The sequence below is a fragment of the uncultured Lutibacter sp. genome, from assembly GCF_947495725.1.
GTDB lineage: Bacteria > Bacteroidota > Bacteroidia > Flavobacteriales > Flavobacteriaceae > Lutibacter.
Genome location: NZ_CANLZZ010000002.1, coordinates 519,044 through 576,714, shown reverse-complemented (window position 1 = coordinate 576,714; position 57,671 = coordinate 519,044). Strand labels below are relative to the sequence as shown.

The window sequence follows — 57,671 nt, the reverse complement described above, 5'->3', positions numbered from 1 at the left end:
GGAAAAGGTTGTAACCAATCAGCAAAAGAATGCGTTTTTGGAATATACGCTTTGCCTTTAACTTTGGATTGATAGTAGCTTACCCATTTTTTTGCAGATTCATAACTATCTTTAAGTACCGTAACATCTCCTGTTAAATTATAAATATCCCAAGGTATAATTACACAAGCGTCTCCCCAACCAGAACTACCGTTTTTGTTTTGAAGGACATCTGGTACAATAAAAGGCACTAAGCCATTTTTATGTTCTGATTGATTTTCTCTTAAGCTCTGTAACCAGGCAGTCCAAAAAGCATGCGTATTATAATTAAAGAGTGCAGTAGGTGCAATTACTTGTGCATCTCCTGTCCACCCTAATCGCTCATCACGTTGCGGGCAGTCTGTAGGAATATCGAAAAAATTATCACGTAAACCCCAAGTAATATTACTTTGTAGTTGGTTTAATTTTTCATGAGAAGACTTAAACGTTCCGTTCGTTTCAAAATTTGAATGCTGTACCACACCTTTTACCCAACTTGAATTAGGTTTAGCTTGTTGATCATAGCCACTTAGTTCTACAAACTGAAATCCGTGGAATGTGAATTTTGGTTTATATTCTATAACACCATCTTTTGCCGCTATAAAGTAATCAGTTGATTTTGCTGAACGATAATTTGTGGTATAAAATGAATCATCAGCTAATAACATTTCAGAAAATCGAATTTTTAAAGTATCTCCTTTTTTCATAGGCACCTTAATTTTTGGAACACCCACCATATTCTGTTTCAAATTAAAAACAGCTGAATTATCGCTTACCGAAACAATCTCAACATCATCAATAATTACTTTATCTTTAACTGTACTATGACGTTTTGGTTCTAATTTTACATCCATTGAAATAGCTTCAACTTCAACAGATTTCCACACATCATTGTTAAAAGTATTTGATGTCCAATTTGGTATTTCAAAATTAGCATCGTAAACTTCTCCATCATAAATACTAGCCAATCGTATTGGACCATTAGAAGTCCCTTTCCAACTTTCATCAGATAGAATTGTTTGGATTGTTCCATCTTTCAATGTTATTTCCAACTGACATAATACTTTTGGTGATGCAAAGTTTTCGTACAATGCTTTTCCTCTACTAATTCTACCTGAATGCCAACCAGATGCCAACTCTATTGCAATTGAATTTTTACCCGAAGCTAAAAGTTGTTTAACATCATAAGTAATGGTTTCAATACGATGGTTATATGGAGTCCAACCCGGAGGCATTACATCATCGCTTACGTTTTTACCATTCATATGTACATCAAAAACACCTTTTGCTGTAATATACATTCGTGCAGATTCTACATTTGAAGATAACACAAACTCTTTTCTTAGATATTGTGGACGATGCATTAAAAATTTACGAACCCCTCTTATACTATCTTTTACCGTATTAAGTCCAACCCATTTTGCTTTCCAGTCTGAATTATTAAGTAAACCTAGTTCAAAACTACTAATATTACTCCAATTTGAATCATTTGCATCCTGATTCCAGTAACGAACTTGCCAATAAACTTTTTGACGAGAGTTTAATTCTTTTCCTTTATATTTAATAAATGTTGATTGGTTACTCTGTTGCTTTTTTGAATCCCATAAATCGGCATTATCTGGTAATAGATCCTGACTTGTTGCCACTACTATTTGATAAGCTGATTGGCTTTTTATGGCATTAGAAACTGGTAATTCCCATGAAAAAGTAGGTTGAGGATTGTAAAAACCAATAGGATTTTTAAATCCTTCGGATATCACTAAATTTTCTGCTTTTAAAACCTTTTGTTCATTACAAGAACTGAAAAGCAAAAAAATGATACTGATGATTATTAAAAAAACATATTTAAGCTTCATTAGTTATTTTTTTTACAATTTTTTAATATTATTCTCTAGTTATATTTGTTACCGTGTTACTTAAATTTTTTGTCATTTTATTGTTTGAGTAAACTCCCCACCTAAAGTGATACAATGCATTTGCATTACCCAATGAACTTTCTTCAGAAATGCCTGTAAATTTCAACTCATTATTAAAATACACCTCCATATCTTTACCGTTACTTCTAATTTTGATTTTGAAACTTTTTTGTCCGTTTGCCCAATCGTCATCTGTAGAAATTCCTATGTTTCCATTATTCCTAGATCCTACATGTATTCTACCATTTGTTTTTACCTCTACTCTAAGTTGTGGACCACAACATCCTGCAAAAAGTTGTGCAATAGTATACGTTTCACTAAGTTTACCGCTTGGCTTCATAGTTGCTTCAAAAGTGTGCCACTCTGTGCCTTCTTTCCATTTTAAACCCTGCCCAGCCTCCGTTCTAGCATGTTTTCTTTCTCCATTAAATTCATCACCTATAAATAGCTTAAATACTTGTTTATTTGGAGCTTCTTCGTACCATTTAGAAACCGTGTTAAAATCCTTTCGTTCTACATCATCATTAATTACAGTAAATAAATTGAACGGACTTGGAATACCTTCATTTGGTATTAAGGGAATCAGGTTTTCTGGCTCTGGCTCTACTTTTACAATTTCCTCATCATTATCGCTTCCACTACAATTTAAATGTATAGCTAGTAAAAAAAGGCCTACAAAATAAATACCTGTTTTTTTTATAAATTTCATAATTATCATTTAAATCACATTAATTGTACATATAACCTCTTTTATTTCCTTTGGAAAAACCACTATTATTGGCAAAACTTCCATCCCTGGAACTTGATTAAAAATGCGCGATTTTTCAGACTCTTTAATAGCTATTGGCACGTTTGCTTCAAGTACAACTATGCCTTCTTTTTTATGAATTTCAATTTTGTTTTCAGCAATTTCAATAACTTTTTCACCTGTTGGAGAAATAATTGGTAATACCAACCTATCATCGTTTTCTTCAATTGATGTTCTTAATGCTTTAATAGTTGTTTTTTCTGTATCGAATACATAATTCAGTTTAAAATCTCCTGAGGCATCTAAGGTTTCTTTTTCTCTGTTTGTTAAGGCTGCAAGTACTTCAAAATTGATAATTCCGTTTTTATCGGTATTAGAAACTTTAGCTTTTAAATCGTGTATATTGGTGTACCAAACCTCATTAACAAAACGCTCAACACGAGGTGTTAAACAAAAGTCTTCACCTGGTTGTGGTTGTTGGTTATAGTCTTCAACTTCAATATATTCAGCCATACTCGCTGTAAATAAAGGCCCCACTTTTTGATGCCATAAAACTGCTAATGAACCTCCTGTGGCTGCAACTGAATATTTTTTCTTCCAAATTTGATCGTAAGATGAAATGGTACTTCTCCAAGGCCCTCTTGCTGCTAACCAAACATCTAATTCTGGAAAATGTTTTACACCGTTATTTGTACTTCTTGGTACTGGTGTTTTTTTATTTACATTTTTTAAATTTTCTGAATTATCTAAAACAAAGGCTAAATTTTTAGCATGTGCAAAAGTGTGATGCATACACGGTTTTACTCCATGAGTTTCATAGTGTATTCCTCCAGCTAAAAGTCCGTTTACAGTACATCGTTCTAACAACTCTGTACTTAAAACTGCTGCTGTTCCAAAAGCAGGGTTTCTATTCGCCATTAAAGCAAAAGCTGGTTGACAACCATCAGTTGTTCTACTTCCCCAATACGTCCATTTGTTTTGTCGAGTACCAAAACTATTATCCCAAGCACCATCTGGCAACATAAATTCTAAATGCCCATTCATAGATTCAGCTAATAACTCTAATAACTCTTCATCTTTTTCAAGAACTGCATATTGCACCACTCCATTTAAGGTTTCTTCAACATTATAACCTAAATCTATTGGATATAATCCTTTTGCACTTTTATCATTATCGGGTTTATCTTCACCAAAAATCAATTTATTTGGCTCTGTTAAATATGCTGGTATTAACGCTGCAAACTCTTTACTTCTAACTATATATTTTTCTTCATTGAAGTAGTTTCCTAAAAAGTATAAAGCATAAATAGCTGTGAATCTATAATTGATATGACTAAAATGCATGTCGAATTTTTGATACACTAATTCAATTGCCTGTTTTAGACGTTTTTCCCATTTTCCTTTAAGTTCTATAGGTAAAATATGACCGTGATGGTGTAAGGCTTCTCCCAAAGCAATGGCTCCAAAAACAGTTGTTCCCCACCAAGATTTTGGATCAATCATATTGGTCCAACTACCATCTGGTTTGTCAACGTTTACTGACCAATCCATTACTTTTATAGCAGCATCTAAATATTTTTGCTCGCCAGTTTTATCAACCATATACAAAAATGGATACACGGACTCTTGACATCTTCCATGAATTAAATCACAAGCTTCACAATACAAAGCACCGTTAGATACAGGATCATTTTCATCGTTAATTTGCTCACGAATCATTGCATCACACCAAGTTTTAAGAAGCTTGAATGAAGAAGATTCAAAATCTGTCATATCCTTAAAATCAAAAGAATTATGCTTATTTTCAATGCAAGCATGATGCAGTGGTAATAACAAACCAAGACTCCCTATTGTAGTTATATTTATAAAAGAGCGTCTTTTCATTATTTAATTATTCTTATACACCATAAAAATAACATTAAGCGAAAGATCTTGTATCCTGTACTATTAGGTTTTTATAAAGACTTAAATTTATATTAGCTATAATATTCATATTAGAGTTTTTATTGTAATCATAATCGGTAATTTTTGGTATATAAAACGGTGCCTTATTTGAGCAATTAAAACTAAAAATAATTTTCCTTTAATTTTTTATAATTTTAACAAATGTAGGTGTCTTTGAATTTACTTTTACAAAGTAGATACCTTTAGACTTATCTTCTAAATTCAATTGAACCTTACCAGCTTGCACTGTGTAAGTTTTAGAAATTAATAATTGGGAATAAATATTGTAAACTTCTATACCTATTGATTTCTCGACATTTGGAATATACAATTCAAAAAGACCATTTGTAGGATTAGGATATGCTTTAATATTGTTATGTAATTTGATGGTTTTTAGTAGTTCTCCTTGACAAGTTTCCTTACTCTTAATTTGAATAGTATCGCCATGATTCACTTCTATAGAAAAATTTGGCTGATTAGTTTCAAATATTTTCTGTCCGTTTTTAATGAGCGTATAAGGCGCCAATCCAGATTGGACAGAGACTTTTGCAGATTGTTTATTTACACTAATTTTCCCAGTTAATTTTGTTGCTTGTTCTATCGTTACTTCATAACAATGACTGAAATTTTCTCCAACTACGTCAATACATAAATCATAAGTTCCTGGACCTAGACCTTCTATGGTTTTATTTTTATCAAAATCATAGTTAACACCATTAATAGTTGCTACATAATTATGTTTTGCAGTTCCTTTAATAATCAGTTTACCATTATCCATATTAGCACACGTTTCTCCAATAGCCTGAATTGCAAAATTATTAGAACCTTTAGGGTTTGTAGGTACAATATCCAAATCTATAATTTGAAGATACAAGGGTTGTGCATTACCAGATTTTTTCTCCATTAAATAATAATACAGCTTCCCATTATTGATATGAACCCGACCATGATCAAATGTTTTACCAGATGTTGCTTCATAAACTCTAGAAAAACTATTTGTTCCTCCTACTGCCTTATCTACAAAAACACGTCGACTAGTTGTTAAACCAATTATGTAAACATCATCTCCATAAGTATAAATAGAAGTTCCTCCTGCAAAATCTTCTGAAGTAATAAAATCTGTAGCACCAACTGGTTTGTAGGTATGTAAATATTTGGTAATATTATATTGATTATCCTTTACTTTGCTAATAATATGTACATCGCCATTATCTGTAACTGTCCAATCAAAGTCGCTAACAATATAAACTTTATCTATTTGAGTTGTCTGCACATAATCGCCAGGCTCCATTACTTTTACAAAATCAGCGTCATAAAGTGGTAAAGAAAAGCTTTCACCTGAATGGTTTTTCCAATCACTTGTACCATCCTGATTATCAGAATAAGCATAATACACACCATTTTGATATTGGTATTTATCTTCTTTGTTTTCTCTACGCTGAAACCCAACTCTTATTTTTCCATTCACATATTTCATATTCCCATAAAGTCCCCAGTTATGATCTATTTCTGGTTGGTTTTTGGCATTTAAAACATTGAAATGAGTAAAGTTAGACCAAGAAGAAGTATTGGCAGAATATTTAGAAAATTTATAAGCACCATTATTATTTCCACCTTCACGCATATACATGAAAAGATCACCAGCATCATTCAAGAAAAATTGAGGATATGTTAACCCTTGAAAATTAGAGTAGTCCTCACCGCCATTCAAACTTAAATGCTTATAACCTCCTGAACTATTCTTTACGAATTTATCTAAGGTAAAATCAGCATCTGAAACAGTTGTAGCATTTTTAACTGAATAAGAATATCTAAAATAATCATTTGCTAAACTTCCATCTGAAGGTCGTGTTTTGTGATATGCATGCATATCATAAAGCAAATGGATAGTGCCATCTAGAGGGCTTATTGCCAACCCAATAGTGTTATGTGATTCACCTATCCACCATTGGTTATTAAACCCTGTATGTCTATGAGGAAACTCTATAGTTGCCATTGAACCTGTAATTGTATTATAACGTGTTAACATTACATGGCGATCATCTTTTCCACCACGATACCACGTCATAAAAACATAAATACCAAATGTCTTAATACAATCTCCATGGGCTGAAATATTACGGCCGTAAAAATAATCGTAGGGAGTATTTACATCTTGACTACCATTCCCACTTTCAACTTTACTTCCATCAAAATGCAAGCCTATGTCAGTAATTTTAACTTCATCCTCAAGAACTACTTGTGCTGAAATAAAATAAGAACAAAATACAAAAAGTAGAAATAAGTATTCAGCTCTCGAACCTTCTTTAAAGTGTTTTATTTTCATTTTATTAATAAATTTCTTCGCTTTTCATAAAACAATCGATCCTTAAAATTACTCTTACAGCCTGTTAAATGCATCCTGCACTGTGCTGAAAACCAACATTAACCATAGCTTTATTTTAAATAAAACACTTCTTCTAAAGGAATTGAAACTGGTGAATTATCTGGATTTACTTCCATTATATCGGCCATAAAATCCCACCATTTTTTAACGATTTCGTTATTTGCTAAATCTTGAGAACCTCCATTACCTGAAACTTTTTGGAATGCAAAAAGCGTATTGGTTTCTTCATCAAAAAAAATGGAATATTCACTTACTCCATTATCTTTTAATAACTTTTTTAATTCTGGCCAAATCTCATTATGCCTTTTTTTATAAGCTTCTTTTTGACCTTTATTTAATTTCATTTTAAAAGCAAGTCTTTTCATTTATTCTAAATTAATTGTAATTAAACGTTATTATTTCACTTGGTATAAAACCTATTCTATGCGCTCGCACTTCAATAGTAGCTCCTTTTGAAATATTAAATGGTCCTTTATATACACTCCAACTTTTAGATTTTTCACCTTGATACTTCACCTTATAACCTATTGAAGCACCTTCTGTTGCACAATCAATGATTATTTCACCTTTTGAACTAGAAATTATAGGTTTAGCTGTTTTTGGCTTACTATCTTTTCCACTCCAAAGTTGTTTTATCAATTCTAATTCAGTCAATTCTGGATTATCTTTAATCTCATTCAACCATCTATTCATTTCATTTCTAAGCTCAATTAATTTTTTTTTATACTCTGGTTTTTGTGCTAAATTTTCTAGTTCGTATGGATCTGCTTTACAATCAAACAATTCTTCCACAGGTTTCTGATTTCTAAACCATTGCATTTGAATTTCATTTAATTTACCTTCACTACGCAACTTTAATAATTCTTGCATTGTGGGTATTTTTTCTCTGTAAGCAAGTGGTAAATAATACCCTTGTTCTGGTTTATAATTCCTAATATATTTAAATTGATTGTCTCTAACTGCTCTAATGGCATCAGTTACTTCATCAAAACGATCAGCGGCTGCATGGATGTATTTACGTTTTTCTTGAGATGCTAAATCTCCTAAAAAGGCCTGACCCTGCATATACTGTTTTGGTTCAACTTGAGCTAAAGAAAGTAGTGTTGGTGCAAAGTCTACAAAACTAATTAGATCATCTACTTTTTTACCAGCTCCCACTTTATTTGGATAACGAACAATTAATGGCGTATTTAAGCCTGAATCATAAATTAAACGTTTTTCTCTTGGTAAAGGGCCCCCATGGTCTCCATAAAAAAAGATTATTGTATTTTCTAACAACCCATCATCTTCTAACTGCTTTAAAACTACTCCAACTTGTTTATCCATTTCGACAATATTGTTATATAATTTCCACATATCACGATTTGTAACATCGTTATTTGGAAGATATGGCGGAATCTTAAATTTTGTGTCTTTTGATAAATGTTTAGGTGTTTCATCTTCCGTCATTCTATTTTTTGCATCAGGAAGCCCATTTTGTTTCCAAACATAAGTAGTGTCTCCAGCATGATAATGTCTTGTTTCTATTTGACGAAATCCATAGGGTTCAAACAATCCCGACTCATGAGTTTCGGTAAAATTAAAAACTGAAAAGAAAGGTTGATTTTTAGCTCTATTTCTCCAATGTGCATATTTACTACTTTCATCCCAAGCTGTTTTTGGAGCTCTAAATTGATAATCTTCTTTATAATTATTTGTACAATAATAACCTTGTTTACGAAGTAATTCACTTATCATTTTTACTTCTGACGGGGGCACAGCTTCATAAGCGGGTAATCCAGTGTGCTTCATATAAGAATTTGTACGCATATGATTTGCTCCAATACTAGATGGATACATACCCGTTGCAATTGCCGCTCGGCTTGGAGCGCATACTCCTGATGTAGAATATAAATTTGGGTAAATCACCCCTTCATTTGCCAACCTAGTTAAATTAGGCGTTTCAACAGTATTATCTCCAAACGGAGGTATGTAAGGTCCCATATCTTCGGTTACTAACCATAAAATATTTGGTTGCTCTGGCAACTGCATTAAAGATGAAACCTCATTCTCTTTTTGGCTATTTTCCTTTTTTGAATTGCAACCAAAAATTGAAAAAATAATAACTCCTGCCACTAACCATTTATTCATAAATATATTTTTAGTAATTACTTTAATTCACTTTTTTACTATTATTTAAAATTCATTAAGCCTGGAACAATTTTTATATTCAAATCTTCATTTCTAATTGGCCATTTTAACACTATTAATTTTTGACTTTGATTGTCCCAAATAAAATTTGATGGATTTACATCATTTGGGCATTTATAAACCTCAAGTCCTACATTTTTTAACGGGTCATAAAACATTACCAAATCTTCATTAATTAGTATTGAAAATCCATCAGGGTAATGCCTATTGGCTCCAATAAATATTTTAGAAGTTCCTTTGTTATTATCAGCTTTTATTTTTAAATCAAGAGTTCTTGTTGCGTGATTAAATAAAAACGATTGAATATTACCGGCAATACATTGAGGAAAAGGACGGGATATAATATCTGTTATGTATTTACGCTCTACTGTACCTGCAGCTTTTTTATCACTAAATATAGCCCAAGTAGAAGGACCTCCAGGAAGAAAATTTTGCATACTTCTATTTCCTAAAAACCAAGCTTTTATAGACCCAACCCCCATACGGTCAAATGTTTCAGCTGTTTTAATATAAAGCTCTTTGTATTTTAGCTGCCCCAATTTACCATCAATTAAGGTATCTGTCGAAGCAAATGTTGGAAAACCCCATTCTCCAATTAGAATTGGTGCATTAAGCATTTTCGATTCCTTATCAAAACGATCCATTACTGGCTTAATTAAATTAATGTTATTTTGATAAATATGAGGTGCGAAAATGATGTTTTTTCTGTTTATTGGAGTTTTAATTTCAGCATATTGATTATTATCTATAGCTTCACCTTTATTCATAAAAATCGATTGAAAAAGAATCTTCTTATCTGCATTTATCTTTTGACTTTCATCAATAATGTTTTGATACAATGGAATTAGATATTTTTTTGTGAGATCTGTATAAGAAATATCCATTGTCAACTTTCTTGGCTCATTAACAACATCGTACCCTAAAACTGATGAATCGCTAGAAAATCTTTTCCAAATAACTTTCCAAGCATCTATATATGTCTGATATTCATTGTTTTTATTTAACCAAAATTCTTCCCAAACAAATTTATCTACACCATAAACAGTCATTTTAAAAACAGTTTTCATTCCTGAATTTTTGCCCAACCCTACTAAAGTATCTAATTTTAAAAGATAATTTTTATCTAATTTTCCACCAGGGAAACTGCTTAACTTTCCAAGTTCTAATCGAATAACCTGCGTATTTGCGCCCATTCTAACCATTCTCATATAATCATCACTGTCAAAAACCACTTCACCTTTATGATCATTAGTATTGATTACAAAACCTCTTGGAATAACATGACGACCTGATTCATCTCTTAATCCGTGGTTAATTTGCGAATATGTAACTAAAGTTGTTAATGTAAACAACAAAAAAACAGCTTGAAACTTCATTAGTAATATTTATTAAATTCATTGCAAATTAAATATTACTTCATCAAAAAGTGTCCTGTACTGCACTGTTCTTAGATTGAATATTTATAGTTATTTTCAAAACAAGTATTGCTTTCTTTTAATAAATATAAAAAAATGGAATTCACCTAAAACTCTTAAGTTCAACAAGTGCTAATACAAATTTATTTTTTACTTAAATTAAAAGATAAATCGACAACTCTCAAAGAGCTTGGTTGTCTATTATTTTTAGGTTTATCTTGAAGCATTATAGATAAAACACCTTCATTTTTCCAACGGTAAACATCACCCAACATATCATTCATAAATGGCCCTTTTACCGAATGTGCAATATGCCAATCTTGCCAATAATTATTTTTGGTAGCCACAGCTACTATTAAATCTTCACCATCAGCTTTGCTACTTTTACCTTTTATTGTTTTATCGGTTGTACCACAATAAATTATAATAAGGTTGTCATTTTTATCCGCAAAAATTTTAGGACGATTACCAACCGCCATAGGTAACTGTAAACTATTCCATTTACCATTCTCTTCTCTCCAATAATGAAAATATCGCTGCGCAGCACTTGGTCCCCACCGGCTTGCTCCCAATGTGCTTCCTGCTGCTTCAATTGTTTCTTTAGTGCCATGATACATAACTACATGTATGCGCCCTTTTGAATCAATAACCTGTCCATGATCATTCATTAAACCTAATACTCTTGGAATGGATTGTACAACAATACCAGATGAATTAACATTTGGGATTTCCTCTAACAATTCCCCTTCATTATTCTTCCATGTAAATCCACGATCATCGCTATAAACATACATTAAATCGTGATTAGCACCCTGGCTATTTTCACGCCAAACAAAAGTTAAATGCAACCTTCCATTAGCATCATAATCGTAGCCATTTGGATAAGAGCAACGCGACTCACTTTTTCCTAACTGATCTTTAAACATCCCTAACGCTGAATCTATTTGCCGTGTATTTTCCCATTTCCCAGTTTTAGAATTGTAGTCTACCAACATACGATCTCCATTACCTGAACCTCCTCTACGGTAATTCATTTGAAGATTACCTTCAGGAGTTTGCCAAAATTTTGGGTAGGTTATTTTAATAGGTTTACTTTCTTCCAATTCATTTTTAATTGAACCAAATGAAGCTGAGCTCCATTCAATAGTTTCTGGATTAGTTGCTAAACCTTTTTTTGAAACTCGATAATGTAAAGGATGCCCATGGTGGTCAAATGCTAGGTGAATAGTTCCGTCATTTGGGCAAATACCAAATGATACTATATTATGTGAATCGTCACTATTAAATTTATAATCTAAAAATTGAATGGTTCTCCAATCTCCTAAAGGAAGTTTTCTTCTTGAAATACATACTCGTCGGTTCTCATTATAATATGCAATATATTGATAACCTTTATGTGATGCCAATGCATCTTTTTGATAAGTTCGTCCATTTATTGCAATTCCAAATTTACCTTTAATAGTTAATGCTTTAAAATCTACGGTTGAAATACTTTCTTGCTTGATTTTAATCTGTGAATTTACACAAGCAGTTAACAGTATAAAAGAGCAACACAAAAAAAGTATCTTTTTCATTATTTAAATGTTTTTATTTTACATATTGAATTTCATATACTCCTGAACCTAATATAACTGTATAGTCATCTTTAATTTTTAATTCAGTACTCTCGTTATCTTCATTAACTGGCTGCCCGTTTATTTTTAAGGATTTAAATTCATCAACATTCAACAATACATGACCTTTAGTATTAAATGGAACTGTTAGTTTCATTGTTAAAACGGCATCTTTAATAGTCCAAGAATTTTTAATTTCACCATAAGGTGTTGGTATTGTTACATCTGTATTAGTTATTTGAGTTGGAAATTCTGGGTTTATTGTAAACTCTTTGTATCCCACTTCTGCCTTTGTTGATTTTATCCCTCCTAAAGATTCATAAAAATACGCAGCAAACCCACTATGCATTGGATGGTTTAGTGAATTTGTTGGCCCTTCCATTTTCTCCCATTCAAATTGACGCTCTGGCCAAGTTGTAAATCCTGAATTCATTACATAGGTTTGACTTGGAAATTCTGGTGTAGTTAATATTTGATACGCTAAATCTGCTTTTCCATATTTACTTAAAACAGTATAAATATATCTATTCCCGTGAATTCCTGTTGAATGATGACCTCCTTTTACTTCTGTAATATCATATACCAAACCATCTACAACGCTAACCAACTCATTTTCAGGAACCATACCAAACTGTAACGCCTGCACTGTTGCTGTTTGACTTGCGTACCATTTATACTTAGTAGTTGGAATTTCAATTAAATATTTTTTATTGAATGCTTCTTTTAATTCTTGTTTCTCCTTTTTCATTTGATCTTCATATGCAGTATCCTTATTCATTTTGGCAAAAGTTTGCATAATACCTAAAACATCATAAAAATAAGCATTTGCAGAAATTATTGGATCGCATTCCATAGCACTAGGGTTTTTTCTTCTGTCCCATTTAGGTGGACACCAATCTCCCATACCATCTTGCATAATACCATTTTCATCTTTAAACGAAAGATAGAAATTTGTTAACTCTTTCATTTCTTTATAATAGTCTTTTACAATGGTATCATCTCCATAATATAGGTAATTGTACCATGGTAAATACATAGTTGCAACACCCCAATCTATTTTGGCATAGGTTGATGTACGCTTTCCTGGAGCAATCATAGTTGGAACTTGAAATTTAACTTCAGGATTATTATGTCCTTTTGTAGGTCGCATTTGTGTACGTATGTCCTCCATATATTTTCTGTAAAAATCGTACATGTCATAATTATACAAAGCATATTCACAAAATGCATGCGCATCGCCTAACCAACCACATTTTTCACGATGTGGACAATCTTCTGGAATTCCGTGAATATTATCTACAATGGTCCATTTGCTAATTGTATGCATTTTATTCAGCAATTCACTAGAAGAATTAAAACTTCCCGTTTCTTGAATATCAGTAGCAACCAATACAGCTTTTATCATATCGCTATCTGGTTTTCTCGAAACCCCTTTTATTTTAGCATACCTAAAACCGTGATAGCTAAATTTTGGTTCCCAAGATTCTTTTTCACTTCCTTTACAGATGTACTTAAAAATTTGTGCCATGCCATTGGCTCCTCCACCTGTAGAACCTTGAAAGACATCTTTTCCATTAGTTAATAATGTCTCTGTCGTTGTAATTTCAATTAGTTGTCCTTCTTTTTCTTGAACATTTATTTTTACCCAGCCTGCAATATTTTGTCCAAAATCCACTATCCAATTTCCATCGGGAGCTTTAAATACATTTTGAGGTTCAAACTCCTTCAATTTTTTAATAGCAGGAATTTGTTGTGCGCTTACTTTTTTCAATTTTGGATTTGTAATTTTAACTTTACCCCATTTTTCATCATTAAAACCTACAGAATTCCACGCTCCTAACTCATATCTTGCATCATAAGTATCACCTCCATAAATATTATTAAACACAATTGGCCCCGTAGCTTCTTTCCAGTTTTCATCTGTATAAAAATCTGATGAAGTACCATCAGTATAATTTAATTTCACCATACAACGTACGGCTGGTGATCCGTAAGACACTCCTTTTTTATTCGATTCTGGATCTCGGCTCCAAGAAATATTTTGCCCATAAAATCCATTTCCTAATATAATTCCAAAGGCATTTTTTCCAGATTTTATTTGTTCAGTAATATTATAATTTACGTAATAAGCTTGTTTATCATAATTTGAAGGAGCTGGATCCAAAACGTGATCTCCTACTTTTTGTCCATTCAAATACAATTCATAATAACCTAAACCACAAATATATACTTGTGCATATTCAACATCTTTATCAAGTTCTACTTCATTTCTAAAATAACTAGCGGCAAAACCATCAACTATCATTGGCTTTTCCATTTTACCCGTTTTATAATCTCTAAAACGATGCTCTGAAGTTCTTGTATCTTTATTTAGCGTAATCCATTTTGAGGCTCCCCAATTAGCCTCACTCATTAATCCCATTTCAAATTGCTGAATATTAGACCAATTTGAAACATTTCCTTGTTCATCCCAAACCTTCACTTTCCAATAATAAGTTTGTAATGCTTGTAATGATGCCCCTTTAAATTTTACAAAAGTAGATTCAGCGCTATTTACTTTCTTTGAATTCCATAAATCAGCATCATTTTCGTTTAATTTATTTTTTGAAGATGCTACTAAAATCTGAAATGCAGATTGTGATTTATTAAAACCCTTAGCTTCTATAACCCAAGAAAAAAAAGGTTGATCACTTTCAATAGATGTTGGATTTTGTTTTGAATTAACAGTTAAAGATCTAAAATTTAATCCTTTTGCTGGTAATTCTTTTTGAGTACAGGATACATTACATATAACTAATAGTAGTATAATTGAAAGCTTGATTTTATTCATATTTAAAAGCTAATTAAATTCTTCTTAACATTTTCAAAGTTAATTTTAAACCCAATAATTACTATCCTGTAGTATTAGGTTTATTTGTTTTAAACCCTTTATTCTTTTTTAAATTTTTAATCTATTATCTCCAAATTATCAAATAAATTAACATTATACGAGCTTCCCAATAAAACATACCCTGATCTACTTTGGTGATTAACCTTTAAAATGAAATTTTCATCTACATAGGCTTGAATTTCTTTACTTCTAAATTGAAGTTTTATATTGTGCCAAATTCCACCATCAAAACCATCAATGTTTCCTTCTGCCAACGTTTTTTTATCAAAGACAAGTTTCCATTCTCCATTTTTTTCGAGTATAAAGCGATACCCTTTCAAATAACTACCTTTAACTCTACCTCCTAATTCCACATTACCGCCTTCAATAAAAACATCAACACTACAGGTAAAATCCTTCCAATTTACATCACCAACCAAAGTATTAGGTTTTATGTTTGAACGTCTGTAAATACGCATCCAGTCGTACCCTTGTTCGGTATTAATTTGTTTTAAACAGTTTGTTCCATCTTCTTTTTTGGCAATTTCAAAACTCCCTGTTTGGTCTGAATGATATTTAGGTAAATCTCCTGCTTTTCTATCTTCATAATCTTCACTATAAGGAAAAGGAAAAGCTGTTTCATTAGGAATTTCATAATGTCCTTTTTGCTGACCTGTAGTTGTGGTCAATGAGTAAATACATTTAGGATCAAGATTTATTACAAACTTTCCTTTTATAGGGAGAATACATTCTTGCTGAACAAACTGATTATTCTCATCAGATTTCCAAACTGAAACCATTTTATCTGACAAGCCTTTTTCAATCTTAATCGCTAGGGTCTCAGCCTCCTCTGTACAAATAATCATACTCCAATTATCGCTGTTTTTTTCTTTTAAAGTAACACAACTTCCTTTGTAAGTTGCAGCATCAAACAAGCCACAAGCTTTATCCAAATAGTTCCATTTATTCGGTTCTGCAAATTGTGTGGTATGCGCCGTTGCCCAAATGGTAGGCCATACTTCATAATAACCACTCCAAGGACTGTTAGCCTTCATAGCACCTGCCTTATCCCAAGTAACCGATTCGTATATTGAGCCAATAGGTGCCCAAATGAGGGTTTTGGTAATTTTATCGCGTATATAAAACTTGTTGTACAAACGTGCTAGATTGAGTGCCCCTGCTCCACCCCAATCTTTGCCAGTCCAGCTCCAATCTTCACTAGCCCAAAGTGGTTTGCCTGATGCTTTAGCCTTGTCAGTTGTTGGGCGTCCTCTGCCATCTACCATATTTTCATTAAATTCTCGACCTGTCACATAATGATAGCCAGCAGCTTCAATTACCTTATCAAATTCTGGGTCTTTTTCGAGTTCTTCAAAAATTTGCCAATCGCCACTGTTATCATCTGGCCCTTGAATTTTCACATTTTTGTACCCACGGGCATCCAATAGTGGGCGCACTTCATTCACCAACCAATCGCGGTCGGTATAGTTTTCGTTTTCGGCTGCAGCTACCCAATCAATATCCAAATTCCAATCGCGTTTTGCCACATCTAAAAATGAAACGAAATATTCAGCTGATTCTTTGGTGTAAATATTCGGTTTCAAATAGCCTGGAAAACTCCATGGCAGGTATTCCAAAATCAAGTCTTTATTTCGGTTTTTAGCTTCTCGCATTAGCCAAAATTCGTACCCTCTAGACACTGGATTTTTTAATTCTTCTCTAGAAATAGCATGCGAGGGTTCAGAGCCACAAGTAGAATTTTCTCCACCACCCATTTCTACTTTTAGATGCTGAAAACCAGCTCCAAACTTGGGTTTAAATAATATATCTAAAATTTGACTTTGGTAAGGATCTTTATAATCGTACAGTAAATCAGTAGAAGCTCCAGCACTAACGCCTCCAATACCTTCAAAAACTCGACCTTTATCTTTTGGATTTAAAAATATTTGCACAACGCCTTCCTTTTGTTCAAAAATACGAGGTTCAAATGTTTTTTTTGAATTGACAATTTCACCCATCTCAAACCAGGCTGGCTCACTGTGTTTAACCCCTCTATTATTACCCCATACACTAACTTGCCAATATACCTTTTGCCCTGACTTTAATGGTTTTCCTAAGTAGAGATAAGGTCCTGTTTCAGAATTACTGGTTGGTCCTGTATCCCAAATGTCAGGATACTTCAATTTTTCAATACTTGTGGCCATCATAATTCGAAAACCTCCTTGTTCAGAACTGGTTTTATCACCAACAAAAGTCCAGCTAAAACTTGGATGCGTTTTGGTAATTCCTGTAGGATTTGTTTTAGACTCACATTTTAAATCTTTTACTTCAATAGCATAAGCTACAGAACAGAAACACAAAAAGAACGTTACAATTAATCTCATATCATTTTTTTAATTCATTGTTTATTAATTAGATTAATGCGTTTTAAATACTTAAACTAGCTCACAGTTACTGTAATTATCAACTCTTTACTTTTATCGAAAAAAATTTCAATAGGCACTGCCTCAACTCCAGGAACCATATTAAATGTTCTGCTTCCGGGTATTTCCTTTATATTTAAAGGGACATTTGCTTTAATTGTTACCAAACCTTCTAGTTTTTGAATAGAAATTTCATTTTCATTTTTAAAAGTTACCACTTCACCTGTTGGCGAAACAATTGGAAGAACAAATGCTGTAGCTTCGTTAATTTGCTGATCCGTTTTTACCGTTATTTTCATTTCTTCAGCAGCACAGTTATAGTCAATTTCAAAATCTGACGCCGTTTCAGTTACAGCTTCACGCGCTTCATTTTTAATAACTGTATTTGTTACTAACTGAATTTTACCATTAGAATCAGAAGATTTTATACTTGCTTCTAAATCAAATAAATTAGTGTACCATACATTATTCTTAAAAGTTTCAATTCTAGGTGTTAACGCAATATCCTTACCTGGTTGTGGTTGTTGATTGTTCTTTTCAACCAATTGATATACGGCCATACTTGCTGCACATAACAATCCTACTTTATTATGATACAACACTCCTAAAGCTCCACCCGTTGCCTGACGGAAATCGTATTCATAATGATACTCTGAATCATAGGCACTAACTGTCCCTCTCCAATCACCCCGCGCAAAAAGTGAAACATCTAAATCTTTAAAATGTTTTACTCCATCTGCTGTTGTTCTTGGCAATGCTGTATTTTTATTAATTTCAGGTAAATGATTCCAGTGATCTAACATTGCTGCTAGTGGTTTTGCATGTGCAAATGTATGATGTACACAAGGTTTAACACCATGAGATTCAAAATGAGGCCCTCCATGTAATAATCCGCTAGCAGTACATTCTTTTAATAATTCGGTATTTTTAACTGCGGCTGTTCCAAAAGCAGGATTGATGTGCGCCATCATACCAAAAGCAGGCTGACTACCATCACAAGTACGGCTTCCCCAATAACTCCATTTATATTGGCGAGTACCCCAACTGTTATCCCAAGCTCCATCTGGTAACATAAACTCTAAATGGCTATTTAACGATTTTGTTACAATTTGTAATAACTCATCATCTTTCTCTTTTAATGCATACATAACCAAACTGTTTAATGTTTCTTCAACATTATAACCAAGATCTACACCGTGTAATCCTTTTTTACTTAATTTACTTGAGCTTTTTTTACATTCACCAAATAATAACCCCTCGTTTTCTGTGAAATAAGATTTCACACCTTCTGCCAACTCTTTACTTTTTTCAACAAGTGCATTGTTTTTCAATACGTTTCCAATTAAATTTAAGCCATAAATTGCCGTTCCTCCGTAATTGATATTGGTAAAATCTATTGTAAACGTATTATAAATATATTGTCCAGCTCTTTCTAAACGCTTTGTCCACGCTTTACGAGTTTCTTTATTTAAAACATGACCGTGATAATGTAAACCTTCTGCCAATGCAATTGCTCCAAATACTGTAATTCCTTTCCAAGATTTTGGGTTTGGTATAACTGTCCAAGTACCATTTTCTTGAGACACATTATTTTCTGCCCATTCCATTACTAATATAGCCCCATCGATATATTTTTGCTCACCAGTAACATCTGCCATATATAAAAAAGGATAAACAGCATCCATACATCTACCATGAATATGCGAACAAGATGGGCAATCTAACGCACCGTGTTCTTCTAAATTAGATGGATTTATTATTTGAACCCTTAACATACCATCGCACCAATCTTTTAAAAGATTATACGTTAAATTTTTAAATTCTACGGAATGTTCTGGATGGTTAGCACATGAATTTAACAAGCCTGAAATAGGAAGCGATAATCCTACTCCTGCTAATGTTGATAATTGTATGAAATTTCTTCTTTTCATAATAAATATTAAGTTTTTATTTAGAAAACTAATTTGTTATTTTTAAAACTACTGGCCCAATTAAACCTGATTGGTCAAGTTGGGTGTCGTCTTTTTCAGGTTTATTTGTGGTCCACGTTTTCTTCTCTTCTTTAGATCGAGTATTGTCGTATATCAATTGGTTTCTCCAAGTATTGGTTACTTTGATTTCTAATGTATTTTCACCTTTTAAAAGGTTTTCACTTAAATCGAACCTATAAGGTGGTGCCCAACGTGTTGCTACTTTTTTACCATTGCACCATACTTCAGCAATATTGGCTACCTCACCCAAATCAATACTCATATATTTACCTACACTTTCTAAGTTAAAGTCTTTGGTGTACGTTGCAGTTCCTGAATAATGTTGAATAGCTTCATTGTCCAAATTAGTAAGCGATTTTAATTGCGGTATCTCTATAGATTCTGGTGTATCCCATCCCGTTTCAAATGAAGCTTTCCAATTATTTTGAAGTGATATTTCTTTTACTTTTATACCTATTGAATTAACTTCTTGTTCTTTATACAATTTAAATGTTCCAGATTTTGAAGCCAGTATTTTGTTTCCTTTTTTTGAAATTCTTGGAAAATCAGTATCAGAATGAATTTTATACCAACCATTTTCTGCACTTAAAATGGTTTCATTTTCAAATTCAACTTTTGAACAATAAGGTTCCTTATTTCCTTTTGGAAAAACAACAATGGCACTACCGCTTGGGTCAAAAGAAATTACAACATTGATTTTTTTGTTTTCTTTAGACCATACCATTGGATCTTGTTGTTCGCCTGTAAACGCATCCCACAATTGAGGATACCTATCAGAAACTCTAAAGCCCAAAGAAACATCTAACGGCTTTTCACTTGTGGTACTTACAAAATAAATATCAGCATCAGCTGTTTTGCGATGAATCCAATTAATTGGCAAGTTTTCAGGCACCAATACATCTGGCTGAATGCTTTCGCTTTTTAAAACTTCATCAATGGTTTGACCCCAATAAACTTTTCCTAAACCTACTTCTTTTACACCATTACTTTCTGTTCCCCATAATTCATCTGAAATAGATTTAAGCATTTTTAAATCATTTTCATTGTCCATTAAACTCGGTGATCCCGTTGGCTTATCTCCAACAATTATAGCACCTTCAAGCACCAATTCTTTTAATTTTTGAATGGTTGAAAGCAACATTTCATCAGAGTCTCTAAGTAAAATAATTCGGTAATCACCTGCTTCTTTCACATTGATTTTACCGTCTTTTACCGATAATTTTGTTTGTAATACTTCTTCATTTAAATAGTCAAAACGATACCCTTTTGGGAAATAATCAAGATCAAAAGGTGGGCGCTCAAAATGATCTCCATAATACCAAAGAACATCTGCTACATATTCGCCCTGTTGCAACATATATTGATTTCGAGAAAGATAATCAATCCAATCTGACATGTATTTCCACCAGGTTTGTTCTCTTACGAAGGGAAAACCAATATGACCTCCAAAACTTGAACCTGGATAAACTTTTGTTTGTGGTGTATGAGAAAACGTGTGAAATACTAAATGATTTACTCCTTTGGTAAAATTATAATCAATCAGATATTTAACAGAAAAGGGATGCTCATTCCATTTCACTCCTATTTGGGTGCAAGCTTCAGCCGCTAACATAGGTTTATTGTATAAATGTGTTGCTGATGCAGCATTTAAAATAGGTTTGGCATATTCGTTTTGATTTGATGGTGCTTTTGGATACCAAAACTCTGTCATTGGAATATCACTTACACCATAATAACGCATTGGATCTATTGGTAATACTTCTCCTCCTGCGCCTTCTGTATAAACTTCTGCGCCCATTTCATGAGCTACTGTTGCAAAATGAGAGAAAAAATTATCGATATATACCTCATCCATTGTTTGACGCAAATCTCGAAGAAACTTTGTGGTTATCTCTTTACTTTCAACAATATACCCTATTGTTGCAGGCAAATACGTTTTCATACTATAACCTCGGCGTTGTTCAAATTCTTTAAACATATCTTCAGAATTCATAGTCCAAGTAGGTATATGACTTTCCCAACTATCAATTAATAAACCGTGCAACTTTCCATCTCCGATTGGACCTCCGTCTTTAATCAAATTACCAATCATCCCATTTCTTAAGTGATTTTCAATAGCAATTTTATCTAATTTACTCGATTCCCACCCTGTAGCTTCAGGAACTGCAGGTTTATTAGTTAAACGCATGTTTATGTGACCAAAACGTACTACTGTCCAATCACCTATTGGAACATTCCAAATTAATTTTCCTTCAGAAGTCATTTTATCAGAAATATTCAAAATTTTATTCGCAGGAATAATCGTGGATTCGGCATAGTTGTAATTCACATCTTTTTCAAGACGACGCATAGCTTTGGCAGCTTTAGCCTCATGATTATGTAATCGTGGTTTTGATGTTAAATGAATAAATTCTGGTTCAATAATATGTTCACCTTCAAAAGTAAATACAAATGTTTTTGAGGTTGTTTCAGGAATTGATAATGTAAGTTTTTTTTGCCTATCGTTCCAATTACCATCAGGAATATTAAGTGTTGTAATCTCTGTAAGTTTATTTCCTACAATTGCCTCAACTTTAACATTTACATCAACTTGCGGGTATTGCGAATCCATAATAATATGACGCAATGGAGGAAAAACAACCGACCTAAGTGTAACTGGGTTTTTAAATGTTGTTTTTACCCAAGTATCTTTTGCACCTACTTTTGCAATTCCTTTTGCTCGATATGTATCAAGTTTTTTATCTAGCCTCGTTGTTTTAGCGGTAACAGTGATTTTTGAATTAGGGTTGAAAATGTCTTTCCAAGGTACAACAGGGTTATTACTTTCGATTTTTGTAGGGTTGAGTATTCCTATATCATCGCCATCTGGAGTTGGAAACGCCACTATTTGTACATCTTTATAATCATAATTTGGTGTTTTATATAAAGAATCTAATTTTATTATTTCACTAAAAGTACTTCCTCCTTTTACTCTGTAAACCGTTTCTACAATTTCTCTTTGTGCTTCTTCAGCGGGCACCCAAGGACCACCAGTCATTGACCAACCAGGGCAATTTTGCATGGTGAATTTTAATCCTAATCTTTTACACTCATCGGCAGCATGGCGAATCATATCTTCCCACTCTGAAGATAAAATTTTAATTGGTTTTACATTTGGATATGGTCGCCCCGATTTATTAAATAAATGAATACCTTGTAAACCAGCTTCTTTAATAGCTTCTAAATCTAGTGTTAAACCTTCTTTACTAATATTATTCCCGTTTAAGTGAAACCAAGTTTCAGGCCTATATTTTATTGAAGGAGATTTAAAGCTTTGAGATAATTCCTTTAATTCAGATTCTCTATTTATCTTAATAGAATTACTACAACTTAGTAGAAGAAAACTTATAAATGCAAAGCCAAATAAATAATATAAAGATTTCATACTGGGAAAGGTTAATTAAATTTAAAATTACACATTGTAATTATATAAACTATCCTGTAACTACCTGCTAATTTAAAAAGCCTTCTAGAATAAAAAACCTCATAAAGAATGTTCTTTATGAGGTTTGTATATTATTTTATTATTTGGATTTTTAGATTACCTTTAAAGTTGTTTTATGCAATTCTTTATCTACAGAAGAAGTCCCTACAGAAATAGTAAACGTTCCAGGTTCAACCACCTTTTTCATTTCTTGATTTAAGATATTTAACTCATCAAAACCTAATTTAAAGGTTACCGTTTTTGTTTCTCCCGGTTTTAAAGTAATTCGCTCAAAGCCTTTAAGCATTTTATTATAACGACCCACAGAAGCAATATCGTCTCTAACATACATTTGTACTACTTCATCTCCAACTCTGTTTCCTGTGTTTGTAACTTCAACTGAAACTGAGGTAGAACCATCAATATTAATAGTTGAACTTTCTAGTTTTGGTGTTCCGTATTTGAATGTTGTATAACTTAAACCATAACCGAATGGAAACAATGGTGTTTTATCACTGTCTTTATACAATCCTTTTCCAGAGCCAATAAAATCCGGTCTTTCTAGATAAGTTACAGGAACTTGCCCCACAGATCTTGGAAAAGAAACAGTTAATTTTCCTCCAGGATTTACATCACCAAAAATAGCATCTGCAATAGCATCTCCAGAATGCATTCCTAAATACCAAGTTTCTAAAATTGATGGAATGTTTTCTGCTACATAATTAATTGACAATGCTCTACCATTAATTAAAACAGCCACAACAGGTTTACCTGTTTTGTGCATTGCTTCTACCAATTCTTTTTGAACTCCGTATAAATCTAAATTGTCTCTATCCGCACCTTCACCTCCAGTTCTTCTAGAGCCACCAATTACTAGAATTACAGCATCCGATTTTTTGGCTGCTGAAATTGCTGCAGGAAAACCAGCTTTAGAATTGCTTAATAAATCGCAACCTTTTGCATAATTGATTTTTACATTGTTACCAACTTTCGCTTTAATACCATCTAAAGCAGAAACATAAAATGGAGGCAAACCAGAATAACCACCTAATAAAGAATAAGTTCCTTTTGCAGGCCTATTTTCGTGTGCATTCGGTCCTATAACTGCTAATGAGTTTATTTTAGACATATCTAAAGGCAATAAATTTCCTTCATTTTTAAGTAAAATAATAGCTTTTTTAGCCATTTCGTAAGCAAATTCTTGGTGTTCTTTTTTACCCGCATTTACAGTTTTCGGGTCAATTTCTTTAGGTTCTGAATCAAATAAACCTAGTTTATATTTTGCGGTTAAAATACGAGATGTTGCTTTATCAATATAGGTCATCAATTTAGGATTCTTCGTTATCGTATCTTTCAACACTTTGGTATGATAAGCTGCTAGGCTCTCATTCTTTCCTATTACTAAATCCATATCAACACCTGCTTTTAAACCTAAAATGGCTGCTTCTGTTCTAGTTTCAGTTATAAAATGCATCGTTTGCAAACGACCAACATCATTGTTATCGGATACAATAAATCCATCAAAACCAAGTTCATCTCTTAAAATATCCTTTAGCAACCACGTATTCATATGATTTGGAACCCCATTATAATCTTGATGCCCTGGCATAATTGAACCTATCTTTGCTTCCTTTACAGCAGCTTCAAAAGGCGGTAAATAAATTTCTCTTAAACGACGTTCAGACATATCACTAAAACCACCGTTAATTCCACGTCTGTTTTCAGGATATCCTATAAAATGCTTAGCTGTAGCCATTACATGGTTCTCATCATATTGTTGGTCACCCATACCTTGTAAACCTTGAATAAATGCAACACCCATTCTAGACACTAAATAAGGGTCTTCTCCATAAGATTCTTCTACACGCCCATATCTTGGATCTCCAGAAATTACATCTAAATTTGGCGAATAACAATGTGTAACTCCTAAAGCACGTGCTTCTATTGCCGTTTGTGAAGCCATTTTTTTAACGAGTTCGGGTTCCCAAGTAGAGGCAGCAGCAATAGCCTGAGGATAAACAGTTGTATTACCATAATAATCAAGAACAAGCCATAACCCATGTAATGCCTCTCCATACTTCATATATGGAATTCCTAAGCGTTCATTAGCAGGAGCATCTTGCATCATTTCAGCAATTTTCTCATCCAAAGTCATTTGACTAATCAACTCTTGGACTTTGTTTTCTATTTTTGACTCTTTTAAACTGATTTCTTTATTTGAGTTTTTTTCAGAATCACAACCTACTAATCCAATTACAAAAAATATTGATACTATTAATTTCTTCATTACTTTATTTCTTTTTTTTGAAAATACCTACTAAATACTAAAAACAAAAAGCCACATAACAACCAAGCTGGAAGGGTTACAAACGATAAGAAAACATCAAATTGCAATGAAATAAAATAAAACAATCCAAAACTAATTGCCCAAGCCCAAAAAACAGATTTATTAAATGATAAGCTTGCTAATTCTGCATAATTCTTTACAATTCCTGCTTTTTTATAAAAGAAATGTTCAAACACTATAATAGCTCCAAAAGGCGCTAGAATAAATCCATAAAGTGCTACGAATCCCAATAGTTTCATAGCGAATGCTGGGAATAAACCTGCAATGGTAGCAACTGTACCTGCTAGTATTGTTACTTTAGCTGTCGACAATTTTGGTAAAATTGCTTGAAACGCTAAACCAGCTCTGTAAATGGTTGGATTTGCAGTTGTCCAACCTGCCAATACCACAGCTATAATTCCTAAAATTCCAATAGCATTGTTTGCTAAAGGTCCCGGTGCAACTGGCGGAGCCTCACCACTGCTTAAAAAAGCTTGTGCTTCAGGTGATTTTAAATAGACTGCATATAACAATGCTGCTGCAATCCATGCCATATAATGACCAACGTACATTCCTGCGGCAGTAGCCCAACCTGCTTTTGGTTCTTTAGCGAATCTAAATACAGATAAATCAGACATTCCGATATGCATTGCTCCGTTCGCAAACCATGACCATAAAACTACATGCCAAAATGTGAATTTTGTTTGACCTGGAAAAGGTTCGAAACCTTCACCCCAAATATTCCAGAAATCTGAAAAGCTACTTACTCCTAATTGGTTAAGTGCTACAACACCACAAGCAAAAAATGCTATTACGATAATTGGTGACATCCAATTTGCCGCTTTTGTTACTGTATCGTAACCGCGAGCCGCAATAATTGATATAACCGCTCCAATTAATATTACTATAATTACCCAAGTTAAACCATTAGGCATTGTATCAGTTAATTTAGGCATAGGCATATCAAAAGGAATTCCTACGGCTGTAGCTGAAACAGTAATCATTGATCCTGCTAAAAAACAAAATAAAATTCCATTTGCTAAATTGTAACCTGTAACTAATTTTTTACCACAAATTTTTTCGAGTTGATAATACAGCGTTAATCTATTTTTAATCGCAATTTCGGCAGTTAAAAATCTCCAACTTAAAACAGCTAATAAATTTCCTATTAACAACCCAATGATTAAATCAAAAGCACTTACACCAGTTGTAAGAAATAATGGACCAATCATAAATTCAGTTCCTGCGGCGTGTTCACCTGCATACATTCCTATAAAACTTTTCCAACCTTTAAGTTTAGATTTTGGTACAGGAACTCTTTCAAATTCACCTCCAGAATCTTGCTCCATTATAGCTTCCTTGTTGTTATCTTGTGTCATAAATTATCTAGGTTTTTATTATTAATTTCATTTTAAATAAAGCTTGGATTTTAATAGATTAAAATATAAATAATTAATTATCTCTTATCACAAATTCAATATTTATTTGTGCTATTTAATGTAAATCAAAAATAAACTTTAGAAAACTCGAATCTATCCTGTACTGTGTGGTAATTAGTTGCTTTTGGAATATTAAAAAAATGTGTTTTTATAATATTTCCAAGAAATAAATATATTGATTACAATACATTTTATTTGTCTAGATTTAAAGCGGGTACATCAATTTTTAATTACTTTAAGTAACAATGGTTTTTCTAAATTCAATTTCACAAAATAAACACCCTTTGGTTTATTTTCTATATTCAAGCTAACTCGACCTTCTTTAAGCGAGTAAACTTGTGATGAAATTAATTGAGATTGTATATTGTAAATTTCAATATTCGCCGTTTTTAAACTTGTAGGAACATAAATTTCGAAGAAACCATTGGTTGGATTAGGATATCCTTTTACACTCTCCATTAAATCTATTTTCTTTGAAAGTACACCTTGACACTCCGATTTAGCCTGAATTTGTAATTGATCTCCGTGGTTTATTTCAACTGAAAAATTAGATTGATAAGTTTCTAAAACAACTTCCCCATTTTTAAACAATGTATATGGTGCAGTGCCTTCTTCAATAGATACTGCTGCTGTTTTTTTATCAATTTGTATTTTTCCACTTAAGCTTGGTCCACTGACAATAGTTACTTGGTAACATTGCTCATAAGTATCACCATCAATGGTAATACATAAATCATAGGTTTTTGAGCCTAAGTTATCTATTGTTACATTAGTATTGAAATTATACTTTTTTTCGTTTATTTTTGCTGTATAATTTCTATTTTCCTTAGCTTCAATTTTAAGACTTCCGTTTTCTTTTCCTATGCAGGTTTCCCCTATTGTTTCAATAAGAAAATTATCTGAAGATAGTTTAAAGCTGTGCTCAAAATCAAGAGTATATTCAAGAAATCCCTTTCCTTCGTTATCTGCATTTAATATTTTATCTTCAAAAACGAACTGCTCACCTTTCCCTACATATAAAGAAACATCTGTTTTTCCAGCTTTTACCTTTGTACGTAAAATTCCAAATCTCCCTGTAAAATCTATATCATAATCTGGTAAATCTAAAACAATGTTATCCTCGTCATTAGCCAAAATAATATCGGTTATTTTTGCTCCATTTACTTCAGAAAGTACTTTAACTCCAACAACCTTATTATTATCATAAATGATTGATGTTGATTTTACTGTACCTTCTTGGTTTTCTGAAGGCTCATAGATAGCAACAAAGGGTTCATTCCAAGCTTCACCATATTTACGCATGGTAGTTACGGGTGTTTTCTTTTTATCGTAGCCGTTTAAAGCCCCTTTTGTATGTGGAGCTAGAGCCGTGGAATATTCACGCTCAATTCCTGCAGGAATTGAAACATTCATAAATTTATTTACTGTATTTAATACAAATGAAGCTTTTACTGCTTGTTGTGTTGACGTTGATGAATTTACATTTTCAAAAAATGTCCAACCTGTAACATTGCCAGATTTCTCAGTTGCATATTTTGTAGAAACATTTAATGGTACACTAGAATCGTCAGCAAATTTCAACGAAACAGCATCTCCTATGTTATGATAAATATAATCATGATAATCATTTGAAGTCTTACCTTTTGATCTCAAAATATCAAAATAATAACCTGTTGTAGCACTTGTACGAATAATACTATTAGTACGTTGTTGAATACAATCATTAAAAGAATCATCGATAGATTGTGTTGAAAAAGAAAAATTAGTTGAAATTGGTGTGTCCAACGATTTTGGTTCACAATCTACCAAATCTACGTTTGCAACTTTAGTAAGCCAATTATTACCTCCTCGCTTTCCAGAACCATTAACAATAACCGTGTTATGCGCAGCATGCCGTACTCTATAATTTTCGTGCTCATCTGAACCATAAGATCCACTTCCGCTTTCTGCACCTGTTACTTGTCCTTTTCCGTATAATTCTAAATCAATTCCCGTTGAATGGGTGTGTACATAGGCCGCTCCACCCGAATAATACATCATACCGTCATTTACTATATCTGGAGTATTGTAATTTCTTTGAACAACTATCCCTGCATGTTTTAAATTATATGTAAATTCTATATTAGGTGGAACCACTGTTTGAGAGTCCCCTATATCCTCTCCCCATAAAAGTTGTAAAGGACTATTATATTCTAATCTATCTGTTACAATTTCTGGGTTATACCCACCTACTTTATCGTAATAATAATTTAAGTTTTGTTTTGCAAATTGTGAATACGTTGGTAAATTTTTTCTGTTTGCAATTCGCAACATCCATTGGTATCCTTCATTCATATTTCCATCTGTACCGGTATCACCAAAACGCATTAACTCATCTGAAGGATAAAACCAATTAGCATACCCTATATATCCATCTAGAATTGCTAAATTATTATTTATTAATTCCATACTTGGTTTGTAACGATCAATAACATTCATTGACTGAATAACAAGTGCATGAGACCCTTTTGAATAACTAAATGTTTCTGGCCACACTCCATTTTCAGTAAAATTGTTAAGGGTCCAAGTATAGGCATCAAATGATTCACTTGTATTATTGTAGAATCGATTAAAATACTGTTCTCTTTTAGTATCATCTGATATCATTAAAAGGTTAAATAAATTTCCGTTTCCTGCTAAAACAGAGTGATTACTTTTTTTCGCTCTGATACTCATAAACACAATGTCAGACAAATTGGTAACAGTAGTTTGAGCGGTTGCGTCATTAAATTGAATTCTTGTTCTAGTTGCTAAATCATAGACCTTATTATTGGTATCATTTACATAATTGTATAAAAAATCATATGTTAATGCAATTCTTGGAAACAAGGTTCTAGATTCTAACCAACCATCATCAAACATAAGTCCATCTGTCCCTTCTTGATACTTTTGCACAGGTTGTACTGCCAAATGTTTCATATAATGATTTAAAATATCGGCCGCATATTGTGCATAACTTTCATCATTTGTAAGGTAATACAAAATGGAAGCTTCATTCATAGAACCTACAATATCGGTATGCACCGTTCTATCTGCAAATACTCCTGGAATTACTGGAATAGTGCCTAAAGTTGCTTGTGGATTTGACACGTGTAAATTTTTCTTTCCATCCACACGAGACTTTAACTGATTATACAGTGAACTTGCCCAAGAATAATTATGAATGTTATCCACTATTTGTTGTCTCTCAGGATATGAAGCCCAAATAAATGGGTGCTTTAACGTTAAATATCCTGAAGGTGTGTCAGGTAGATTAGCTGAAGGGTTTACAACACCACCTTTTAATTCCTTCATTTCTATGTTATCAAAATCAAAAATCCCAGTTCCAGAAGCCGATGTAGCTTGAATTTTAAATCCACTAATATCACCTTTAGCATCCGTATTTTTTAAAGAAAAATCATTAATACCTCTCGATGTTCCTACCCATACATCCATTTTACCATTCACAATACTTTCCACACTCCCATCTGGAGCATTATAGGTTTTATCGCTTCCCGAATTATTTACAACAAAAGCAATTGTTTGCTTACCAGAAAATACTGCTGAACTTGGTGCTCCTCCTATATTATCTATGGAAGCAACTTTAAATTCATTATCATTCTCCTGGGCCACAATACCAAATCTACTTGTAAAAGTTGATGAAGATCCAAATGAAGAACTCGAAAATTCAGAACCAATAAACACACTAAATAATGGGTTTTGAGTACCTTTTTGATAGTTGCTTACTTCAAAATCGAATTTTAACTGTACAAATTTTGGGTTTGTATCAAATGTGAAATTTCGATAGGCATATATTGAAGCTGTGCCTGTTCTATTAATCCTTAATGTCTCGTTATTTATACTCGTTGTAAGGTTTGCTCCATTAGGAGAAATTTCATTAAACTGCCCAACATTGGGTATTGTACTCACGTAATCTGAAATTGTAATTGAACTACAAAAGTCTTGATTAAAAAATTGCGCATTCAATGATTTACATAGTCCAAATGCTAAAAATAAAAGTAAAATTTTCTTCATTTAATATAATTATCTTTTAAAATTAATTCATTACAAATCTTATTCCATCCTGCACTATGTGGTAGATACCTTCCAATAAACAATTCTAATTAGGTCATTTTCAAAAAAAACTCAGAAGCATTCCCTCTGAGTTTTTAAATATTTTAGATTATATAAAACTTATTCTAAGTCTGTTTATTTTAATAGTATTTAGCATATACAACTCTTGTATGTAAATACTCTTCCATACCATGTTTACCATCTGCTCCACCAACTCCTGATTTTTTCCAACCTGCGTGGAAACCTTGAATAGCTTCAAAATGTTCTCTATTCACATATGTTTCTCCAAAATGTAGGCTGTTAGTAGCTTGCATAATTTTATTGTAATTTTCAGAAAATATTGATGATGTTAATCCAAACTGACAATCATTTGACAAAGCAATGGCTTCTTCTAATGTTCCAAATTTCATTACAGGTAACACAGGTCCAAATACTTCTTCTTGAATAATCTCCATTTGTTGATTACAATTGGTTAACAATGTTGGCTCATAGAAGTATCCTCGGTCAAATTTCTCTGGACGTTTTCCTCCTAAAATAACTTCAGCTCCTTCTTTTTTTGCAAACTCAACCATTTCAGTAATTTTATCAACTTGATCTTTTGAAACCAAACTACTCATATCGGCATTGACGCCTGTTAAAGCATCCTCAATAGTAACGTCACTCATCTTTTTAGTAAGCATTTCAACAAATTGGTCGTAAATACTATCTTCAACATAGACTCTTTCGGCACAGTTACATACTTGTCCGCTAAAAATTACTTTTGATGAAACTACTGAATTTACAGCCAACTCTAAATTAGCATCGGCACATACAATAGCAGGAGCTTTTCCTCCTAACTCTAGCGACACTTTAGTAATATTTTCTGCTGCGGCCTCAATAATTTTTTGTCCTGCAGAAACACTTCCTGTTAAACTAATAATTCCTGTAATAGGGCTTTTCGATAACGCATTTCCAACAGTTCTACCTGCTCCACAAACAAAGTTTAAAACACCTGGCTTAAGACCAATATTCTGAATTAATTCAGCAAATTCCATAATGGTATTTGGAGCTTCAGAACTTGGTTTTATAACACAAGTATTACCTGTAATTAACGATGCTGCAACTTTACGAGCCATTACAAAAAATGGAAAATTCCAAGGACAAATACCTACAGCTACTCCAATTGGAACTTTATGTAAATAAATGTGTTCTTTTTCTCTATCACTTTGAATAATTTCACCTTCAATTCTTCTTGCCCATCCTGCATTATAATCAAAATAATCTGCAGTTACATCAATTTCAATCTGAGCCAAACCAATAACTTTTGCTTGTTCTTTTGATAATGTTTCGGCTAAGAACACTCTATTTTCTCTAATAACAGTTGCCATTTTATGTAAAAACGAGGCTCTTTGTATAGCTGGTAATGCCTCCCATTGAGGTTGAGCTTGTTGAGCTGCCTCAAGTGCATTATTAGCATCTTCAACTGTACCTGAAGAAATTGTACTTATAACTTCTTCAGTACAAGGGTTTAATATTTCTATAACTGATGTAGCCTTAGACTCCACAAATTGACCATTAATATATTGCTTATAATTTTTCACTGTTATTAAATTTTAGTTATTTCCTTATTTTACTATGCTAAAAATTTCTTTCTTAAATCTTCAACTTGATCATCATTTATAGGTACCATATCACCTAATGAAGATCCCATTACGATAGATTTTGCACTAAATTCTGCCACTTCTAAATAGTCAAATGTTTGCAACAATTTATCTCCAGTTACAATAACTGAATCATTTTCAACAATTAAAGCAGTAGTACAATTTTCTATAATCTTAGAACTCATATTTTCTTTAAAATGCTCTCCATATTTAACTGCTGGTATATCTTGCAAAAAAATCCAACTTTCTGGGATAGTACGAACATTAATATGTGTATTTGTAACTCCAAAAGCCATTAAATATGGTGATTGAGTCATAATTATAGAATTAATATTCGGATTGTTTTTATAGATTTCTTGATGAATCCAAGTTGATCTACTCGGTATTTTACCTTCTTCTCTTTTACCGTCCTTTATTTGAACAATATCGTCAACATCCAAATCCCATCTATTAACATCGGTTGGTGTTATTAAAAAATCATTGTCTCTCCATCTTACGGATACAGTTCCGTAAGTACTTATCATTAAACCTTGTTCACAAGATCTTTTAACAATCTCACAAATTTCTAATCGCTTTTCAGCCTCATCTGATGAGTTTTCAACGCTTTCCATTTCTGGCATGTTCGAATAAACCTGAGCTTCAAAGGCATCAATCTGGTCGTCAGTTAAATATTTAGGTGTACCTATCTGAGATCCATGAATTATCGTTTTTGCACAAAACTCTAGCGCTTCAAAACGTTCAAAAGCATCTGTCAAATCACTTCCTCCTAAAACAGTACCATGATTCTCCATTATTATAGCTTTATAGCCCTTTTTAAACTCTTCAGCAATTACTTCTCCAAGCATTTCACTTCCTGGGAGCTCATATTCCGCATAACCAATTGGCCCACAAATATGTTTTGCTTGTGATATAATATTCGTGTTAGGAATTTGGCGTACAATACTGAATGAAACCAAAGCGGGAGGATGTGCATGAATCACCGATCTAATATCCGGTCTTTCATCATAAATTGCTTTATGAAACGGAAATTCTGATGATGGTTTATGCTTTCCTATTATGGTTCCATCTTTTTTTACACACACGATGTCCGATGGACTTAAATCTCCTTTATCAACTGCTGAAGGTGTAACCCAAATATCTTCGTTTTCATCAATAATAGATATATTTCCTCCTGAAGTTGTTGTCATCCCTCTTTTATAAATCCTACTAATAATTTCAATTATTTGATTTCTAGGATGGATCAATTTTATGTTTTTAGACATTTTAATTATTATGTTTTAGTCGGGTTGGTTAGTTACCCGTTAATTATAAATGGTACATGCTTTTTTAGAGCATAATTTTCTTTTAAAAATTTTGAATTTAGTTTTGTATCAGAAATGGCAATAGCAGCTCCCAAAGCAGAACCTAATGATGCCTTAGTTGTTCTCAATCTCTTATCTCTAAAATAATGTGTTAAAAGCTTAGTGTATACCTCGTTGTCACTAAAACCACCATCTAAATAGAGTCTATGAACATCATCTTCTCCAATGGCTTTTTTTATACTTTTTACTTGTAACAAAACTAATTCTGTCATCAATTGATGATATGCATATTGGTAAGTATCAAAATTATTATATGATTCTTCTGGCATATTCTCATCAACAATACTTCCCCACTTATAGCAGTATTTAAAATTTTTGTTGATTTCTTTAAAAGTATTGCTATGGAATTTTACAGAACGATGATAATCTTTATCTACACCATACTTCTTTCTAAGTTTTTCAACTTGAATCTTGTATTCGTTACCTAAAAATAAGCGAGATGCTTTTACTGCTTTCCCATTAATTCGCATATAATTAATTGCTTCTTTATCGTTTGCAACAGTTGAAATCGGATTTTCAGTAAATGGATTAAAAACAATACTCCAAGTCCCTGTTGAAATTAAAGCAAACTTTTTCTTTATACTCCTTACATATGGAAGTAAGGCAGCTGAACTATCATGAATACCAACTCCAATTTTAATACGATTACCATTGTAATTCATATTAATACTGGTTTCTGTTGAAACTATTGGAGGTAATTTCTTGTCAATTCCTTCTTTATATACCCAACTATGGTAATCTTTTTTCTTATAATCCCAAAGTGCTGTATGGCAACCAATACTTGTATATTCACTTAAAGGGATACCTGCAAAAATATAACTTAGGTATTGTGGCAGATGTAAAGAATATTTAATCTTTTTATAAATTTCAGGCTTTGAATATTTAATCCAATACAATTGTAACCCTGAATTTAACATACTTAAATCTGAGCAACCAGTTGTTCTAAGAAATTCATCTACAGGTCCATATTTATCAAAAAAATCATCAATTACTTCCTGCTTCAAAGGCTTTAAATAATTATACAAAGGTGTTAAAGGTTCTCCATTTTTATCAATATGAACTAAACTAGCACCATAAGTGGAAAAATTAATTGCTTTAACTCTAAACTTTTTAGCTTTTAATATGCTATTAAAAACCTCTTTCAACCATTTCTTCAATGCAGGAAGATTCTCAGAAGGATATCCATCTTCATCTTTTACTTCATCAAAAGAAATATACTCTTTATGAACTTCTTTAAAATTTTTATCGAATAAGAAAAACTTTTTATTGGTTTTTCCGATATCAAAAACAGCTGTTACTTTTTTTCTCATTTTTTACAGATTAAAGTCCTGTAGCTACAGAGTTTTTACCTCTTTCTCCAACTAGCTGACCTCTTACATCAATAGATCTATATGCTTTTATTGGATTTAAAGCTCCACCGTTATTTAATCTTGCTTTTTCTAACAACGGTCTAACATCTGTTCTAAAAGCACCTTGCAAAATTTCTTGACATTTTACAACATCATTATCTAGTTGTGCTGCTTTCAATGCATTTTGATCAACTAACATTGCTTTTGCATACGATTCTTGAATAGCTTCTAAAGATTGAATTAAATCTTCTAATGGATCTTTTACATTATGACTTGCATCAATCATCCAAGCCAATTCTGGATTTTGAGGGTTGTTTTTCATTCCATAAACCAATTCATTAAAAATTAAGAATAAAGCGTATGGTTTAATACTACCTGCTGTTAAATCGTCATCTCCATATTTACTGTCATTAAAATGGAATCCACCTAATTTACCTTTTAAGCTTAAAATTGAAACAATTTGTTCAATATTACTATTAGGTAAATGATGACCTAAATCAACAAGTGTATATGCTTTATCTCCACATCCATTTGCTAACATTAATGATGCTCCCCAATCTTGAATTACCGTACTATAAAAATTTGGTTCGTATGGCTTATATTCAACGAGCATTTTCCAATCATCTGGAAGCCCTTTATAAATATCGATTAAGCTATTTTGAGTGTTTTGAAATGCCGTTTGAAAGTTATTTTGTCCAGGGAAACAAGATCCATCTGCTAACCATACAGTTAATGCTTTAGACCCTAGCTTATCACCAATTTTTATTACATCTAAATTATGTTGAATAGCTTGTTCTCTAACAGCCTGTTTCACATTGCTTAACGAACCATACTTATAACTTTCTTTTGCATTTGCTTGGTCTTGAAATGTGTTTGAATTTACAGCATCAAACTTAATATTTAAAGCATCTGCTTTTTCTTTAATTGCTTTATAATCTTCTGGAACATCCCAAGGAATATGAAGTGAAACTGCACCAGCTGTTTGTGTTAACGAATGTATTAATCCTACATCTTCAATTTTTTGTTCTAAATTAGAAGGTTCTCCATAAAATCCAAATCTTCCAAAACGAGTTCCTCCTGCTCCTAATGCCCAACTTGGAATTGCCACTTGAAATTCTGCAAGTTTTGATATTATTCCATCAACATCATGATTGTTTTTTGCTAACTTATTTGATAAAAAGTCTAAACTCTCTTTATGTGAAGCTAACTCTTTCTGATTTTCAACCTGAATTTGTTCTTGTTGTATTTTCATTTTAAATTTTAATTTTCTGTTCAAAAATTCAATAATATGTTCTAATTTAATGTATTATCATCACAATTTCTAACAGACACATTTTACTAACGTACAAATGCATTTGCCATTCCTCCATCTACATTTACTATATTTCCTGTAGATTTATCTAAAATTGCAACTAAAGAAAATACGCCATTGGCTATATCTTCTGGGTATATAATTTCATTTAATAAATTTCTTTTTGCATAAAATGCTGGTAATTCTTCTACGGTAATTCCATTAGCTTTTGCTCTACCTTCGGCCCAATCTCCTTCCCAAATTTTACTACCAACAATAACTCCATCTGGATTTACGGTGTTTACTTTTACTTTATCTTTTGCTAATTCAGCAGCTAATAAACGCACCATATGTTGTTGTGCTGCCTTTGCAGTACCATATGCTACATTATTAGGACCAGCTACTAAACCGTTTTTACTTGCAATTGCAATATAATCTCCTCCTAATTTTTGCTGACGAGCAATAGCACTAAATTGCTTTGCTAAATCAAATTGACCTTTCACTAAAATACTTTGTAAAATATTCCAATCTTTGTCTGTTGTTTCTTCTATAGGTTTTGAAATGGCCAATCCTGCACTATGTACAACTATATCTACGCCTCCAAATTCTAAAATGGCTTTTTTATAAGCAGCTGCAATGGAGTCTGTGTTTGTAACATCGCATACTGCATAGGTAGCTACATCACTTTTATATGTTGCATTTGCTTCAATTAATCTATCTTCAGCAATATCCGTTAATACAACATTTGCACCCTCGGCTGCTAATTTATCAGCAATTGCTTTTCCAATTCCTCCTCCTGCACCTGTAACCAAAGCAACTTTACGAGATAATGGTTGCTCTTTAGGCATACGTTGTAATTTGGCCTCTTCTAATAACCAATATTCAATATCAAAAGCTTCTTGTCTTGGCAATGATGTATAAGATGTAATAGCTTCTGCTCCACGCATTACATTAATTGCATTGATATAAAATTCACTTGCAACACGTGTTGTTTGTTTGTTTTTAGCAAAACTAAACATTCCAACTCCAGGATAAATTATTATAACTGGATTAGCATCACGAATTGCAGGGCTATTGTCTTTTTTACAAGAATTGTAATAATTAGCATACTCTTCACGATAAGCGTTAAATGCCGGTTCTAATTTCTTTAAAACAACATCCGAATTGCTTAAATCCTCGTTTTTATCTAAACTTAATACTAATGGTTGAATTTTTGTTCTTAAGAAATGATCTGGACACGAAGTACCCATTGGAGCCAAACGTTCTAAATCATTACTATTAATAAATTGCATTACCACTTCATTATCTGAAAAATGCCCAATCATTCTATTCTCTGAAGAACATAAACCTCTTAATAAAGGCATTATTTGAACAGCTTTTTCTTTTCGTTCATTTTCAGGTAAACTAGTAACCTTTTCACCTCCAAAAACACTTCCTTTTTCGTTTATTTTTTGCTCTATGTATTCAGAAGCCATTTCAATAACTTCCAAACTATTCATATAACATTCGTAAGATGTATCACCCCAAGTAAACAAACCGTGACTTCCTAATACAATTCCTCTGATTCCTGGATTATCTTCCAAACATTTTTCTAATTGCAAACCTAAATCAAAACCAGGACGTTGCCAAGGCACCCAGCCCATGGTATCTCCCCATATTTCTTTGGTTACTTTTTCACTATCTTCAGCAGCAGCTACTGCAATTAAAGCATCGGGATGTAAATGATCGATATGGGCAAATGGAAGTAAACCATGTAAAGGAGTATCTATTGAAGGTGCTTTGCTATCTAGATCGTAAATACAATGATTAAACAATCCCACCATTCTATCCTCCTCATCTAATCCTTTATATACACTTTTCAAGTCTCTTAGCCTCTTTGTATATAAACCTGCAATTCCAGATCGTGTTAAAGTACCGATATCTCCTCCCGAACCTTTTACCCACATTACCTCAACTTCATCATTTGTAAGAGGGTCTAATTCAACTGTTTTACAACTTGTGTTCCCTCCTCCGTAATTGGTAATTCTTAAATCTGCTCCTAAAATATTAGATCTGTATAAAAATAAATCTACTTGATTATCTTCAAAAAGCTTCACCTTTTCTTCATCCCATAAATAATCGACATATTTAAAATCTTTCATGCTCTATATTATATTTTTAGTTAATTAGTTAATAGCTACTTCAAAAGTAAATTACTTTTACTTTTATTCTATCCTGTACTATGCCGTATAGAATTTAATTATTCCTATTTTATGTTGTGAATACTATTTTTAACTTTCTCAAAAAATATAATTAGTTATATATCAATAAATTTAAAACAACTATTTTATGTAGGATTTCTTCATAAAAATTAACGATATAATGATTAATTTACTAAAATGAAATTATTTAAAATTGTTATTATTTTTTTGTTCAAATACTCTTCTGATAAGTGATGATGATTATATGTTTTACAAATGCTCTGCGTTTTTACCTCTTCATATATTCATTTATTCTGTAATAATTTAATAAATTTGTTTAGACTTTCAAATAACAGTATCAAGCTAAAATTATGAATTTAAGAGAATTTATTAAAATAGATGAGAATTCTAGAATTCCAAAATACCAACAAATAATAGATTCTATTATTTTGAATATTTCGGCAGGAAATTTTACAATGGATCAAAAAATCCCTTCAATAAACATGTTTAGTGAAGAGTTTTACCTATCACGTGATACGGTTGAGAAAGCATATAGTATTTTAAAGGAACGAAAAATTATAACTTCTATTAGAGGTAAAGGTTTTTACATTTCAAGAACTAAATTAATTTCAAAATTGAATATATTATTTTTAGTCAATAAACTAAGCTCCTATAAATTAAGAACTTACAATAATTTTATTCAAAGCATTGGTCCCAATTCACACACTGATTTACATATTTATCACTGTGAAGAAAACTTGTTTTTAAATTTGTTAGATAAGTACAAATCTTCGTACGATTATTATATAATAATGCCACATTTTAAAACGGAAGAACGAAAACATATTAGTTCCACTCCCAAAATTATAAATGCTGTTAAAAAAATACCAAGAAACAAATTGGTTATTTTAGATAACGAAAAATTAGGGCAGCTTCTTGATGGCGATTTTATAGAAATTTTACAGGATTTTGAGAATGACATTTATAATTCTCTTAAAGAAGGATTAAGTAAAATAAAAAAATACAAGAAATTAGTGTTGATCTATAAGAGGCAAACTGTATATCCATATCCACAAAGGATTCTAAAAGGTTTTAGAAAATTTTGTATAGAATTTGATCTGGATTTCGAGATACTTGATGAAATTTATAATGACATGGTTTTAAAAAAAGGAGATTTATTTATAACAATTGACGAATCTGATTTGGTAAACCTTGTAAAACAAGTAAGGGAAGATGAGTTTATACTAGGTGAAGAAATTGGCATTATTTCATATAATGATACTCCTCTAAAAGATTTATTAGGAATCACCGTAATTTCAACGGATTTTGAGGTTATGAGTCAAACCGCAGCCAATATGATTTTAAATAAAAAAACAGGAAAAGTAAAAGTTCCTTTTAACTTAATTGAAAGAGATTCTCTTTAAAACTTTAAAACATAAAAAAAACGAGATGGAATTTATTATTTTCATCTCGTTTTTTTATTTAATAAGTCCCTAATGAACTAATACTTAGTTTATTTTTCTTAGTTTAATGCCGCTTAACCGAGTTTTCCCTTTTTTTGCTTTAAAATCAATTGTAATTCCATTATTTTCTTCAATTGTAATTAAAAAACGTTTAGCAACACCTCGATCATCACCATATTGCTCTTTTAGATTTAGATTACTCCATAATATATTTCCATTTACAGAAATATCCATAACATTTTCGTCTTTGGTTTTCAACTCAGCAAGTAACAAAGACAGTTCGTATGTTCCTTTTGGAACATCAAATTTGTATTGATTTATCCCTATTAATTGCGTTTGATAAATTGGGTCGTTCTCAGTTCCTTTAACACTTACTTCTGAGCCAACAGTTTTTCTTCTAGGATGCCTTAATATTTCACCACCTACATATCCAAAACTACCATTTATATATTTTTGATCAGGCATCCATAAATAATCAACATTATCTTCTTCAATAAAGTAACATGTAGAACCAATGTTAATCGCTATTTCTTTAAACGTATTGGTTGTGCTTTTAAAATTATTTGGCTGTAAAGTAAAATTAATAGTTGTAAAATCTTTTAATGTCTCTCCATTTTTAATCGAAACTACTTCTATTAAATTAACTCCTTGTTTTAGAGGAACGTTAAATGTTGCAATAGAAAAATCGAATGCTTTTTTACCCAAAGACTTTCCATTTAAAAACATCTCTACATCTTTTGAGTTTCCTACAACAGTAATTGGTTGTGTAGCGACATTTGCCTCTTCACTATCAGCAACACCCGATCTTTTCGTCCATGCTTTAGAAGTAATTCCAACAAACGGTGTTTTATTAAGTATAGCCTGGTATAAATAATAAGCATCTTTTTTCTTTCTTTTTGATGAAACTAATCCTTTATTATTTATATGAGGTACTGCATCTTTACGATGTTCTACTTGAAAATCTGCATAATTCCAAACATTTGCACCAACAATTTCGGGCATATCTAAAATAGTTTTTAAATACGTTTTATGAAGTAAAAATTGATATTCTACACTAAAATCAAACCTAGTTGGGTTGTATGATCTTATTCTAGGGTCAGCACCACCTCCATATTCACTTAAAATAAATGGTTTATCAGGATCTAAATCTAAAGATCTTTTAACAAGACTTCTTAAATTTTCATCAATATCTTCTAACTCCTCAACATACCAACCGTAATATTTGTTATATCCAACAATTTCTGTAAGTCTAATTCCTAATTTATCTTGATAAGCCGGCTCTCTAAAAAATACAGAATACGAATAACGAGTTTCATCTTCTTCCTTAATAGTAGCTGCTAAAGCTTTATGTGTTTCTTTGAAATGTTTAATATAGAAATCTCCAAGCTTTTCAGGAGTTTTCATAGTCGTTTCATTACCTAAATTCCAAGCCACAATTGCTGGATTGTTATAATTAAAACGAATGGCCTCTTTCAGCATATTAATACTATTTTGCTTCCCTGCTTCATTAGCCGCTGCCTTATCTACAAAAGGAATTTCTAAAGTTGCTACAAAACCATATTTATTACACATTTCTAATATTGCTGGATCTTGAGGATAATGTGCTATTCTTAAAAAATTAACACCCATTTCCTTAAGTAACCTCATGTCATTTCTATGAATTTCATCACTAATCGCATTTGCTTTACCGTAAAAATCTTGATGCCTACAAGTACCTATCAATTTTGTATGTTTACCATTGATAAAAAATCCTTTATTAGCATCAAAACTAAACCATCTGAATCCAACCGGATTTTCGATACGATCTAACACTTCTCCGTTTTTATTTAAAACTTCCGAAACCAATTTGTACAAGTATGGTGATTCCGGAGACCATAAATTTGGATTAGAAACAGACAATTCACTAAATACATCTTTTCCATATGAAGACTTAGTTTTTATTGCTACAACTTCATCATTTTTATCATCAAACAAAGTTTGCTTCACATAAAATCTTCCTCTATCAGGTCTAATTAATTTTGATTGTACTGAAATAGTTGCTGTAGTTTTTGAAACTTCAGGAGTTCTTATAAAAACAGCATTTGCACCAACATTAGCAATATCAAAATGTACAGGTTTTGTAATTATTAACTGAATATCTCTATAAATCCCCCCATAAAAAGAAAAATCAGCAGCCTGAGGCACAATTTCATCATTGTGAGCGTTATTTACTTTAATCATAATCTCATTAACCCCAGATTTTAAGGCTGAAGTAATATCGCGTGTAAAAGCTGTATAACCTCCAATATGATCTTCTCCTACAGGTTTATCATTTACATATAGTGAAGTAACTTGGTTTGCAGCCTCAAACAATAAATAAACTTGTTGGTTTTCATAAATTTTAGGAATAACCAAATTCTTTTTATACCACCCATCACCTCGGTAATAACCATCCTCATCATCTAAAATATCTTCTGCATTCCAAGAATGTGGAATTGTGACTGTTTCCCAATCTATTGCTAACTTTTTAGATAAAGGATTTTCTATACTTCCTTTATGAAAATTCCATAAATCATTTATAGTTTCAGTATGTCGTGCCTGTTGAGCATTTGTAAAATAACATATACTTAAAAAAAGTAAAACTAAGTTCTTTTTTATCATCATTAAAATAATTTTATAATTCATTAATCTACTCGCCTTCTTTTTGGCCATAATGCAAGTGCGTCATTAATAATACGTCTGCTATATTCTTTACCATACTTATCAATTGCATCATCTGTATTAAAAGTTTTATCTTTATAGGTCAGCCAATCTTGTTTTGCTAAAAATTCATCGGTGTGCGAATACTGTAATGCATTTAAGCCATATAAAAACACAAATCCATCACGTGCATTATTAACTTCATTATAGAGATAATCAAAAGCTTTCTTTTTATTTCCTGAAACGGCTAAAGCTTGTGCTGCAATCAATCTGTTTACAGGAATAGTATCATTTTCAATTGAATGGATTAATTTTTCTTGAATTGCTCTATCATCTTGAGCAATTCTAAAAACTCCATACGCTCCCCAATATCTAATAATTGGGTTTGAATTATTTAAAAAAGTTAAGAAATCATTCCTATTTTCTAAAGCTCCTTTAGCCGCTAGTTTGGCAATAGGTAGAATTTTTTCAATTTCATATGCTTCACTTTGAGCATATTCATAAATGGTTGGGTGCTTTTTACCTACACCAACCAAATCATAAAACATAGGTTCTGGGATTAACCCAATATCTCGTATTTCAATCATCCATCTATCCAATTCATTAGATAATTCTGCTAGTTTTTTAGCATTCTTTTTTTCTCTAGCGATGCTTTTAATATGCCAAGGATCATTTTTTGTATTGAATAACTCAATCGTTGATTTTGGTTGATAAAATTGAGATTGTACAGCATTTGAGGTGCCATTAGTAAAACTTTCTTCATTAGCTCTCCAGTTTTGTTGCACGGTATAACCATATCTTGTAGAACAACCTCTTGGTCTGTGAGGAACAAAATTTTGAATAAGATAATATTCACCATCAGTTACAGCTCTATTAAAATCGTAACGTTCAGACATACGGTCTCTATAAAAATGGACATATTCTGAACTTGACTCTTTATCTTTTCCAAAAAATATTTTCCCTTGCATTTTATCTGGAACTGGTAAATCTAATACAGATATGATGGTTTTAGGAAAGTCAACAAAGCTAACTAAATCAACATAAGAAGTTCCGGACTTATAAGCAGGTACCAGATGTTTCCACTTTTTAGGAAAATATGCTATAAAAGGTACTTGTGTACCTACATTATACAGGTAACGTTTAGACCTTGATAACATTCCTCCATGATCTGAATAGAAAAATACAATGGTATTTTCGTCTAGATTTTTATCCTTTAACTCTTGTAACAAATCACCAACCCTGCTATCCATTAATGTGATTAAATCGTGAAACCTTGCCCAATCTTCTCTTACTTCTGGAACATCAGGGTGGTAAGGAGGTAACACAATATCTGAAGGATTAATTCTAGGTGTTTTAGGAATATCTCCATTTGCAACAAACGCTTCAATTCTATCTGCTGCTAACCTACTTTCATGTGTATCCAAAATATTAAACACCGAGAAAAACGGTTGTCCTGGCTTTCGGGTACTATAATGTGCTTTCTTACTAGATTCATCCCACAAACTTCTATCTGTTTCGTAACTAGAATTGTAATCTTTTTTATAGTTATTGGTGCAATAATAGCCTGCCTCTCTTAATACTTTAGGATACGCAGGAATACTTTCTGGCAATTTTGTATTTGTTCTAAAATTATGAGTTCCCGTAGTAGGTGCATACATGCCGGTAAGCAATGTTGAACGAGCTACTCCACATACTGGTGCGTTCGCAAAAGCACTTGTAAACATAACCCCTTGCTTTGCTAACTTATCTAAATTTGGTGTTTGTGCTTGATTAAAACCATAACAACCCAAATACGGGCTAATATCTTCACAAGTAATCCAAAGCACATTTGGTTTATCTTGACTATTTTGAGCCTTCAAGTTGATATTTAAAGAAAACACTAAAACAATAATTAGATGAAATGTTTTGTACATGAAATTAGTCTTCTAATTTTAGAATTTCACTACCTGCCATCAAAAAGGCTCCAGTCCCAAAATTCTGCCAGCTATCAAAGGATGCTGGTTCGGGTGATGCTCCAATATTTTGAACCCAACCTATTCTTCCATCTTCATGTTGACAAGCAGCTAAAGCATTCCAAGCTTTTTTAACCGCTGGTGCATATTTCGATTTTTCTAATAAACCATTGTTTAGCCCCCAAGCTAAAGCAAAAGTATAAAATCCACTTCCACTTACTTCTCCATGGTTAAAAGATTCAGGACTTAATAAACTTGTACGCCATAAACCATCTTCATGTTGTAACTCTAGAATTCTAGCAGACATTTCTTCATATAAATTTTCATAAAAAGAATAATGTTTGTAGTCCTTTGGCATATCATCTAATATTAATGCTAAGCCACCTAGCACCCAACCATTTCCTCTAGACCAAAATATTTTTTTACCGTTGGCCTCTTTTTTATCTTTTTTTGAACCTTTCCATACATAACGCATATCTCTCGCAAACAATTTTTCTTCTTTATCGTAAAGCTGATTATATGTCTGCATATAAAATTTATGCATCTCGTCTAAATACTTAGGTTGTTTTGTATGCTTTGCATATAAATTAAGAACAGGAGGTGCCATAAATAAAGCATCGCACCACCACCACAAAATAGTTTGACCCATTTCGTTCTTTCTAGTTCCTTGTTTCCAAACATCATCTTCATACAAATGAGCATCTAAGAATTTTTTAGTAGGCTCTAAATCTACAAAGCCTTTTCTTTTATCATTCATCCCTATATACAAATAGCTGTATGAAATAGCTACATCATCTGCATGATGTAACCTTGTATATGTTTGCCAATTATTCCAATACGCTTGATTTTTTAAAGCTGCCATATACATCATATCTTTAGTAGTTTTATGTGCTCTGGCCACACCTGTGTAATATGCTCCTGCTGTCCAATCTGTAGGTGCTATGGCAAAAATAGGATGTGCTTCTTGCCATTCTAAAGCTTTTATCATTGCAGCTTTAACATCCGATTTATTTATAGGCTCTTGAAGTGTTGTTTTTTGAGCTACTGAGCAGTTAAAAAGTGTAAAAACTGCAAAAAGTGTTAATATAGACTTGTTCATTTTTTTTAATTTATTTTTTTAGTTTAAATGTTGTTTCCAAATACTCTTGAGATGATGTTCCAATTTTCACTGTATAATCACCTGCTTCTAATACTTTATTCATTTTAACACCAGTAAACTCTAACATTTTTGGTGTAATTTTAAATGAAACAGTTTTACTTTCTCCTGAATCTAATTCAATCTTTTCAAAACCTTTTAATTCTTTATCTGGTCTTGTTACAGAACCAATTTCATCTTTTATATACATTTGAACCACTTCTTTCGCCTTAAATTTTCCTTGGTTAGTTACCGTTACGCTAACTTCTATTTCGGTATCTGGTGTAATTTCGGGGTTTGATATTTTTATATCTGAATATTCAAAATCTCCATAACTCAACCCGTGCCCAAAAGGATAAAGTGGCCCTTTACCTAGAAATAAGTATTCTTTTTTGTAGTTAATTTCTTTCATACTATAATGGTATGGAAGTTGACCAATAGATCTTGGAATGGTTACTGGAGATTTACCTGAAGGTGATACTTCTCCAAAAATAATTCTAGCAGTAGATTCATCACCAAATTCACTTAAATCCCAAGTATCTAAAATAGCATCTGCTTTTTCTGCAATTGTATTTATTGATAGTGTTCGTCTATGTTTTAAAACAACAATTACTTTTTTACCTAAGGCTGTAATTTTTTCAACCAATTCATCTTGTGCACCAACTGGTTCAATAGTTGCTCTATCGCCTAAGGCATGGTTAAAAAAGGCTTCCTTTGATGTATGCTCATCACCTCCCAGAAATAGGATAGACACATCGGCTCTTTTTGCCATATCAACCATTTTTGCAATGGCCTTTGGATCTTTTTCTAACAAATTTGGAGTTCCTTTTTTCTCATCAGTTAATTGAAATCCTTTTTCTGATTCAAACTTTACTTTATTTCCAACAACTGATTCGAACATTTCTCTTGTATTCATTTTAACTAATGGTCCTAAAAGAGCTACTTTAAGTGATTTGTTTTTATTTAACGGAAGTGTTTTATTATCATTTTTTAATAAAATCACAGATTCTAAATCTGATTCTTTTGCTAATGCTAATGAAGATTCTGAACGAACACCTTTTTTAACTTCTTCAATATCTTGATATGGATTATCAAACAACCCTAAAATGAATTTAGTTCTTAAAACTCGCCTTACTGATCTATCAATTAACTTTTCTAATTCCGGGTTTTTCTCAACCATCTTTGGAAGATATGCGTAAGAATCTTCAGCATACAAATCAATATCAATCCCTGCTTCTAATCCCATTTTTGCGGCAGCTTCAGGTGATTCTGCTACATTCATAAAGTAAAATAAACGTGCAATATCATTTGAATCTGAAACCACATAACCTTCAAACCCCCAATCATCACGCAATACTCCTGTAAGTAATTCAGGATTTCCATGACTTGCAATACCATTTAAATCACCATGTGAAGCCATAATTCCTAAAGTTTTCGCCTCTTTTATAGCTGCTTCAAATGGTGGATAAATCTCATCAATTAAAGTTCTTTCAGATATTTCAATAGCTGCAAAGTTAGAGCCACCTAACACTTGTCCATAGCCAGCAAAATGCTTTGCAACTGCACCAATGTGCGTTCCGTTCCCTAACCCTTCATAGTTACCTTGCACACCTATTATTGCATTTTTAACCATTTGAGTAGTTAAATATGTATCTTCTCCAAAAGCTTCACTCATTCGCCCAAAACGTGGATCACGAACAATATCTGCTTCAGGCGAATGACACATGTGCATTCCTCTTAATCTTGCTTCTCTTCCAACAATATCCCATTGTCTTCTCACTAATTCTGGATTAAATGATGCTGCCGACGTCATTGGTCTTCCAAATTTTGTACAACCTTCTGCATCAACTCCGTTATAAGATTCTGTAACAAACAATGCAGGGATTCCCCATCTATTGTTTTCTATAATATATTTTTGAAGTTCGTTATTCAATTTTGCTGCGGTAACTGCATCAATATGTTCCCCAGGATTTTTAATTCCAGCAATACCTAATTTCAATTTTTTTATTACTCTTTCTGATAGCTTTAATTTTCCATTTTCATCAGATTTCACACCAATATTTGCGTGAAAAATTCGCATTTGTGCTACTTTTTCTTCAAGAGATAACTTTGGAAGCAATGCTTCTACACGTTCATCTATTGTAAGAGATGCATCTTTATAATCTTTTGATGTTGATGACGATTCATTACAAGCGCTAAACATAATGCTTAACACCGTGAAAGATAAGATTAGTAATTTCTTCATTGTTTAATTATTTACTTTTGTTTTATTCTATTTTGAAAATACAAATGAATCCATTTGTAGTGATTTATTATTTAGTTGTTCTATTAAAAAATAGAGGTTTTCTTTGTTATCCAATGACGACAAATTGATTTCGATATTTTGAAGGTAAATTGTTGTTTCTTGTAACTTCAATGTTTTTTCACCTATCAACTCTCCTTTTAAGCTATCTTTTCGAATTTCAACAGAAAAATTTCCACCTTTAGGTGCACGAATATTTAGATTTAATTTAGAATATTCTTCTAAACCTTTTATATTAGGATAGTTTAAATAGCTTTTATTTGCTGAAGTTTCTACTACAAAGTCATTCTCAAATTCTTTTTTAATTAGACCATCTGCCTTAAAATAGTTTTCTGTCTGAATACTTTCCGAAGCAACATAATTTCCTACTCCAACACCATCAACTCTAATTGTTGCCATTTCACCATTTTCTTTATAGTGAATATAACTTATAAAGGCATCTCTAAAATAGCGATTACCTGTTTGACTCATATCGCAATAGGTATAATACCATTGATTATGCCATTGAAAAAATGATCCATGACGCCCTTGTAAAAATCCATTTGGCCAAGTTGGCGCATCGTATCCTTCGGCAAAACTTTCCTTTTTTATAACTGAATCTTTATAATCATACGGACCGTATAGATTATCAGACATTGCGTAAAAACAACCCCAAGATAAATAATATTTATCGTTGTATTTATGAACAAAAGGTTTATCATCTGTTGGTTTTTCTAAGTTTTCACCATCAGGATTGTATGGACCTCTTGGATTATTTATAATTAATTTTCTAGGCTCTTCTGCAAGACTTATCATGTCATAATTTAACTTTGCTATATAATAATCCCATACACCAAAAATTATATAATGCTCACCATTTTCTTCAAAAATAGCCATATCATATTCATCAGTCGGTGTTAAATTTGAAGGTAACAATGGCTTACCTAAAGGCTCAGTCCAAGGGCCTATAGGAGAATTTCCAACTACAACACCAGTTTGTTGATTTTTTTCTGAAAAATACCAATAGAATTTACCGTCTTTTTCGCCAACATCGGTTGCCCAACAACCTTGAAAATTACCACCTATATAGGTGTCTTTTGGGTCTAAAACACTACGTTTTGTCCAGTTCACTAAATCTGGAGAAGACCAAATCCACCAATCTTCCATAATAAATGCCTTATCATCAGGTGATCTGTCGTGAGATGCATATACATAGGCTGTATCATTAAAAATATGAATATGAGGATCATTCAACCCTTTATTTGGAACAATAGGGTTTTGAGCAAATACAGCTATCAGTGTATTTAACAAAAACAATGTATTTACAATCCTTTTATTCATAAATTTAGCATAATCATTGATAAAGATATTATTTGCCCAAGTAAAGCTTATCCTGTACTATGTGGTAAAACGCCTTTTATTTAAAAAACACATTATTTTCAGGTTTAAAAAGCATTAAAAACACAGAACAAAAAGTGACATTTTTTTATACTAAAAACCCATTAGTTTTTAATAAAAACTAATGGGTTAATTACACTTATATGTTTTATTTAAAATGAATTAATAACCAGTTTAATTGTATGTTTACCTGGTTCTAATCTAACCATATCAAATGCTGAAGGTACTTTTTTTCCGTTATGAATAAGGTTTTTTCCATCTAAAGAATTTAAAGAAAACTCTGCAACCATATTTGCTGGAATCTCAAATTCATAAGTTTGTAATCTAGCTCCGTTAAATTTATAACTTGCTTTTATAGTTCCTAAAACAGTTGGAACTTCAATTTTACTAGACTTTAATTTACTCATTTGAGGTTTAATAGTTGCTATACTAAATCCAGGTGTTTTTGGTTTTATTCCCCATAAACCTCTAGGTATTGTATTTGCAGGTACGGCACCCCAAGCGTGATTCCAATCTAAATTGTTTTTATATTCTAAATCCCAAGCTTCTAAAGTTATGGTAGAACCTACACGAATCATGTTATACCAACTTCTTTTATCCTTACTTGTCATTAATTTTAAAGCATAATCAGCTTCTCCTGCGTTGTATAAACCATCCATTAAAAATTGAGCTCCATAAACACTACAAGCCATTCCTCTAGATTTTACAAAATCAACAACCGATTGAAAATGTTCTTCAGGAACCAATCCAAAAGCCAATGGCATCATATTAGCGTGCAAAGAGGCGTGGTCTGTGCCAATACCATCAACATAAATACCACGTTCTTCATCAAACATTTGCTCATTTACAGCTTTCTTAGCTTTAGCTGCTCTTAATTCAAAGTCTAATACTTCTTGTGTTTTACCAAGAATCTTAGCGAATTTAGCCATAATTTTCATGTTCTCATAAAAGAACGCATTAATAACCGTACTGTAAGGTTTAAATACAAAACCATCACGCTCTCCTTTTGTTTTACTTCCATTAAAATTAGCTGATGGCCAATCTACAATATCAGTTAATGGTTTTTTATAACCATTAGGAAAACCTAATTTACGCATAAATTCAGCATCAACTTTTGTTGAAGTAATTAAACCATCTTCGTTAGATAATTCGTATAATGATTTATGTTTTAACGCTTCATAATAACGTTCAATAAGCTCAGTATTTCCTGTATACATATAATCTGCATATATTAATAAAGGAACATGTTGTTGCCATTCTGTTGGCCAAGTTGGATGCTGCATAAAATACTCTATAGTTCGTCTTGCCATAGCATATTCTCTATCCGTAGTATAATGACTTAACTGATTTAAATAAGCATCTGCTTCATAGGGAATTCGCTCTCTATCACCATCAACATATAAACCGTTAAAAGTTGTTGCTTTTATTGAGTATTTACATAAATCCCAAACTTGATTTAAAATATCATTGTTACTTTCAAAGCTACTAGCTTTTTCATCCCAATACGTATGATATGCTAATTGTTCAAAGTTTTCAGCAGAAATAGATTCTTGAGCACCTTCAACTTCAGCATATCTAAATGGCATTAACGGAGGAAATCCTTCTGGTAATGGAATTGCTTTATTTGGTCTTGTATTTCTTTCATCAGTTTGAACAGGAATTCTATACGTTGTTTGTCCTGGTTTGACATCAACTTTTAACTCTTGATAACGAATATTGCTTTTTTTAGCAGGTGTTCTATTTATATTTTTACCTTCTAATTGTTCTCCAATACGTATTGTTAAAGTATGTGGTTTTTTTGCATTGTACGTAAAGTCTATAGTCGCAAAAGCAGCTTTTCCAAAGTCCATAAAATAGAAATCTCCTATATTTTCAAACTTCACAGGTTTAATTTTACTGATAACAAATTTATTTTCAGTAGAAATTATATAACTATCACTTTTTCCTGTAGTAAATTTTTGAGCCTCAGAATAATCTACCAACCTATTTTCTTCATCCCAAATTCTAACTTTCCAATAGTAGGTTTTACCAACTTCTAAAGGATTTTTTCCTGCATATTCAACATTTGTAGAAACATTAGAACTTACACGTTTACTATCCCAAACATCACCATTATTTGCGTCAATAATTTCTTTTGAAGAAGCCAGTAATAATTGATATGCTGATTGAAATTTAGCTTCATTTGAAACTGTCCATCCAAACTCAGGATTTAAGTCGAAGATTTCAACATCAGTCTCTGGTTCTCTAATCAATTCAACTGTTAAATCTGTAGGTGCAGCTCTAAATTTATCGCTATTTCTTTTAATTAACTCGTCGCATTTTAATCTTAATTCCTCTGCTATTTTTTGATATTTTTTCTTACCAATAAGATTTTTTGTTTCTAAAGGATCTTTTTTCAAATTATATAACTCTTCAATAGATTTATCGTTTACATATCTAAAGTATTTCCATTCTGAAGTACGAACTCCTTCACTTGGAGGAATTTCACTAAAATCCCAAATATGTTCAATAAGAATTGTATCTCTTTCAATTGAAGTTTTTTCTTTTTTAACTATAGGCATTAAACTTTTTCCTTGCCAAGAGTCTGGTGTTTTTACACCTGCAATATCAGCTATTGTAGAAGGAATATCAATATTTAAAGCCATATCATCAATATCCTGATGCTTATTAACTCTTGGATCAAAAACAATTAATGGTACACGAATAGAATTATCGTACATTAACCATTTACCTGCCAATTGACGCTCTCCTAAAAAGTATCCGTTATCACCCATTACGATAATAACGGTGTTTTTATCTAAACCTTTTTCTTTTAATTTTTCACGTATTTTAGCTATCTCTAAGTCAATACCAGCAATCATACGGTAATATCCTTTTAAACTATGTTGGTATTTTTCAGGTGTATCATAACGCCATGTCCAACGCAACCTGTTAAACCCTCTTTTAACAATTTCAGGCTGAGCTTCAAAATATTTATCATCAGTAAGTTCTGGTCCAGGAATTGTTGTATCTTCTAGTAAATTATTGGTTGTATTTTGCCAAAAATATTGTTCTTCCGCACCATCGTGCGCGTGAGGAGCACTAAAACTTAATGACAACAAGAAAGGTTGATCACTTGAAGTTTTATCGATAAAATCTAATGCTTTTTGTCCAGTATACCTTGTTAAATGTACAGTATCATTATCTATAGTTTTATAATAATATCCTCGCTTGTCTTTATACCTATTATTCCTGTCGTAATCTTCATATTCATCAAACTGACTTTCTAAATCGTCATATTTGACACCAAACTTACCATAAAAACCAGTATAATAACCGTTATTTTTAAGTAAAATTGGATAAGCATTATCCATATACTCATCTCTTATATTTCCCGTTTGAAAATTATAATTATGTGAACGTTCGTGTAAACCGGTCCAAAGGGTTGCTCTACTAGCCGCACAAATAGGTGTAGTAACAATAGCATTGTTAAAATAAGTTCCTGATTTTGCCAAATCATCCATTACTGGTGTCTCAACGTACTCATTACCTGCATAACCAATGGCATCAAATCGCTGATCATCCGTTAAAATAAAAATGATATTTGGTTTTTTCTTTTCTTCATGTTTTTCTTGAGAGCATACATTTTTAAAACAAGCTAATGATAAAAGAACTCCAAACAGTAAATGAGATTTTCGCATAAAATAATTAATTATTATTTATAATAAAGCGATTACATATTTACTAAATAACCGCTATTCAACAATATTCTGAACAATAATTCTAGACCAAAATGAACGCTTCTTTAAAACTAAATGTTTGACAAAGAGTTTTTATATTAATCTATCTTATTAATAGTACAACAAATTACATAATTATATTTCAACAAACTATCTTGTACAATCCTGAAGTTCATTTTTTTTCTTTTGATTCAATTCCTTTTATCTATTGAATTTTCATCAAAACTAATCAGGTTAAACATTGCTCTAATGCGACTACGAACTCTATTTCCATATCTTTTTTCTATTTCTTCAGCGTTGAGGTTTGTCGTAATATGGGTTATGCTTCGACTCATCTCAGCTACCGATTTATTGTTACCTACAAATAAATCATATCGGGAAAGCAAGATTTCCCCAAGAACATTGCATTCTTTTGCATAATGTGATCCTTTTGGTTCTACGCCTAAATCGTCAAAACAAAAGCTCTTTGCTTGGCTGTATTTTTCTAGCACTTCAAATCCAGATGCATTGAAATTAAAAACGATATTTCGTGTTGGAATGATTTCATAATTGACTTTATGTGGTGCTAGGTGTAGTAATAATTTCATTAAAGATGTTTTTCCGCACCCTACTGGACCTGATAATAATATTCCTTTGCTAGTGTCAATTCCCAATTTTGAACAGCTGTAATGGTCTTGAATGAAGTAACAGCATAGTTTAAAAAGCAAGGCCTCATCTTCTTTGTAGATTTTGAAGTTTTTTCCAAATAATAAATGGCCTTTGATATTGAGGTAGGTTTTTATTTTTTCGTAATCGTAGTGGATTGTGTTGTTTTTAATTTCTCCGATTTGGAATTTGGAGGTTCCTTCTGTTTTAATGTGTGGTGTTGGGTTCATAGTTTTTTTATTGCTTGATAGTTGTGAATTTGGCTTAGGGACTGATCTCTAAATTTTAGAATCTTTGATTTTCTTTTCATTTTGCCTTGATGCAAAACGAAACAAAAAATCAAGACTTGGATTTTCAGCGATCAAATTAGTTTTCAAATCCTAAAAGAAATGAACTCGCTGTGCTCAAACAGCATTTCTTTTTACGGATACTTCTAACATTTGACACTCGCTTCCAAATCCTAGATCGGTTTAATTTGTTAGAGTGGCTCATCGTATCTTTTGTTTTGGTTGACGTGGAGGTTGTCTTGAAAATGGTCAAGTGGTAAATCATAGCTTGAATTGTTTGTTCTTTTCGGCTTGCTTCGAGATGAAAATTTCATTTCTTCAGCTTTTAGCATCCAACTTTTGGCTGTTGCTTTCCAATCGACAATTTTTGATTTTCCTCCAACCTTCCATCCAATTCCCTGGTAGTGATTGAAAAATTTTTCAGCTTCCAATTCAGGGTAATTTTCTTTTTTAAAAAAATCTAAAATCAATTTTTCTTTTGCGATTGCCTCTAGTTTAATAAAGTTTATATTATGTTTATTAATGTTTATATTAGATACCGAAGCTTGTCCGTTTTTGGGATAGTCTAAATCCATACCTAGCTTTTCACTTGTTCCAAATTGAAACAACTTTACTCTACTACCTTTAAATGGGTTGTGAGATGGGCTGTAAACAATGTATTTCCAATGGCTTAGCTCTTTAACACAGCGATGGTATGTAGATTTTGAACCTATTTTGGATTGACTCATAACTTCTTCACGATTTATGAAGAAATCTTTTGGAAATCGATTGTAATTCCAAATATAAAATAAGGCAAAATATAAGCTTATATGGGTTGGGTTTAAGCGGCTATCATTTGAAATCTGTTTCATTATAGCGTTGAGGTGTTTGATGTAGTTCATGTCTCTTAAAATTAGGGTGTTGGCATTTACACAGCGTATTTAAAACTTAAATACTGTGTGATTTCAACTTTATGTAAAATTTAAAAGCCCTTGAAGAGTATTTCAAGGGCTGTTGTAGTTAATCGTTGTTATTAACTATGTTTTCTTCTAGAACCTGCATTATTTTTTCATAATCGTAATAAATGATTCCGCCTATTTTGGCATAGGGTAACGTACCATTTATTCTGAGATTTTGAAGTGTTCCTGTAGATAAGCCAAGTAGCTTTCTTACTTCTGGAGATTTTATCCATTTTTTGGTTGTTGCTCTGGGTTTATCTCCAATTAAATTTTTAATGTCGCTCAGTAAATCGTCTTTGAATTCAACTAAGTCTTCAGGTGTAATAATTTTTGCTGCCATTTTTTGCAATTTTGTAATTAATAATTGAGAAAGTATCTTTTTGTATCTCTTTCATTTTACAAATATGTGAAGTATAACTCACTAAAAATCACAAGCTGGGGCGTTTTTTTTGTAACATTTTTCTTGATATTGTTTGAGTTTATTTGGTGTTCTAAAAATGGATAAATCAATTTAAAATCTCAAAACAGGGCAAAATTTATTCTTAATTTTTTTCACCCAACTTGGGTGTTTTATTGATCAAATTTTAGTATACGATTCATTAAACCCCTCTTTAAATTGTCGAGAAACTTCGTGTTATTTTTCTTTCTCATTTTTATTTCTAGGAAAGCTCTATAGTAATCACCAAGATCAATATTAAAAATAGTTTCAAAACCAGAGGCAATTTTCTTGATATCTGCGTTTCCGTTATTGAAAACCTTTAAACTATCTAAGGCATATATAAGTTCGATCAATGCAATTTTACTCAGGGTCCATTTTAAATTTGATTTTACAACAGATGAACCCACTTCTAAATTATTTTGAAATGACAATTTTTCAATTTCATCTTGGCAATATTTAATGAGTAATTCATATCCTATGAATTTTGCAAAAGTGGAGTCAAGATTTGTTGAGAATTGATCATCAAGATATGAGCCAGAACAATCAAATTGAATTAGAATGCTTTTATTTTTTCGAAGGAAATACTGGGTATCGAAATATGTTTTATTTCCTCTGAAATATTTATAAAATAAGTGGTTCTTATTAAAGTATTCCTGATTTTTACAAATTTCAGATTCAAAATATTCCTTTTGAATCTCTACACCGCTTAAAGGTCTTTTACTTTCAATTTGAAAGAGTTTGGCGTAATAAATGAATTTTGAAACAATAGTTGGTTTTACTTTCTTAAAAAAAGTTATCTCATCTTCTTCACAAATAAACTCTTCTGATATAACGCTATTTCTTAATTGATTCAAATAATTCGGGATTAATTTAGTACAGCTTTCAAATTTATCTATGCTATTTGTATTTTTTAACTCAATTTTTTTTAATTCTTTTTCTAAATCACTTATGATTTTAACGTATCCTTTTTTCACAATTATTTTCTAGTGGGGTTATTTTTTTAAATAAATAGCAAAAAACTCCTAAAAGAGCATGTCTTGTAAGAATATAGCAATCAATTGAGAAGTTTAGCAACTTATTATTTAACAAAATAGCATAAAATATATTTAATATGAAAACAATTAAATAAAAAATTATGGTTCAAATTGCATTATGATAAAAGGTTTTAGGTTTTAAACTGATTTTTTATCTTGAGTTGAATTTTTAGTACCCAATGAATTCAATTTTTCTTTTAAAAGAGCCATATCATCGCTGACCTTTCTGTCTAAAATTTTGGCATAATGCTGTGTAGTTTTTAAAGATTTGTGCCCTAACATTTTACTAACAGATTCAATAGGGACTCCATTAGTTAGTGTGACAGTAGTAGCGAACGTATGTCTAGCCAAGTGAAAGGTTAGATTTTTTGAAATTCCACATACATCAGCAATTTCTTTTAAGTAAGCATTCATTTTTTGGTTACTTAATACTGGGAGTAGTTTTGGAAAATCTTTGATCTCTTTATGATTTACGTATTTTTCGATGATAGCTATAGATACAGGAAGTAGTGGAATATTACTTACAGTATTGGTTTTGGTTCTTTTTGTGTTTATCCATTTATTTCCATCAATACCTATTACAATACTATTTTTTGTTAACTTTTTAACATCGGCATACGCTAACCCAGTAAAGCAACTAAATAAAAAAATATCTTTTACCTGGTCTAACCGTGGTAACTTAAATTCTTTTTTAACTAACTCTTGAATTTCATCCTCACTTAAGTATTCTCGTACTACAGTTTTTAACCTTGCTTTCCAATTGAAAAATGGATCTTTGGTTATCCAATCGTTGGCATAGGCAATTCTAATTATTTTCTTGAAATTAGTGATGTATTTAATTGCTGTATTGTGTGCGCAATTTCTTTCTGTTTTCAAATAATATTCAAAACCTGTAATAAATTTATGGTCCACATCATTTACAGGGATATCATTTAAGTTATATTCATATTTGATATATTCCTCTACATGTGATTTGGCCGTTCTATAACGTAAAACAGTCCCTGCTGCAAAATCTTTCCCTACTAATTTCTCAATCTGATTGTTATG

The 57,671-nt window shown here is 32.0% G+C and carries 32 protein-coding genes (2 of these 32 running past the window's edge); 1 reads left to right on the top strand and 31 read right to left on the bottom strand.

Annotated elements, in window-relative coordinates:
• From Q0776_RS05985 to Q0776_RS05890, 20 genes are all read right to left on the bottom strand, one after another.
• Positions 1 to 1,874, bottom strand: partial view of a family 78 glycoside hydrolase catalytic domain gene (locus tag Q0776_RS05985; protein WP_298365980.1) — the 5' portion only. It extends 913 nt beyond the left edge of the window; 1,874 of the gene's 2,787 nt are visible here — the first part of the coding sequence; its start codon is at positions 1,872 to 1,874; its stop codon lies beyond the left edge, outside the window.
• A gap of 28 nt (positions 1,875 to 1,902) precedes the next feature.
• Positions 1,903 to 2,643 carry a polysaccharide lyase family 7 protein gene (locus Q0776_RS05980; RefSeq protein WP_298365978.1) on the bottom strand — a complete coding sequence of 247 codons (741 nt, stop codon included), beginning with the start codon at positions 2,641 to 2,643 and terminating at the stop codon, positions 1,903 to 1,905.
• Between the two features lie 9 nt (positions 2,644 to 2,652).
• A complete protein-coding gene (locus tag Q0776_RS05975; protein WP_298365976.1) occupies positions 2,653 to 4,566 on the bottom strand; it encodes a hypothetical protein in 1,914 nt (637 codons plus the stop codon).
• A gap of 199 nt (positions 4,567 to 4,765) precedes the next feature.
• Positions 4,766 to 6,952: a BNR-4 repeat-containing protein gene (locus tag Q0776_RS05970; protein WP_298365973.1), complete on the bottom strand. Its 2,187-nt coding sequence runs from the start codon at positions 6,950 to 6,952 to the stop codon at positions 4,766 to 4,768.
• Positions 6,953 to 7,062: 110 nt separating this feature from the next.
• Positions 7,063 to 7,377: an L-rhamnose mutarotase gene (gene rhaM / locus Q0776_RS05965; protein ID WP_298365971.1), complete on the bottom strand. Its 315-nt coding sequence runs from the start codon at positions 7,375 to 7,377 to the stop codon at positions 7,063 to 7,065.
• A 10-nt stretch (positions 7,378 to 7,387) separates the two neighbouring features.
• Positions 7,388 to 9,142, bottom strand: a complete 1,755-nt coding sequence (locus tag Q0776_RS05960) for a sulfatase (protein WP_298365969.1) — start codon at positions 9,140 to 9,142, stop codon at positions 7,388 to 7,390.
• 41 nt (positions 9,143 to 9,183) lie between these two features.
• Positions 9,184 to 10,578, bottom strand: a complete 1,395-nt coding sequence (locus Q0776_RS05955; RefSeq protein ID WP_298365967.1) for a cellulase family glycosylhydrolase — start codon at positions 10,576 to 10,578, stop codon at positions 9,184 to 9,186.
• A 182-nt stretch (positions 10,579 to 10,760) separates the two neighbouring features.
• Positions 10,761 to 12,191 carry a BNR repeat-containing protein gene (locus tag Q0776_RS05950; RefSeq protein ID WP_298365965.1) on the bottom strand — a complete coding sequence of 477 codons (1,431 nt, stop codon included), beginning with the start codon at positions 12,189 to 12,191 and terminating at the stop codon, positions 10,761 to 10,763.
• 13 nt (positions 12,192 to 12,204) lie between these two features.
• On the bottom strand, positions 12,205 to 15,060 hold the full coding sequence (locus tag Q0776_RS05945; protein ID WP_298365962.1) for an alpha-L-rhamnosidase: 2,856 nt from the start codon (positions 15,058 to 15,060) through the stop codon (positions 12,205 to 12,207).
• 116 nt (positions 15,061 to 15,176) lie between these two features.
• The gene (locus tag Q0776_RS05940) at positions 15,177 to 17,483 is read right to left on the bottom strand and encodes a hypothetical protein (protein WP_298365961.1); all 2,307 of its coding nucleotides are present in this window, start codon (positions 17,481 to 17,483) and stop codon (positions 15,177 to 15,179) included.
• 56 nt (positions 17,484 to 17,539) lie between these two features.
• The gene (locus Q0776_RS05935; RefSeq protein ID WP_298365960.1) at positions 17,540 to 19,453 is read right to left on the bottom strand and encodes a hypothetical protein; all 1,914 of its coding nucleotides are present in this window, start codon (positions 19,451 to 19,453) and stop codon (positions 17,540 to 17,542) included.
• Between the two features lie 28 nt (positions 19,454 to 19,481).
• A complete protein-coding gene (locus Q0776_RS05930; RefSeq protein WP_298365958.1) occupies positions 19,482 to 22,937 on the bottom strand; it encodes a glycosyl hydrolase in 3,456 nt (1,151 codons plus the stop codon).
• 151 nt (positions 22,938 to 23,088) lie between these two features.
• Entirely contained in the window at positions 23,089 to 25,263 is a 2,175-nt protein-coding gene (locus Q0776_RS05925) for a beta-xylosidase (RefSeq protein WP_298365956.1), read from the bottom strand.
• Positions 25,263 to 26,681, bottom strand: coding sequence for a hypothetical protein (locus tag Q0776_RS05920; protein WP_298365954.1), 1,419 nt, complete (start codon positions 26,679 to 26,681; stop codon positions 25,263 to 25,265). The genes Q0776_RS05925 and Q0776_RS05920 overlap by 1 nt, the downstream gene beginning before the upstream one ends.
• A gap of 279 nt (positions 26,682 to 26,960) precedes the next feature.
• A complete protein-coding gene (locus Q0776_RS05915; protein ID WP_298365952.1) occupies positions 26,961 to 30,794 on the bottom strand; it encodes a T9SS type A sorting domain-containing protein in 3,834 nt (1,277 codons plus the stop codon).
• A 179-nt stretch (positions 30,795 to 30,973) separates the two neighbouring features.
• Positions 30,974 to 32,413 (bottom strand): aldehyde dehydrogenase, encoded by a 1,440-nt coding sequence (gene aldA, locus Q0776_RS05910; protein WP_298365949.1) that lies wholly within the window; start codon positions 32,411 to 32,413, stop codon positions 30,974 to 30,976.
• 32 nt (positions 32,414 to 32,445) lie between these two features.
• Positions 32,446 to 33,735 (bottom strand): class II aldolase/adducin family protein, encoded by a 1,290-nt coding sequence (locus tag Q0776_RS05905; protein ID WP_298365947.1) that lies wholly within the window; start codon positions 33,733 to 33,735, stop codon positions 32,446 to 32,448.
• Positions 33,736 to 33,767: 32 nt separating this feature from the next.
• Entirely contained in the window at positions 33,768 to 35,144 is a 1,377-nt protein-coding gene (locus Q0776_RS05900; RefSeq protein WP_298365946.1) for an FGGY family carbohydrate kinase, read from the bottom strand.
• A 10-nt stretch (positions 35,145 to 35,154) separates the two neighbouring features.
• Complete coding sequence (locus tag Q0776_RS05895; RefSeq protein WP_298365944.1) at positions 35,155 to 36,435, bottom strand: sugar isomerase; 1,281 nt, start codon at positions 36,433 to 36,435, stop codon at positions 35,155 to 35,157.
• 86 nt (positions 36,436 to 36,521) lie between these two features.
• Complete coding sequence (locus Q0776_RS05890; RefSeq protein WP_298365941.1) at positions 36,522 to 38,615, bottom strand: bifunctional aldolase/short-chain dehydrogenase; 2,094 nt, start codon at positions 38,613 to 38,615, stop codon at positions 36,522 to 36,524.
• A 410-nt stretch (positions 38,616 to 39,025) separates the two neighbouring features.
• On the opposite strand from Q0776_RS05890, the gene Q0776_RS05885 reads away from it, so the two are divergent.
• Positions 39,026 to 40,078, top strand: coding sequence for a GntR family transcriptional regulator (locus Q0776_RS05885; protein WP_298365940.1), 1,053 nt, complete (start codon positions 39,026 to 39,028; stop codon positions 40,076 to 40,078).
• Between the two features lie 84 nt (positions 40,079 to 40,162).
• Here the strand turns inward: Q0776_RS05885 and Q0776_RS05880 are convergent, their stop codons facing one another.
• From Q0776_RS05880 to Q0776_RS05830, 11 genes are all read right to left on the bottom strand, one after another.
• On the bottom strand, positions 40,163 to 42,808 hold the full coding sequence (locus tag Q0776_RS05880; RefSeq protein WP_298365939.1) for a glycoside hydrolase family 2 TIM barrel-domain containing protein: 2,646 nt from the start codon (positions 42,806 to 42,808) through the stop codon (positions 40,163 to 40,165).
• The gene (locus tag Q0776_RS05875) at positions 42,781 to 44,709 is read right to left on the bottom strand and encodes a sulfatase (RefSeq protein WP_298365938.1); all 1,929 of its coding nucleotides are present in this window, start codon (positions 44,707 to 44,709) and stop codon (positions 42,781 to 42,783) included. Before Q0776_RS05875 ends, Q0776_RS05880 begins: the two co-directional genes overlap by 28 nt.
• Before the next feature lie 4 nt (positions 44,710 to 44,713).
• Positions 44,714 to 45,847, bottom strand: a complete 1,134-nt coding sequence (locus tag Q0776_RS05870; RefSeq protein WP_298365936.1) for a glycoside hydrolase family 88 protein — start codon at positions 45,845 to 45,847, stop codon at positions 44,714 to 44,716.
• A 10-nt stretch (positions 45,848 to 45,857) separates the two neighbouring features.
• Positions 45,858 to 48,128 carry a glycoside hydrolase family 3 N-terminal domain-containing protein gene (locus tag Q0776_RS05865; protein WP_298365935.1) on the bottom strand — a complete coding sequence of 757 codons (2,271 nt, stop codon included), beginning with the start codon at positions 48,126 to 48,128 and terminating at the stop codon, positions 45,858 to 45,860.
• Positions 48,129 to 48,155: 27 nt separating this feature from the next.
• A complete protein-coding gene (locus Q0776_RS05860) occupies positions 48,156 to 49,505 on the bottom strand; it encodes a family 43 glycosylhydrolase (RefSeq protein ID WP_298365934.1) in 1,350 nt (449 codons plus the stop codon).
• Between the two features lie 209 nt (positions 49,506 to 49,714).
• Positions 49,715 to 53,242 carry a sulfatase-like hydrolase/transferase gene (locus Q0776_RS05855; RefSeq protein WP_298365931.1) on the bottom strand — a complete coding sequence of 1,176 codons (3,528 nt, stop codon included), beginning with the start codon at positions 53,240 to 53,242 and terminating at the stop codon, positions 49,715 to 49,717.
• A 230-nt stretch (positions 53,243 to 53,472) separates the two neighbouring features.
• A complete protein-coding gene (locus Q0776_RS05850) occupies positions 53,473 to 54,156 on the bottom strand; it encodes an ATPase (protein ID WP_298365929.1) in 684 nt (227 codons plus the stop codon).
• Between the two features lie 248 nt (positions 54,157 to 54,404).
• A complete protein-coding gene (locus Q0776_RS05845) occupies positions 54,405 to 55,064 on the bottom strand; it encodes a hypothetical protein (RefSeq protein ID WP_298365927.1) in 660 nt (219 codons plus the stop codon).
• Positions 55,065 to 55,212: 148 nt separating this feature from the next.
• On the bottom strand, positions 55,213 to 55,491 hold the full coding sequence (locus Q0776_RS05840; RefSeq protein WP_298365925.1) for a helix-turn-helix domain-containing protein: 279 nt from the start codon (positions 55,489 to 55,491) through the stop codon (positions 55,213 to 55,215).
• A 230-nt stretch (positions 55,492 to 55,721) separates the two neighbouring features.
• Positions 55,722 to 56,564: an RteC domain-containing protein gene (locus Q0776_RS05835; protein WP_298365924.1), complete on the bottom strand. Its 843-nt coding sequence runs from the start codon at positions 56,562 to 56,564 to the stop codon at positions 55,722 to 55,724.
• 198 nt (positions 56,565 to 56,762) lie between these two features.
• On the bottom strand, positions 56,763 to 57,671 hold the 3' portion of the coding sequence (locus Q0776_RS05830; RefSeq protein WP_298365922.1) for a site-specific integrase. It continues 345 nt past the right edge of the window; the window shows 909 of its 1,254 coding nt (coding positions 346-1,254); its start codon lies off the right edge, out of view; it ends in the stop codon at positions 56,763 to 56,765.

Coding starts and splice junctions, on each gene's coding strand:
- Q0776_RS05980 (WP_298365978.1), bottom strand. CDS start 2,643: ATGAAATTTATAAAAAAAACAGGTATTTATTTTGTAGGCCTTTTTTTA.
- Q0776_RS05975 (WP_298365976.1), bottom strand. CDS start 4,566: ATGAAAAGACGCTCTTTTATAAATATAACTACAATAGGGAGTCTTGGT.
- Q0776_RS05970 (WP_298365973.1), bottom strand. CDS start 6,952: ATGAAAATAAAACACTTTAAAGAAGGTTCGAGAGCTGAATACTTATTT.
- rhaM (WP_298365971.1), bottom strand. CDS start 7,377: ATGAAAAGACTTGCTTTTAAAATGAAATTAAATAAAGGTCAAAAAGAA.
- Q0776_RS05960 (WP_298365969.1), bottom strand. CDS start 9,142: ATGAATAAATGGTTAGTGGCAGGAGTTATTATTTTTTCAATTTTTGGT.
- Q0776_RS05955 (WP_298365967.1), bottom strand. CDS start 10,578: ATGAAGTTTCAAGCTGTTTTTTTGTTGTTTACATTAACAACTTTAGTT.
- Q0776_RS05950 (WP_298365965.1), bottom strand. CDS start 12,191: ATGAAAAAGATACTTTTTTTGTGTTGCTCTTTTATACTGTTAACTGCT.
- Q0776_RS05945 (WP_298365962.1), bottom strand. CDS start 15,060: ATGAATAAAATCAAGCTTTCAATTATACTACTATTAGTTATATGTAAT.
- Q0776_RS05940 (WP_298365961.1), bottom strand. CDS start 17,483: ATGAGATTAATTGTAACGTTCTTTTTGTGTTTCTGTTCTGTAGCTTAT.
- Q0776_RS05935 (WP_298365960.1), bottom strand. CDS start 19,453: ATGAAAAGAAGAAATTTCATACAATTATCAACATTAGCAGGAGTAGGA.
- Q0776_RS05930 (WP_298365958.1), bottom strand. CDS start 22,937: ATGAAATCTTTATATTATTTATTTGGCTTTGCATTTATAAGTTTTCTT.
- Q0776_RS05925 (WP_298365956.1), bottom strand. CDS start 25,263: ATGAAGAAATTAATAGTATCAATATTTTTTGTAATTGGATTAGTAGGT.
- Q0776_RS05920 (WP_298365954.1), bottom strand. CDS start 26,681: ATGACACAAGATAACAACAAGGAAGCTATAATGGAGCAAGATTCTGGA.
- Q0776_RS05915 (WP_298365952.1), bottom strand. CDS start 30,794: ATGAAGAAAATTTTACTTTTATTTTTAGCATTTGGACTATGTAAATCA.
- Q0776_RS05905 (WP_298365947.1), bottom strand. CDS start 33,735: ATGTCTAAAAACATAAAATTGATCCATCCTAGAAATCAAATAATTGAA.
- Q0776_RS05900 (WP_298365946.1), bottom strand. CDS start 35,144: ATGAGAAAAAAAGTAACAGCTGTTTTTGATATCGGAAAAACCAATAAA.
- Q0776_RS05895 (WP_298365944.1), bottom strand. CDS start 36,435: ATGAAAATACAACAAGAACAAATTCAGGTTGAAAATCAGAAAGAGTTA.
- Q0776_RS05890 (WP_298365941.1), bottom strand. CDS start 38,615: ATGAAAGATTTTAAATATGTCGATTATTTATGGGATGAAGAAAAGGTG.
- Q0776_RS05885 (WP_298365940.1), top strand. CDS start 39,026: ATGAATTTAAGAGAATTTATTAAAATAGATGAGAATTCTAGAATTCCA.
- Q0776_RS05880 (WP_298365939.1), bottom strand. CDS start 42,808: ATGGCCAAAAAGAAGGCGAGTAGATTAATGAATTATAAAATTATTTTA.
- Q0776_RS05875 (WP_298365938.1), bottom strand. CDS start 44,709: ATGTACAAAACATTTCATCTAATTATTGTTTTAGTGTTTTCTTTAAAT.
- Q0776_RS05870 (WP_298365936.1), bottom strand. CDS start 45,847: ATGAACAAGTCTATATTAACACTTTTTGCAGTTTTTACACTTTTTAAC.
- Q0776_RS05865 (WP_298365935.1), bottom strand. CDS start 48,128: ATGAAGAAATTACTAATCTTATCTTTCACGGTGTTAAGCATTATGTTT.
- Q0776_RS05860 (WP_298365934.1), bottom strand. CDS start 49,505: ATGAATAAAAGGATTGTAAATACATTGTTTTTGTTAAATACACTGATA.
- Q0776_RS05855 (WP_298365931.1), bottom strand. CDS start 53,242: ATGCGAAAATCTCATTTACTGTTTGGAGTTCTTTTATCATTAGCTTGT.
- Q0776_RS05850 (WP_298365929.1), bottom strand. CDS start 54,156: ATGAACCCAACACCACACATTAAAACAGAAGGAACCTCCAAATTCCAA.
- Q0776_RS05845 (WP_298365927.1), bottom strand. CDS start 55,064: ATGAAACAGATTTCAAATGATAGCCGCTTAAACCCAACCCATATAAGC.
- Q0776_RS05840 (WP_298365925.1), bottom strand. CDS start 55,491: ATGGCAGCAAAAATTATTACACCTGAAGACTTAGTTGAATTCAAAGAC.